The organism is Cutibacterium sp. 37298, assembly GCF_023838685.1.
In the GTDB taxonomy this organism is placed as follows: Bacteria; Actinomycetota; Actinomycetes; order Propionibacteriales; family Propionibacteriaceae; genus Cutibacterium; species Cutibacterium acnes.
On the sequence record NZ_JAJNRJ010000006.1, the window covers coordinates 57,672 to 104,169 of the forward strand.

Genomic DNA, 46,498 nt, shown 5'->3' on the forward strand with positions numbered 1-46,498 from the left:
GGATCACACCCGGAGTGTCGGAAAACGAATCACAGCGATGTGGTTCAGCCTTCGTCCTCCCCCACCGCAGCCCCGGGAAGAAGGTGGGTAACCAGGTAGTTGCGCAGCACTCCGTCGGGATAATCGTCAGCTAATAAGCGGAACACACGATGGTCGCGCCACTGGCCGTCGATATGTAAGTATGCCGGCCGCATCCCCTCCTCTGCCAGGCCAAGCTTTTCGACGACGCGCAAACTCTTCGTATTCTCTGGCCGCACGCAAATCTCGACGCGGTGCAATCCCATGACCTGGAAGACGTAATCGCACGCCAACGCCACCGCGGTCGGTGCAACCCCCCTACCGGCGTAGGCGGAAGCCACCCAATAGCCCATTGAGCACGACATCGCAGATCCAAACGAGATCGACGACACCGTCAATTGTCCGATAAGAGGCGTAGTGTCTCGGTTGAGGGCAGGATGATCGGGCCAACCATCGTCCCACCCAATCGCCCACGGCAAAGATGTGCCTTGTTTGGCACGCCGGCGATTTCGGGTAATCATCATGCGGTAGCCGCCAACCCGCTCATGAGAGCCAGGAGGCTTGGTGGCCTCCCATGGACCGAGCCAGTCCCAATCGAGCTCCCGTGTCGTCGTCCACCTCACCTCGTCGGCACGCCGCATCGGGCGCAGCACCACCCCGCCAGCCTGCATAGTCACTGGCCAGTGGCGATGCCGCGGCATTGACACTCCCCACGGCACACGAAACGAGGCCACGACATCACCCCAGTCGCCAGCAGGTCAGCGGCATGCCAGTGGGAACTGGCTCATCCCCCGCCCCGACAACAGCGATGGCATCGGCCATCGACAAATCGACAACGTGGGTGACGTCGCCCATTCCTGCTCGCGATAGCACCGGGCGGCCACCCACCCGCGCTAGACGTACCGGGACGAACGTGGTGGATTCCGGATGCCGCGCAATCGGTCGATCTGTCTCAGCCTTGAGTTTCTCGGCCGGCGGAAGCCCCGACAATTTGCGCAGCAAAGGCTGCACAAAAGCCATGAAGGAGACCAGAGCTGGCCCAGGCCCGACCGGCAGGACGATGAGAGGGACCAAACCGGGATCTATCAGGGCAAACACTTGATTTGCGCCCGGCTCCATCGCCACCCTGGCGAAGTCAGTGCCTCCCATCGGTGGCAACACCGATGACACGGGGTCCTGCTGACCGACAACTATCCGGTCGCTCGTGGCGATCACGAGGTCAGCCCCACGTCCAGCATTCGCCAGCAATCGCGTCAACTCACTGTCACTGGAGGTGTTGGTGGAGACGACAGTGACATTGACATCGAGTGCTCGGGTAGCAGACTCGATGGCTGCAGCAGTGGCATCAAGAGAGGCAATGTCATCGGCACCATTGGTCCGCGCCTTCCGCTCAATCTCCGCACGCTGGTCCTCATCAGCGCGCACCGCAACAATGATGACCTTGGGGCGCGGACGGACGAACACCTCGTCGATTCCGGCCGAAGCGAGCACTGAAATGATACCTGGGTGCAGGATCGTCCCGTTACGTACCAGAACCTCGCCGCGGCCGTAATCCGAGCCCGCGAGTCGGGCACCGGCCCATCTCTTCACCGGAGAAAACAACACAATGTCGCCGTCGGCATTGAGCAGATCCGGTGGTAGGACGCAGTCGGTCCCCTCAGGAAGCAGCGATCCAGCCATGACCCGCACAGCAGTACCGGGGATTACCGGGCTAGGTGGGCGTCGATCCACCTGGATCTCAACGGCACCGGGACGTCCGGTCATTCGAGTCGACGCCGAGTCGAGGGCGTAGCCATCAATGACCGCCGTCGTCACGACTGGAACGTCATGGGGCGCATGGACGTCCTCACAAGCAGCCAGACCGACGGCTCTCGGCACCTCTACGGCTACTGGTGGGACGGCCTGCACCAAGCTGCATAGGTAGTCACGATGATCATCGACAGACCGACGACCTGACATATCTGTCTCCGGCGCTCCTGGTAGGCCGAGGGGCTCCGCTTCGGGTTCGGGGGCCTCGACTTGCTTCTTCCTGTGGAACAACGCCATAGCATCACCCTAGAGGGCGTTCTGCCGTCTGCCTGGCAGCGACTCGGCTAGGGCGTAGCATGAGGCAGTGACGACAGACCATGTTCCGTCAGATAGGAGACCCGCCGGAGTGGATCCTCGAATCGGCAAGGAGGAGTTACGACGTCGCTGCCTGGCTCATCGTGCCGCATTGGATCACCGAACGCGGATGAGCCGCGACGATCGGCGCACTGAACATGCTATGAGCCGGTTGCTATGGGCTCACAAGGTCGCCCTTTACCTCTCTCGTGGTGATGAACCCGACACCGTGGATCTCGCCGACACTCTCATCATGATGGGCAAGAAGGTACTGGCACCCGTTCTGACTGACGGTCATGGTCGCTCCCTCCATGAACCGGCCTGGGCGTGGTACGACAGCAAGAACGTACGGACTGGTCTGTGGCAAATCCCCGAACCGATAGCCCCTATTCTCCCTGCCTCGGCGATCGACCAGGTCGAGGTGGTGCTGTGCTCGGCGCTCTTCGTCGATCGATCCGGATACCGCGTCGGGGTGGGCGGTGGTTGGTACGACCGCGTCCTCGCCCACCGGGCCGATGACGTTCCAGTGTGGGCGGTTGTCAATGACGACGAGATCCTCGACGAGGTGCCCCACGACCCATGGGACGAGCCCGTCACGGCGGCTCTTACCCCCAGTGGACTGCACATGCTAGGCCAGTAAGTGGTCCGGGATTTCCTGGTACCCGGTAACACGCCTATCATTCGACAGGCGCCCGATACCGCCAGAACGAGGAGACCATGCCCACCTACCAATACCAATGCAATGACTGCGGCCGTGACCTCGAGGTTGTGCAAAGGTTCAGCGACCCGTCGTTGACTATCTGCCCGTCCTGCGAGGGCGATCTGCGCAAGGTCTTCAGCGCAGTCGGGGTGGTTTTCAAGGGTTCAGGATTCTACTCCACCGACAATCACACCAAGGGCGCATCAAAGGCAGCCACCGGGGATAACTCTTCGCCAACGGCCTCAGAGTCCTCGACGAAGTCTGAACCGGCCTCGTCCTCATCTTCCTCGACAGCGAAGGCCTCCGAGAGCGCATCCTGACATGAGCTTGGCTCAAGCACGTCAAAATTGCCCTGTGGATAACTGAAAAATCTGCTCTCCCCTGCCGATAACTGTGGGTGTGAGACTGACAGCGAAGAACTCCCAGGATCCCCGACGCCTAAGCCGTACCCATAAACCTCCTGCGCGGCGGCGTGTGCACGTCATGGTGGCCCGTCACCGACGCGGGTTAGCCGCACTTCTCGCGGCCCTCGCAGTGCTTCTAGTAGCATCCCCAGGAGTGGCAACCTCGTCATCTGGACGTGAGGTTATCGTCGCCGCGCACACCATTGAGGGCGGTCGCGTCATCCAACGCTCTGACCTTCACACCGTCCGGATCGATCCTGGTGTTCTCCCCCACGAGACGGCCACTCTTGCGCAAGTGGAAGGCCGCCAAGCATCGGTACGGATCAGCGAGGGAACGATTTTGACGTCCTCAGCGGTGCTCTCCGGGTCCTCCGTAGGGTCTGGAAAAGCACTCGTCGGCATTCACTTGGCCGACTCATCAATGGTCGGAATGTTGCAGGTAGGCCAGCAGGTATCGGTTGTCTCTCCTAGCGAGGACGGAACTCCGCACGTCCTGACGCGCGGCGCCATCATTCGGAGCCTGCCTACCAGCGGGGGCGGACTCATCCAAGGCTCTCCGTCAACGGAGCTCGTCGTTGTGTCCACCGGATCGGCCGATGCCGCAGCGATCGCGGTAGCGGGCCAGGGACAGCCTTTGGGATTGGTGGTGGAGTGAGTGTGCAGCTCACCAGACACAGCGAAGAGTATTAGCGAGGCCTTCCCAGTACCGTTACGGTTTTAGCAGGCCCGACGCTTGCGGGCAGCACATCAACCCGAAGGGAGCCCTATGAAGGGATTCAAGGATTTTCTGATGCGCGGTAATCTTATTGAACTCGCCGTCGCATTCATCCTTGGCGGCGCATTTTCCACCGTCGTCAAATCGTTTACGACAATCATCATGGATTTGATCGGCAAGCTGGGCGGCACCCCGAACTTCTCTGGCTGGGTTCCAGGCGGGGTCCACGCCGGTGCCTTCATCACCGACGTCATATCCTTCTTCGTCATGTCCTTCGTCATTTATTTCGGGCTCATTAAGCCCATCGAGCTGGCTACGGAGAAGCTCAAGCGCACCAAGGACGAACCGGTGACTGCCCCCACCACCGCCGACCTACTCATCGAGATTCGCGACGAACTGCGTTCCCGTCCGGTCAAGTGAGGACACGCCAGAGCTGTCAGACTCAATGCAATAGGCTGTGCGGTGGACGCTCGGCTAACAGACGAGCTTCGTCTGGCCCAATGACCACCGCGCCCCGGTGGACCGTAGCAGTTAAGCCATCTAGCCCAGCGATCCGACGCGCCTGGGCTAGTACCGCTCCATAGCGAGCGAACTCCAGGCCTGGGGACAAATCGTCGGGAATCGGGCCGGGCCACGATCGCCCGGCTTGCTGGAATTCGGCGCGCCTGTTCGCCAGCCGGTTCGCCGGCCACCCTTCCTCAGCCAGCCACTCCACGACGTCGACGGCCTGCCATCCTGGGTTGTCAGGAGCGGTAAGTCGCTGTCCGGTCAAGACCGCGGCCACCGCCTCCCAACATTGTTGATCCGGTGTCACTTTTTCGCGCCAGGGACTTCGCCAGTGAGCACAGTCCCGTCCGGAATCGTCTGAGGCTTCTCAGTATCCAGGGAAATATCCCCCGCAACGACAACCTCCGAACCAAAGGTCCAGTCTCCCTTGACCTTCAGCGAGGTGGCGCGACGCAGCGATGGCGGCTCAGGGATGCGATCGTCGAAATCACCAATCTTTTTGTAAAAATCCTTGTCAAGATCGACTGCGCAGGTCATGTCGGTGGTCTTGACGAGGTGGTCGAAATCATCGAGGTCATAGACATCAGACCGAAGCAGCAGCAACTCGTTGGTCGTCTTGACCGGCAAGAACCGGGACCGATCAACACAGATACAGGTAGCGCCTTCAAAGACCTCGATAGCGCCCCCCATAGCGGACTCAATCTGGATGACAGGAGTCGATGAGGAATCCTTCGGGTCGACCGTCTTCTCGTTGCGAATAATTTGCAGGCCCATCACGCCGTGTCGCTCGTCCAGCACCTTCTTGAGGGCTTCAAGGTCAAACCACAGATTGTTGGTGTGGAAGAAGGGGTGACGATGCTCGTCGGTGAAGTAATCCATCTCCTCCTCTGCTGTCTGTGCCGTATCGCGCAGGATGAGCTGATCATCAGACTTACGAATGGCCAGGTGGCCACCCTTCTTGTCGTTAATAGTGCGACGGCACAACTCGGCAGCGTAGGGAGCACCTGACGCCGCAAACCAGCCGGTGAGACGACCGTCCGGAACGGCACCAAGATTGTCACCGTTGGATACCGAGGCGTATTGGTATCCAGCCTCGAGCAGATGGTCGAGGACGCCGGATCCAAGCAGGGCGGTGTAGAGGTCGCCGTGGCCCGGAGGGCACCACTCGAGGGAGGGATTCTTCGGCCACTCAACCGGGGCGAGGGTCTCAGCGTCGAGTTTAGGCTCCTGATCCTGCAGGAAGTCGAGCTCTAGGCTGTCGACAGCCAAGTCCGGATATTTCTCGAGGGCCTTGAGGGTGTCCTCGCGGGTATTGAAGGAATTCATGAACATCAGCGGCAGTCGAGCGCCGAAAGCTTTGCGGGCCGAGAGCACCTGGGTGGCGATGATGTCGAGGAAGGACTTGCCATCACGCACCTCGAGCAGTGACTTAGCTCGGTCGAGGCCCATTGAGGTTCCAAGCCCCCCGTTGAGCTTGATGATGACAGTCTTGTCGAGGGCCTCAGCAGCCTGCTCCTCGCTGACTTCAACGTCGTCGAGCATTGGCGGATCAGTGAGCGGGGAGATGGTGTCCTCGCGGATGAGTCCGGTATCGCCGGTCTCAAGTTGGTGGTAGTAGGAGGTGAAGACCTCGATGGCGACAGGATCGACACCTGCCTCGGTCATCTTTTGGCGTGCAGCCGCAAGTCCCTCTTCACTCATCCTGGCTCCCTTGCGTGTTAACGAACGTCGTCATTCTACCGAGAAGAGCCCACTGGCAGGCCAGAGCACACCACGACGTCATCGGTGCGCCAGGTTGCCAGGACCACGAGCTCGTCGGCTGGTCAAGATAACCTGCCCAGCCCGGCGCGAGTTAAGACGAGCTAGTCCGGATAACCCGCCATGCTTTGCTCAATAAGATTGCGGCGAACCAGCTGAGTTGGCGCCAGGTACGACGGGACCGTCGACAACCTGGTTTTACGACACTATGGGGTCTGAGGTTGGTCCAGGTGGCCCTGCCGGACTACTCTAGTAGGGCCCTTTATGGGCATGGCCCCGTAGCTCAGGGGATAGAGCAGTGGTTTCCTAAACCATGTGTCGTAGGTTCGAATCCTATCGGGGCCGCAGTACAAACCGCTTCCGACAGGGGGCAACACTCCCCGATCGCGGTTGCCGGGGCGGATCGAGATTATCTTGGGCCGCCCCTTAGGCGTAGCGCTGCCTCATTTCGACCTCGATCTCCTCCAGTGAGCGTCCCTTGGTCTCCGGCATGACCTTAACGAGGACCAACGCGATCACGAGGTTTACCAGGCCATAAGTCAGGTAAGTTCCCGCACCGCCGAGCCCCGCCAGCATGGCCGGGAAGGTCCAGGTGATCGTCGCATTAGCCAGCCACCCACAAAACACCGCAGCACCGTTCATCGCCCCGCGCATCCGGGTCGGGAACATCTCACCAAGCATGGTCCACACCACTGTGCCGTTAGTGGACTGCACGATAAGCATGAAGATACTCATCAGGACGAGCACGAGAATAGGCGCCCACTTCAGTACCCCTTGACCCACATGAGGAGCAATTTCCAGCCCGAAAGTAGCCGCAATACCAAGGAGACACACACCGACCGCCGTGACATCGAAGATAAGCAGGTGACGACGATCAAACCGTTCGATGAGCCACAAGCCTGCAGCGGCACCAATAACAGACATGACGCCATTAGCCACCTGAGAAATAATCGAGGCCTGGGTGCTCATTCCTGCGAACTCCAACACCTTGGGCGCGTAATACATGACGGTATTGACGCCGGTGGTTTGGTTAACTGCAGCAAGGAAAATCCCGACCAGCAGGAGGCGACGCGTCCAGCGTGACTCCATGACGACCGCCCACTGCTGACGGTGACTGAGCCTGCCGCCCTCGCCGTTGAGTTTAACCATCTCAGTGACCTCGTCGACGATGGGTTCATCAACCCCTTCGACGCGCACCTGTTTGAGGCATGCGATGGTCTCCCGGAGCTGACCGTGGCTTAGATGCCAACGAGCCGACTCGGGCATCTTCCTCATACCGATCCACAGCGCGATGGCGGGCAGAGTGCATACCACGAGCATCCAGCGCCATGCTCCACCGGACCCGGCGGATACCGACAGCTGAGTAAGGAAGGCATGAAAAGCCTCGTCGGTCATCGCTCCCCCGTGGGAGGTCGTCATGGCCTGCAAAGTGTCCCAGGAATAAGTTCCCGGAGACAGTCGTCCCGTCGGATCCGCAGTTACCATCAAGCTGGGTCCCCCATGAGCCGCTGAGATGGCGGCATTGACGGAGAAAGCCAGCAGCTGACCAAAGACGATCATGAATTGGTCAAGCGCCACGATCCGCCCACGCATCCGCTTGGGTGAGGTCTCCGACAAGTAGACCGGCACTGTCGCCGAGGCCGCTCCCACGGCGAATCCGAGCACCACTCGGAAGGGGTACATCACCCACACGCTGGGGGCACCGGCAGTTCCCAAAGCTCCCGCAACAAAGAGGACAGCCAAAGTCAGGAGGTTATGACGCCGACCCCAGCGGTCGCTCATCATCCCGCCTATAAGGCCGCCGAAAGCAGCGCCAAGGGTTAAGGTGCCACCGATGGCACCTTCATGTCCCACCGTCAGGGCCAGGCCGCCAGCGCCATGAGGCAGATACATGAACGGCAAGGCGCCGGAAATGACTCCGGTGTCGTAGCCGAAAAGAAGTGAACCCAGGGTAGCGACTGCGGCCACTACACCCATACGGCGCTTCGGGCCGGCCGGCTGCGTTGTCACAACGAGCTCGGCCACCTCGATTCTCGATGTCACGGACAACTCCTAGGAACGGCCTGGTCGACCTGCACACCACTGCGCTCGGCACCACGACCCGCCCTATCGTCGTCTCATGAGATATGACGAAGCACGGGCCGACAGCAGGACGCTACCACCTGCCGCCGGCCCTGAGCTCCGCGTTTCAGCTCGGTATGGAAAACCCGGTGTCAGCCCTGGTTTTGGGCCGCGGCCTGCTTCTTGAGATCCTCGACGTCGATCTCCTTGACCTTCTCAATAAGCTCATCAAGCTGGCGACCTTGCAGCAGGCCTGACTGGCGGAAAACGAGGTATCCGGCACGGAAGGCCATGATCGTCGGGATGGAGGTGATCTCCAGACCGGCAGACAGTTCCTGCTGGTCCTCGGTGTCGACCTTGGCGAAGGTCACGTCAGAGTGACGTCCACTGGCGTCCTCATAGATTGGTGAAAACCGCTGGCATGGTCCACACCAGGAGGCCCAGAAGTCAATGAGAACGACATCATTGGAATCGATGGTCGAGGAGAAGTTGTCTTTAGTCAATGCGACGGTAGCCACGTTGTACCTCCCGGTAATTGCTTGGGTTCGGTCGACCGCAACGCCGTGGCGCCTCGGCCCGTATGTCGTCAAACAGCATCAGGCGCCAGGCTATTCCCGATGCACCAACACGCGGGCAACGTCAAACCGCCTTCAATTCGGCAATCGCGGTGACTCCCAGATCCTGCAGCAAATGGCCAGCTCGAATCGGCCGCGCAGCGATGACCGACACCATCCGGGCAAGGCCAGGTAGGGCCCCATCAGAGGCGTCAACGTCATACCCCGGGGCCGACGGGTCTAGCATCGGGTTGGAACCATCAGCCCACTGCTCGTTGAGCTTATTCCACGTCATCACCCAAGCATTTCCGATCTCACTGCCCGATGGCACCCCGAAAAAATGGCCTACCGGAGCGTGATGGCGCAGAGCCACTAGACCGGACTCTTGAAAAATCCGTGCCAGGCGCACCCGAGCGTCAAGGGCTCTGCGTTCCTCCTAGGTTCCGGTTAAGACCCACCGACACGGGTCAGGGCAAGTGATACCAACGTCGGGACGCTCACCAACATCAATAGTGGCATGATTCATCGCGCACACTCCGAGGGCCTCCCCCAACCGGGAGTGGAACTTGTCGAGGTACGAGGTATACCCCTCCTCGTCTCCCTGGGCAGCGTGCATGCTGCGTCGCGCGGTGGCATTCATGGCGGAGGTGTGGGCACAGCCTTGACCATCACCGCCCCATTTCTGGCCAACCTTGCCAGGCAAAGTGAGCGGATCCCCACCATCGCCTAAGACTGACTGCCAGGCCAACTGCGCCAAGTACTCCCCCAGGATGTGGCAAGTCACAACGACTTGTTGGGGCTCCTCACGACGCATCCGGATGTCGAGAACCTCGAGCATGAGCTCATACAAGGGGATGAGATCCCCAAGAGCTCCCCTCTCTGCGGCACGCGGATGGTGTGGAAAACCAGAGTCGACAAGGCGAGATCGCAGATCCGCGGGCAAGGCCTCACCGATGTCCTCAAAATCCTCGGCATCTAGAGCCAAGACTCGGCGGGCCACCGCCATCACGGCAGCAGCCTGCACCACATGAGGATTGTCAGACTCAGATGCGTGCGCCATCCTTAACATGGAATCGGCGGTGTCGTACCAGCCTGACTCGCAGAGGGCGGCAATCTGGTCCAGGTCCGGCAACTGGCTGGGACACACGACTTGAGGCACACCCATCATGGCGTAGTCAGCGCAACTCACGAGTTCTGAGCAACGAACAGACCCGAGAGGATCTCCGGATCGACGACGATAGAACCACTGGGGCCCGTCAAACGAATACCATCGGCGTCATCATCGACCTCGACGCTTTTACCCGGCAACAAGCCGGCAGCGTAGACGTCCTCGAGATTACCCTCGGTAGCTTGGAAGAACTCCGACAACCGGGTGACGGTCACGCTGACCGGACAGCCAGTCTCGGCGATAACCTCATCTAGGGGCTTGGAGTCGTCACGAAAGCGGGCGGAACCATCCGGACGACACCCTGCCTGCTCAGGCGGCAGTGGGCACCCGTATGGAGAAACACCAGGGTTATCGAGGAGACCCGTGAGGCGCTTCTCAACTTCGCCGGAAATGACGTGCTCCCAGCGGCAGGCCTCATCGTGCACCAAGTCGGGACGAAGACCAATGATTTGGGTGAGCAGACACTCGGCCAGGCGATGCTTGCGCATAACAGTCTGAGCCACGTCGTGGCCTTCCTGGGTCAGCGAAATCGAGCGATCAGACTCGACGACCACAAGGCCGTCACGCTCCATACGAGCCACGGTCTGGGAGACGGTCGGGCCAGACTGGTGCAGCCGCTCAACGATACGGGCTCGACGCAGTTCGACACCCTCCTCGAGTAGCTCGTAGAAAGTCCGCAGATACATCTCCGTCGTATCAACGAGTTCACTACTCACGGTGCACCTCTTCCCCGCCCCCACAGCCGAGGGACAACGCTAGCCGCCTGCCCACTGGACAAGCTAACTGTCAACAATCTTTCGGGCGCCATTGCTTACGCCCGAGCGACCCTCTCCATGAAAAGTTTAGTGCCCAATCATCCGCTGTGGCCGTCAGACAGCCTCACCCCGGTGAATGACGCGCACCAGATGACCCCTCGCGTCAGTAAGACACAAGTCAGCCCAGTGGCCCTCTTCGATGACGCCAACCTCGTCCAAACCATGGAGTTTGGCCGGTGTTGTGGCCGCCATGACGGCGACCTGCCCCAGCGGGATACCCACAACGGACGTGACGAATTCGACCGCTCGACCCATCGTCAGAGTCGATCCTGCTATCGCTCCCAGCGAACCGTCAGCGTCCAACAAACGGGCTCTTCCATCCACAACTTTCACTGGCAGGCTGCCCAGAATGTAGTCGCCGTCAGGCTGACCGGTCGCGCTCATGGCATCGGTCACCAGGGCGATGCGCTTCGGGCCGGCGCTCGACATCGCCATCCGAATGACGTCCGGGGCCAAGTGGACGCCGTCGCAAATGAGTTCGCAGACCACTCGCGAATCAGTGAGCATCGGCGGCACCGGACCGGGCTTTCGATGATGGATCGATGGCATCGCGTTGAACAGATGGGTGATGACGTCTGCTCCTGCGTCGACTGCGGCGCTAGCCGTGGTGTTGTCACACTCGGTATGGCCGATAGCAGCGTGCACTCCGGCTGTGGTGAAGGTGGTCACCGCTTCCAAGCCGTGCGCACGTTCTGGCGCAATAGTCACCATCTTGAGAGCCGAACCGCCAGCTTCGATGAGACGACCCACGGACACCGGATCTGGGTCACACAGCAGCTCGACGGCGTGGGCCCCCTTCCGCGATTCAGCCAAGAACGGCCCCTCTAAATGGATGCCGGCGATCTCGTCACGGTCGACAAGCTGGCGGAGTCGCCCAATTTGCGCGACGACGTCGTCAATCGCTGCGGTCACCGTCGATGCGAAAAGAGTCGTCGACCCCTGGCTGCGGTGGTAATGGACGGCGCGCAAAGCGGCCTTGCGGTCAGGGTCGGTGAAGTCAGCACCAGCGCCACCGTGACAGTGGGTGTCGACATATCCGGGCAAAACCCACTCATCAACGAATTCGGCCTTGGGATCAATACCCTCGCTGACGTCACTAATGCGTCCAGCCTCGACGGTGATCGTCGCTGGTGAATCACTACCATCACGATCGACGACGTGGTGAGAAGCAATGCGGGTGATCATCGATGCCTCCTAACCGGGTTTCCCTCATCTTGCCACACGATCACAGCATGAACTCCGCCGTTATACACGACATGATCTGCAAGGATCGGATTATGGTTCAGCCAAGGATTCCTCGTGACCTTTTGCCCTCCGACCCCCGATTCGGGTGTGGCCCGTCTCGGATCCGACGGGAGGTGGTGGCCAGTCTGTCCGAACCGGGATCCGTGATGGGCACCTCCCATCGCCAACCACCGGTCCGTCACGTAGTCGCGGCAATCCGTGAAGAGTTGACTGAACTGTATAACCTGCCGACCGATTATGAGGTGGCACTCGGCAACGGTGGAGCCACCCTTTTCTGGGATATAGCAACCGTCTCCCTCGTGGAAAAACAAGCCGCCACCGGTGTCTACGGGGAATTCACGCGAAAGTTCTCCTCGACTCTGCAGCGTGCCCCCTTCCTTGCTGACCCCGCAGTATTTCAAGCCGAACCCGGCGAGCTCGCCCTCCCGGAGGCCGTCAGCGACGTTGACACCTACGCATGGGCCCATAACGAGACCTCCACCGGCGTCGTTGCCCCAGTCCGACGGCCTAACGACATTGACGACAACTCCCTCGTTCTCGTTGACGCCACCTCGGCCGCCGGCGGCGTCGCGGCGGATATGTCAACCATTGACGCCTACTACTTCTCTCCGCAGAAAAATCTGTCTTCAGATGGTGGATTGTGGCTTGCGATCCTGTCACCTGCAGCGATCGAACGCTCGAACAGGGTGACCTCCTCGGCCCGCTGGGTACCCCAGATGCTCGATCTGAGTCTCGCCGTAACGAACTCGCGAGCCGATCAGACCCTGAATACCCCGGCTCTGGCCACCCTCGTCATGCTCGAGGCGCAATGCCGTTGGCTACTCGATCAGGGCGGTATGGCGTGGGCTGCATCACGCACGGCGTCAACGTCAGGGACCCTCTACCGCTGGGCCGAGGACAACCCCCTAACGACCCCGTTCGTCGTTGACCCGGCGCTGCGCAGCCCAGTTGTCGTGACGATCGATATCGACGAGTCCGTCGACGCCGCACGACTGTGTGCCCGCGCCCGCGACAACGGCATCCTCGACATCGAGCCTTACCGCAAGCTAGGGCGCAATCAGATCCGAGTCGCAACCTTCAGCTCAATTGAGCCGAGCGACGTCGAGGCTCTGACGGCATGCCTGGACTGGCTACTAGAGAACCGCGACTAACGATGCCGCCAGGTGGTGTCCCGGGAGCGGCCGTAGAAGAACGTAACGACGCCAGCGCACAGCGCCACTACGACCGCCCCCATCACCGCGATAAGAGTTCCTGATCGCGCTTTAGACGTCGGTTTGCGATTGGCCGGGGTAGCCACCTTGGCCTTCGGAGAGCGTGCCGGGGTCGGCGTAATCGAGGTCAAGGTTGTCGGGAATTTGATCCCCCTCACCTTGTTACCTGAGGTCGCAATCTCCAGAGTTTTTTGAGTGGTGTCGGTCGTGATGGCCTGACCGCCGGAGAAGGCCGCATTGGCGACTGTCTTCCAGGAGTAAGCGTCAACGATGCGCACCTCATGGTCAGTGAGTAGGGCCATTCGTGACCCATCTGGCAGGAATGTGGCGTCTTTGACCCCAGCAGGGGCATCCGCCACCTTTTCTAGTGGGTTCGATTCGGTGCGACTCACCTGGGGGCCGCCCCGATAAATCGCAGGATGTGGACCGTCGGTGATGATGTAAAAACTCCCCTTGGGGCTGACGGTCAAGGCTTTGGCGTCGTGAGCGCCGTCCGGATAAGTGAACATCCACTCGTAATAGGTGGACTGCTTGGCTGCCGTTGAGGTGGGAGACATCACCCGAATCCCACGACGCTGAGCTTTCGTGTCGCCAATGTCAGCGACGTACAGTACCCCACGAGCCCACGACATCGCCTCGACATCGTGGAAGGCTGGCTCCCATGCCACCCGGTGAACCTCTTTGCCCGTCTTGTCGACAGCAAGCAGAGAGTGGACTGTCGACGAAGAACCGTCGGTGATCCAGTACCAGTCATGATGAAGGTCAGCAGCCATACCGACAGGTTTTCCGAGCTTTTTATCCGTTCTGACGGTGAAGTCGGCAGCTGCGGCAGGGCTAACAGACAACCCCCAAGCGCATCCGAGCGCCAGCAACGCGCTCGCGGCTCGGGAGGCGCGACGTCGGGTGCGGGATCGTTGGGTCACAGTGTTACATCCTGCCATGCCGAACCGACCTATCACAGCAGGGATCCCAGCACGACAAGGAGTACAAGGACGATGAGAACCCCGCTGATGATGTGCTGCCTGGAGCGTGGATTCATGGACGACACCTTATGTCAACCCGCCACCTTATAACCTGTCACTATGGGTGGGTTGAGATTCAACGCCATCGCGATCGACGAAGTTCGCGACATATTCGGGGCCGACGAGGGTCTCGCCATGAAACTGCGTAGGTGGGCTGAGGCTCGTTTCAGCGTGCCCGTTCATCATCATCGTCGACCGAGGTGGCGCAGCCCGTTCCACCCGCTCTACAAGCCCAATGTTGAATGTTCGATGCTGCCAACCGGATGGCCGACCCCTCATGACGTCGAAGACCTCGTCTGCGGACGCTACATCGAATCCGATCGGTCGGCACGGTGCTGGCGGCTTGTCAATGAATGGCTCACCCACCTGTCATGGGGGTGGACCGAGATCCCCATGTCGGTGGCACGTTTCGAGGAGCTCGATCGCGATCTGGCAGCCGCTGGATTACCTAGCACCTACTCGCTCAAACGGCTTATGGACGAGGACCCACAGATTCCACTGCGACCAGCACCTGGCATGAAGATCGGCTATGCCGGCACCAGGCAGATACTGGCCACCTGGGTTGAGTTGTCCGAGGTCATCGGCACAGTGCCGATTGCACGACGGGGTGAGGTTAATGCCGTGCTGAAGTTCCTCAGCTCATATCCGGGGTGGAATCATCTCGCAGTCGATCTGGGCCGCCCGGCGCCAGGCCTCTTAGTGGTCTGGCAGCCGGACACCGTCGAAGACGCCCGCCCCACTGGTCTCAGAGCTGGCCGAACAGCTTCATGAGGAGAGACTGGCTGAAATACACCACAAAGAGGAGGGCAACGACCCACAGCAGGGGATGCACGCTGCGAGCTTTACCAGCGATGACCTTCGTGATGCAGAACATAATGAGTCCAGCTCCGATACCTGTAGTGATCGAGTAGGCGAACGGCATGAGCACCATGCCTAGGAAGGCCGGTAGACCTTCCTCAACGTGCTTCCAGTCAATGTGCGTGACCTGAGCCATCATGAGGAACCCGACGAACACAAGCACCGGTGCGGCTGCTTCAGATGGGATGATCGAAACGATTGGCGACAGGAACATCGCCAGCAGGAATCCCAGACCGGTGACGATGGAGGCGATACCTGTGCGGGCTCCCTCTCCCACGCCAGCAGCCGACTCGACGTAACCCGTTGCCGACGACGCCGAGCCAAGACCGCCAGCTACCGCGGCCAAGGCGTCAACGACGAGGATTCCCTTGAGGTGCTCAGGATTGCCGGTCTCGTCAAGAATCCCGGCGTGGTCACCGATCGCGACAACCGTCCCCATGGTGTCGAAGAAGTCGGCAAGCATCAGGGAGAACACCACCAGCAGGGTGCCCAAGAAGACACCAATACGAAAGTGCCCATTGGCAAGGAACCCACCAAAGAGGTCAACATGACCGAGCAAGCCCAGGTCGGGCCAGCGGAAATCCGAGGCTCCGGGCAGACGGGGCACGTTGAGGGCCCAGCCAGTGGGGTTCTTGTCACTTTGCGCACCGATGTTCCCCACGGCCTCGATGGCCACACCCACCAGTGAGGTGCCAATGATCGCGATGAGCATAGACCCCTTGATGTGACGCTGATGCAACACCACCAGCAGCAGGAAACCGAACAGGCACAGCAAGATTGGCCACCCCTCCAAGCTGCCACCAACTCCGAGGGTGACAGGGGTACCCGAGCCAGGGCGAATCACGCCAGAATCCACAAATCCCACAAACGCGATGAACAGGCCAATTCCAACACTGATCGCCGACCGCAAGGAATTAGGGACAGCCCGGAAAATCATTTCCCGGACACCAGTAAGGACGAATACCAGAATGAAGATGCCCTCCCAGACAACCAAACCCATCGCCTGAGACCACGTCATCGTCGGGGCGACGACGTAGGCAAGCAGGGAGTTAATGCCCAGGCCTGTTGCGATCCCCATCGGGAATCGTCCCCAGACACCCATAGCAATCGTCATGATGGCAGCCACGAAGGCAGTCACTGCCATCACCATGATTTTGTTGTCATCAATGCCAGCAGTATTGAGACTGGTGCCAGCAGCGTCGACGAATTTCGGAGCTCCATTGAGGAGTTTGCCATTCTTATCCGCTGCGGTACCGATGATGAGAGGATTGAGGGCCAGGATGTATGCCATCGTGAAGAAGGTGACGATGCCGCCGCGAACTTCGCGCGACGTCGTCGAACCACGTTCTGTCAGGTGGAACCACTGATCAAATCTTGCTGATGCGGTGTTGCTAGGCACGGAGGCATTCTAGGGATGACGTGTCACAACAATGTTGCAGGGCATTACGATGGAACGGTGTCCAACCATCACCTGCTTACCCAGGCGAACGTCGCCCCCGTTGACGAAAACGGGGTGACGGTCGGCATCGTGGGAACTATCGCCTTCGCAGTGGCATCCCTCATCTGCTGGATCATGCTCGACCGTCTCACCGAGACTGGTTACCGCGACTGGCTGTGGGTCTGCCTGACGGGTACCGGCCTAGGTGTTGTCGGCACCGCATATTGCTGGCAGTGTTCCCGTCATTGAGCTCACCACAGACCGGGGCTTCTGCGAAGAAGACGACTCAGTCGAACAACGACTCGTCCACCGAAATGGTGTCGAAAACGGGCTCTGGGAGCTCAATCCCCCGACGCTTCTCAACGACGTCGGAGTGGCCTCCGCAACCATGGTCGACGTGGACCACCGAACCGTCGGAGGGAGAGTACTCGTTCGAGCACACCCCAAAAACCCGTCCCAGAGAATGCTGTAGGCGCACGAAATACCCGCAGGTCACGCAGCTGGCTGGCGCATGATGGCTCGTCGCGTTGTCCGGGCCGCCCTCACCAGCGAGCCAGCGCTCGGCGGTGGAGTCACGACCCTCCCGCGACAGCAATCGCTCCCGTCCCAAACCCAACTCAGAAGCAACAGCGCGAGTGGCAGCCCATTCAGCCGGGTCCTCATCTGCGGCCAGTTCACCGCCGGTGTAACCAGGTTCCAAACGCGGGTCGTTGTCGGCAGTCGGCATGACAGTGCCTGCGGCGATGTCACCAGCGCGCACCCGATCACACCACGGCACCCATGGGGGGGCGAGTAAGGAATCCTCGCCAGGGACGAGGACGACCTCATTGACAGTGACGTTACGGCCACGTAGAGCACGCGACATTGTCACGGCCCAACGCCATCCTCGGTAACCGGGATGCGGGCACTCGAAGAGATGGGTCAGGACTCGCTCACCTTCAGTAATAGTCCCGACGTGCTCGCCCACACCGAAATCACCAGCTCGGTATTCGGCAGCTTCCCGGGCCTGATCAACAGCCTTCGCAATGGTCGCATCGGCTTTGATAGTTCGGGTCGCAGTGCGCGGCTTCGACGTCACCCGTGTCATCACAGCTCCAACTCGTCAGCGACTGCACGAAGCATCTTGGCCACGGCGCCGGCAGTGCGCGAATCAGGGTGACGCCCGTGCCGGTAACCATTGCCCATCTTGTCGAGCATCTTAATGAGGTCCTCACAGATCACCGCCATGTCCTGCGGCTTCTTACGACTCGCCTTGGACAACGAGGCAGGGGCCTCGACGATCTGCAGGGACAAGGCCTGCTCTCCTCGACGTCCCTCAACAATCCCGAAGTCAACCTTCTGCCCGGGTTTCAGGGTATTCACCCCTGCGGGCAGGGCGGAAGCGTTGACGTACACGTCGCCGCCGCCGTCCTTCGTCAGGAAACCGAACCCCTTGGTGGCGTCGTAGAAACGCACCTTTCCGGTTGGCATCTCTGGCTCACTCCTTACTGGTCATGACGGTCGATGGACCGCCATACCAGGCTACAAGCCTTGACGACAGTCCACCACTCACCATTATCCGATATTTCGATAGCCCGGCACGAAGACACCTACCAGGCCAGGAGCATCACCGAATCTCACATCGCTCCGGAGAGGTCACCTCGCTGGGAATCTGTCCATCGGAAGTACTCAGCCATGGTGAGTTTCGAGGCTGCAGCATCATCCGCAATCACCAAAACATGGGGGTGGAACTGCAGCACCGACGCCGGGCACATCGCCGAAACAGGTCCCTCGACAGCCCCTGCCAGCGCGTCAGCCTTGTTGGCTCCGATGGCCAACAGCACAACATTGCGAGCGTCCATGATGGTACCGAGCCCCTGGGTGACGCAGTGACTCGGGACCTTCTCCCCTTCCTCAAAGAAGCGGGCGTTGTCAGCCTTTGTGCGTTCCGCGAGGGTCTTGACGCGAGTGCGCGAAGACAGCGAACTGGTGGGCTCATTGAAACCAATATGTCCATTTGCCCCAATGCCAAGGATTTGAACATCGACGCCATCAGCCTCCTGGATGGCTGTCTCGTATGCGGCGCAGGCAGCATCGAGGTCATCGGCCATGCCGTCGGGGGTGTGGACGTTGGCCGGATCGAGTCCCAGCTGTTCGGTGACGGTGTGGCGGATGGTAGCTGCATAGGAGCGCTCATCGTCTGCAGGAAGCCCAATGTATTCGTCAAGGGCAAAGGCGCGCAGATCAGTAAAGTCAGCCTTACCCTCGGCTGCAAGAGCAGCCAGGGAAGAGTAGGTCGTCAGCGGGGTCGATCCAGTCGCGACTCCCAACACCGGAGCCTTGGCCCGGCCCAAAACCTTTGCAATCCGGTCGGCGGCGATCCGCCCGACGGCCTGCTCATCAGAGCAGATGATGACCTCCATGTCGAACCTTCCTTGACGCGATCACAGCGTGCGCCACGTCCTAGATGGGACGTGCCTGGAGTGAGATTAGGGCCATGTAAGCGTTCTTGAGCGATCACACTCATCGCCTATGAGCGTTGATCCGGCATAGGTGAGCGTGCCGGGTCGTCGGTCTTACCCCTTACCATGGAGATATGGCACGCAGCATCACCGCACCCGTCGACGTCGTCGGCTCCCGGCCTGCTCCGCGCGCCTTCCAAGCACCTCGGGCCGATCCGCTGGAAACCCCGACCCAACCCGTCAACCCTGCTGCTGGAAAGCCTTGTAGGGCCCCACACCACTATCAAGGAGGCGATCACCGCCCGCTCACCGAGCTGATCCCCCGCCGACGCAGTAGTCGTCAGCCCCTAGAACCGTTCTCCACCCAGGCTGGGCTCACAGGGCCCCGTATCGGGCACCGCGATCCGCACGAACCGATCCGCACCAGCCGGCTCACTAGCGGTTATTCCACGTGGTCGGCACCGACAGAAGCGCCGGTATCGACAACACCGCCACCTCGCATCAAATCGGTTCGCATGCCTTCGCGTCTCGATCCGCGTACCCCTTCCAAGGCTGGCAGCCGATCCTTCCTCGACCTGTGTCAGGGGCTAGGATGGCTGTGGATTGCCGTCCTCATCCTGGGATGCGCATGGTCTCCAATGTCTATTCCAGCCCTCTTCGTCACATGGTGGCTGGCATGGCGTCACCCCTTTGCGGCTGGACGCCTCACCAAGGCTCTTACTGCGGTGACGGTAGCCGTCATTATTGGCGGGGCCGTCGAGTCGCCGGTACGCACCGTATTGGCACAGTTCGCATGGATGTCTCGTCTCGGTTGCGTCATCATGCTGGGTTTGGGGTTCATCCTCATTGACCGTCAGCTCACTCCCGATGACCCGGGGTCCTCCCGATGAGCGCTTCCGAGGAACCGACAACCCTTGCCTCCACTATCCGAAATCTCGATGCGCAGAGTCTGTCGCGGCTGTTAACCCTGCGTCCCGACTTAGCCAATCCCACCCCGAGGGATTTGACTGAAGTGTCTTCGCGCGCGAGCACCCACGCATCCATCATTGCGGCGATCTCCAGCCTCGATCGTTGGCGGTTGAGTCTTCTGACCGCACTAGCTGCCTTAGGGGATCTCAGCTTGACCGAGCTTGCTGAGACGTTGTGTCAGGGGTGGCCGATTAAACCTGAAACCATCCAGGCCGACGTCGCCGACGGCATCTCTGACCTACTTGATATGGCCCTAGTTCTGGAAGATTCCGGACAGCTGCACGTCATCCAGATCGTCACCACTCATCTGTCCGGATATCCCGCCGGACTTGCACCAGCGTCCGTCCTGCCCATGAATCCCAACGAGGTCGCCGAAAAGTTAGCGGCGGCTGGCTCCAAGGCTCGATCCGTACTCGAACGTCTGGTGTGGTCTCCCACTGGGCACGTCCCCAATGCTCGTCGCGCCGTTACTCCCGCCACGGCCACCACCCCTGTCGAGACCGCTCTAGCCCATCGGCTATTGCGTCCCCTTAGCGACGACACCGTCATCTTGCCCCGAGAGGTGTCTCTCATGCTGCGCGGGAACCGCCTCTTCGCCGAACAGCCTAGCCCTACCCCACCACCATGGCCCGAACCACATCAGACCAACTTGGTGAACCGGGCCGGACTCGGAACTGCCCTCGAAGCCGTCAGCGCAATGTCTGCTTTGTTGGAGGCAATGGAGCGTCACAACTGCGCTTTGCTGGCCAGCGGTGGCATTGCCAAGCGGGATGCACGCATCGTGCTGTCTCGGGTGGCACCCGGAGACGACGGATGGGTTTACCTCGCCCTGGCTGTCGCAGGCGGTCTCATCGGGGCTGACGGACGCAGCTGGCTCCCTACTCCCCTGGCCGACCGATGGCATACCGACTCGCTGTGGGGGCAATGGGTGAGCCTGAGAGAAGCGTGGCGACACATTCCGCAGTTGCCCGGTAACCTCGGCAACGCTCTCGACGCCTCAGCACCCGCAACCGCTCAGGCATGGCGTCGCCTGATACACCGGGAACTACACAGTGCCGAGCCGGGCACCCCGATCGAGACCGAAGTCGTCGCGAATCGGATCCGGTGGCGTCAGCCGGGCACCACCGTCGACAACTCTTTGGTGGCGGCTGTCCTGGATGAGTGCAGAGTGCTCGGGATGGTCGCACTAGACGCGCGCACCGACCTCGTCGATGCACGCACCTGTGCCGACATGCCGGAACGCACCGACGAGGTGATCCTGCAATCTGACCTCACCGCGGTCGCTCCCGGCCCACTAACCCCCGACACCGCTGCCGACCTCGCCCTACTTGCCGACCGCGAGTCCACCGGGATCGCCGGTGTCAGGCGATTCAACCGCTCTAGCCTGCGTCGTGCCCTCGATGCCGGGTGGAGCGGTGAGCAAGTGCGCCAATGGTGGGCCGAACACTCCCTCGGGGATGTCCCGCAAAGCCTCCTAGTACTCCTCAATGACGTCGTGCGTGACCACGGTCGGGTGTCGGTAGCGGCCGCTGGAACGCTCCTAGAAGTCGACGATCCAGCCACCGTCGAGGCGATTCTGCGTAGCTCACTAACCACCGATGTTGGACTGCGCCGCGTCGGACCCCAAGTGTTGGTTGCCCAAGCCGAACCCGACCAAGTGCTGTCAGGTCTGCGCCAGTTGGGAATGTCCCCGGTAGCTCGCGACGCCCACGGTGACGTGTTCTCTGCGCCTCCTCCCCCACGAGCCAAGGTGGACGCACCGGCATCATCGGCTCCTCAGGCCGACCCCGCGGAACTGGCTGCTTCATTGTTGGACAAGAGGGGACGCGGATTTTCCGATCGGCGGCAACTGATCGCCCAGCTCCACCAAGCTCAGCAAGATGGCACCTGGATGTACATCGAACGGGTCGTTGATGACGGCACGTCAGTGCGTCAGACAGTACGGATTATGGCCGCGACCACCGGTGCGGTGCGCTGCGTCATCCGGGGCGGTGGCGGGGTGACCATCGTGCCGGTCTCGCGAATCACGTCCTGCCAGCCTGTCTGAGGCGGGTTACCAGGACCGGGAATGTCCCTGTCCCCCACCCACCTGTCAGCGTCGGTGAACCCAGTCAATGTCATGAGACGCCAGATCAACCCTCACGATAGTGGCGACGCTTCCCGAAGAGGCCGCGCCGGTCACCGTGGTAAACACGGTTACGGGACGCCCTTGAAATTGGATATATCCCCAGTATGCATGAGCACTCATGCTCCCGCATCCACCTTTCGCGGATCTACGTCCACGTATTCATGGATGAAGATAGTACGCATGCCCACGGCCAGACCCACAAGCTCAGACAGTATGCGCTCAACAACTAATCACCCGACCGGCTACTGGGCAGACAACCCGTCACGCGCACTGCGGCAGTCATCCCTGCGGCGCAAGAGGGCTTCCTGCGCTGTCATCATGGCCCCAGCGCAGCCGCAGACCATCGCACCTCGGAACGCGGCTAACGTGGAGCTGCTGGTTCCCCCGCCTAGCTGTGGCTATCCGGCTCGCAAGCGTTCCCTCTGCCATTTGCGGTGGCAGCAGGATCCTCGCCGCGCATCATTGCCACGACCGCGCGCGGGCTGCGACATCGACGCGCTCAACCCGAACCTCGCCGGGAACAAACGCACGCTGTGGGGCGATACTTGGAGTGATGACTTCTGTACCCGGCCCACTCATTGTCCAGTCCGACCACACTCTCCTGCTGGAGGTAGATCACCCCCAGGCAGACGAGTGTCGTCACGCTATAGCCCCATTCGCGGAACTAGAACGCGCCCCTGAACACATCCACACCTACCGGCTCACCCCGCTGGGACTGTGGAATGCCATGGCTGCCGGCCACGACGCAGAGCAAGTCGTCGACATCCTCATGAGGTATTCGCGCTACCCGGTAGCCTCCGGCCTGCTCATTGATGTCACCGAGACGATGTCGAGGTATGGCAGGTTGCGCATTGAGAAACACCCCACCCATGGGCTGGTATTGGTGTCGACTGAACGAGCCATACTCACCGAGGTGTTGCGTTCCACGTCAGTGCGCGGTCTTGTCGGTAACCAAATCGATGATGAGACGGCTGTGGTCCATCCTTCGCAGCGCGGCACCCTCAAACAGGCGCTGCTCAAGCTGGGGTGGCCGGCTGAAGACCTCGCCGGTTACGTCGACGGCGAGCACCACGACATCGACCTTGACGAGGATGGTTGGAGCCTGCGCCCCTACCAGAAGGTAGCGGCGCAGTCTTTCTGGGACGGCGGATCTGGAGTCGTCGTACTGCCCTGCGGCGCTGGCAAAACGGTCGTCGGGGCCACCGCTATGAGCCTCGCCCGCTGCACGACTCTGATCCTCGTTACCAACACCGTTTCAGCACGGCAGTGGAAAGAGGAACTCGTTCGTCGCACCTCCCTCGCCCCCGACGACATCGGTGAATACTCCGGGTCGCGCAAACAAGTGCGCCCGGTAACAATCGCCACCTATCAGGTCATCACCACCAAACGTCACGGAGTGCACCCACACCTAGAACTCTTCGAAGCCCGCGACTGGGGCCTAGTGATATATGACGAGGTACACCTGCTGCCGGCCCCAGTCTTCCGAATGACGGCTGACCTGCAAGCGCGTCGTCGCCTCGGCCTGACAGCCACCCTGGTGCGTGAGGACGGACACGAGGACGATGTCTTCACCCTCATCGGCCCGAAACGCTACGACGCTCCATGGAAGGAAATCGAAGCCCAAGGATGGATCGCACCTGCTGATTGCGTCGAGGTGCGGGTGAGCTTGTCGGAGTCTGCCCGGATGGCCTGCGCGATGGCCGAGCCTGACGTCCGCTACCGGATGGCCGCAACCCTCCCCATTAAAAACAAGGTCGTGAGAGACCTGGTCGAGCGTCATCGTGGACAGCCCACCCTTGTCATCGGCCAATACGTTGACCAGTTGGAGGAGCTGGCCGCGGAATTGAAGTGCCCGATTATCACCGGTTCAACGACGCCGACTCGCCGTCAGGAGATCTACCAGGACTTCCGGGAGGGGCAGATCGACCTGCTCGTGGTCTCTAAGGTCGCCAACTTCTCCATTGACCTACCAAGCGCGGAGGTCGCCATCCAGGTCTCGGGAGCATTTGGATCGCGTCAAGAAGAGGCCCAGCGTTTGGGCCGTCTACTGCGTCCCAAAGAGGGCCTGGTGGCCCGTTTCTATGCGGTCGTCTCGCGCGATACCGTTGATACAGACTTTGCCAGCCATCGTCAGCGATTCCTGGCCGAGCAGGGATACTCGTACCGCATCATTGATGCAGACAATCTGGACGCATTGGACCGAACGGCGTGAGAATGGACGTGAACGCACCGGGTCCACGAACAGGAGGACATGCTTGTCTGGGAAGGCGCTAATCACCAGACGTACAGCGCTAGGGGGCTTGCTCGTCGCTACCGGAGCTGCTATCGGTGTGCCCGTAGTGCGGGCCGCCAATAGGCCACAGAAGCAGGCGCCGCGCAAACCTGCCCCGACCACAGTGACGAGCCCTGCGGCTCCCGGACCATACGTGCCCTTTCCCTACCAGGATGAGCTGAGCACATACCTCAATACCCGTGACGGGGAGCAGTCCGTGGCGATGCGGGTGCACGGTCAGCGCGAAATCCAGGTTTTCAATCACGGTGCGACCACCTACATCACCGCCTCCATCATCAAGCTGGCGATTATGGAAACCGTGATGATCCAAGCTGTTGGCGAGAAGCGTCAGCTCACCGAGGGCGAGAAGAACCTCCTAGTTCCCATGATCGAGAATTCGAGTAACGACGCTGCGACTGCGCTGTGGAAAAAGGTTGGCAAAGCTGATGGGGTCCGCACGGCGATGCGTCGTATGGGAGCCACCCACACCACCTTCGATCCCGAGAGCCGTTGGGGTCTGACTTCGACGACTGCCGCCGATCAGGTCGTACTCGCTGACCACATTTTCTGCCCCAACACCATTATTCCCGAGTCTATGCGTGCGTACGCCCGTGAGCTCATGTCCAACGTCGAAGACGACCAAAACTGGGGCATGACGGCAGGCATGAAATCCCCCTTCGTCAAGAACGGTTGGCTGTCGCGCGACGATGGTTGGCACGTGAATTCAGTGGCCTCCACTGGGACTAAGGGATATACTGTCGTCGGTTTGACCCATTCCGCTACAGCATCCATGGACGATCTCGTAGAAACCATCGAGGGAATGGCGCGGATCATTGCCCGCCATCAGCCTCGTAGCGTCACAACTCCTTCCTCATCAACGGCGCCGACCCAGACCACCGCCCCGAAGCCTCAGGCCGTCGGAGATGATCACGGGCACGTTTCCTTTCGAGCACCGGGCACCCGGGATATCTGGATCCAAGCGTTCTGACGCGATCCTGACCTCATCCGGCCAAGCGGTCGAGGAGATCTCGCCAGGATCTCACCAAGTCAGCATCCACCCACGCTTTCCATGACCCTTGGGGCCGCGCAGGGCCACCGATGTGGAAGGCCCGGACGCCGGCCCGATACAGCCACGGGACGTGTTCAGCGCGCAACCCGCCACCAGCCATAATGAGGTCGGCTATCCGAGGATCCGCTGAAGCTCGGGCAATGAGATCGTCCAGGCCGTGCTCAACTCCTCGCGGCGATCCCGCTGTCAGCACCTGGTCAAGCCCATGCAAGCCAAGCAATTGCGCCCATGCTTTGTCCGGCTCCAGGCTGTTATCAATAGCGCGGTGGAAAGTCCAACGCTGACACCCCTCCGTCAACTCGATGACAGTCTCGACGTCGACCCCGGTGGCTTCGTCAAGAAACCCCAGCACCGGACCGTCAGCTCCCAGATCGCGGTACGCACTGGCCAAACGCAGTATCTCGTCACGACGACGCGGATCAGCCCGAAATCCACCGTCCAGACGCAACATGGGACGCACCGGGATGTGGACAGCACTGAGGGTACGTGCCAATAATTCGGGGCTGGGCGCCAAGCCACCGTCATCCATCGTGCCGACCAACTCGATGCGGTCGGCACCTCCCGCCGCTGCCCGCTTAGCGTCGTGTTCGTGCAGACAGATGACCTCAAGCAATGCCATAGGCTTCATTGTCGCGCCAATCGTGTCTCATCGTCACGAGAAGGCAAGTAATAAGGATAGCCAAGACAATCGTGTTAATGACGGATCCCTCCGCCCCGAAGGTTCCCCCAGTTAGCCAGGAGTGTGAACCAGTTGTCCTAGCAGTCGTCATGACGCTGTGGTGAAACTCCAGACCCGAGACATCGAATCCTAACACCATCCCCTGCAACCAATTCCAGACTGTGTGGAAACCCATCGCCGCGAGCAGGTTGCCTCGCCACACCACCAGCAGACCCTGCATGAGGCCGAACCCTGTGACGTTGACTAATGCCACCCATGTTGTGCCTGGGTTAGCCCCATGAAGCGCAGTAAAAACGACGGCTTGAATAGCCAGTCCGGCAGGAATCCCCCATTTCGCTGCCACCGACTGCATAAGATAGCCGCGCAGCACGGCCTCCTCAGCGCATCCCTGCACCAGAAACAGCAGGATCGCAGCGACAATGAACACCGCAGCCATGGTGCTCGGCCTGGCCCACGACATCGTCACCTGGCCGCTGACCGTCATCACCACAACGTCGATAGCGAGGATTGCGATCGCGATGGCTACCCCAATCCAGACGTCACTGCCGGGCCCGCGAAAGCCAAGACAGCTCATGGGCCGCTGCTCGACGAACCGCATCCACGCCCACAACACCAGCCAGACACCAGCGAAGGATGCCAGTAACAAGATCGTCGAGGTCTGAGCGTCTGGATGACCGCCAACTAGAGCGGTGAGTACCAAGTCAAAACCAGCCTGTCCCACGCCGAGAATGACCATTGCTGCTAACAATGACAACAGCGGATGAAATGTTCCGGCTCCGGCGAGGAATTGGACAACAGGGCGTTTGCAGGTACGAGAGGGGCCAGGGGGCAGGTCAGTAACGCCGTATTGTGGCGGCACTTCGACGGGTTCAGCGTCCCCGGACGACGAACCCGTCGAGCATTGGTTATCGGTGCTCACCCCGTGATCGTACCGAGTGACATCACAGGGCGACGACGCGATGCTCCTGGGCACTACGCGTAGCTGCATCGGCCAGGACAAGAGCCTCATAGCCGTCACGCACCGACGGAGAAACCGCGCCGCCGACGGCGACCGAGTCAAGGAAGGTTTCCAACTCGATGCGGTAGGCGTCTTCGTAACGCTCAAGGAAAAAGTCCATGATTGCGGTCTTCGCGTCGGTTTGGGTACTAGTGGCCATGCGCACTGCGGTGTCGGTGAGGTTGTCGGCACTAAGCATGCCGTCGGCCCCAAATGCCTCTAGACGCTGATCGTATCCGAAGGCGCAGGTCCGCGAGTTGATGATGGTGGCGAGCTTGCCGTCACGTGATTTCAGGGTGACGATCACTTGATCGAAGTCGCCCTGCTCAGCGATCTCCGGAGAGACATTGGTGCCCACGGCGTTAACCTCTGCAATGTCACCAAGGAAATGCCGCACCATGTCGAAATCATGGATCGTCATATCCTTGAAGATGCCCCCGGACCCCGCGATGTAGGACGCCGACGGGGCTGCCGGGTCTCGGGAGATGACGGTGAGCTGCTGCAGGCTGCCGATCTCCCCATCGTCGAGGCGGCTCTTCAACGCGCTGAACGTCGGGTCGAAACGGCGGTTGAACCCCATCATCACCTGATCGGCGCGATCACCCAGTTCGTTGATGCACCTCTTGGCGGACTCGACGTCCAGTGCGATCGGCTTCTCACACATCACTCGTTTGCCACTATTGACGGCCTTGAGGATATGGTCGACGTGGAACTGGGTTGGAGACCCAATGACGACAGCGTCGATTGTGGAGTCGTCGAAAACCTCGTCCGGATCCAAGCAATAGCGCACGTCATACTCACCAGCGAGAGCACGCGTGTTCTGCTCGAATGGGTCACAAACGAGCGCCAACGTGACATCGTTGCGCCCTTGAATGGCTCGGGCATGGACGTGACCGATGCGTCCGGCTCCAATGATGGCGATCCTGATCATGCTGTGAACCCCTGTGTTCGACAAAGCTGGATTCTCACCAGTAACGGCAAGACTCCATAATGTTAGCACAAAGCCCGCCATCAATACTGATTCCCACGCCAGCGACAGCTATTGCCCCGCTATTTGACAGGACATATACTACCGAGAGCGGCCTGATGCACAGGAGCTCAGGCCTCCAAGACACGAGGAGCACATCGATGAAGATTGCCGGAGCGCCCATCAGCTGGGGCGTCTGCGAGGTTCCGAACTGGGGCTACCAGATGACGCCGGAGCGAGTCCTCACCGAGATGAAGCAGATCGGCCTCACCGCCACCGAGTTTGGCCCCCAGGGCTGGCTACCTATTGAGGCAGAAGCCCGCGCCACAGAAGTGAAAAAGTACGGCCTCAAGCCCGTGGGAGCGTTCTTCCTGTCCGTCACGCACGATCCGGACTTCGATCCGATCCCCATGGTGAACAAGGAGCTTGACGCCTTCGAAGCTGCCGGGGGTGACTATCTCATCCTCGCCACGGATTCCGGACGCGATGGATACGACGACCGCCCTGTCCTCGACGAGGCCGGCTGGAAAACGCTATTCACCAACCTCGACCAGATCCGCGAAGTCTGCGCCAGCCGCAACGTCACCGCCTGTCTACACCCACATTGGGGAACGATGGTCCAGAACCGTGACGAAGTGATCCACGTGCTCGAGAACTCCTCGATCGGGCTGTGCCTGGACACTGGCCATCTGGCCTGTGGCGGTACCGACGTCGTTGAGCTGGTGCGTAAGTACGCCGACCGCGTCGACATTGTCCACGCCAAAGATGTCCATAAAGAGATGGCCGACAAGCTTCTGCCTGGCGAGATCACCTGGTCCGAAGGCATCCGCGCCGGGATATTCGCACCCATCGGCGACGGTGATATCGACTTTGCAGCCATCGTGAGGCTCCTTGATGAAGCCGGGTTCGACGGTTACTACGTCCTAGAGCAGGACATCATGATCGACGAGGAGCCACCCGCCGGCGACGGCCCGATTATCAACGCCAAGAAATCTTACGAGGCCCTGGCATCGCTGGGACGATGAGCCCTGCACGCCGCTGAGCCAAGTTGGATCACGATGGTGGCCCGTCCTCCGCGGAGGACGGGCCACCATGCGGTTCCGTTAATCTCCACACTGGCGGTTGACACTCCTGCTCCCAGCCTTACTGGCACCATGTGCCCACCATCCGCAAAGGACATCCAGGGCGGTCATCCATGTCGCAGGAATACCCAACGCCTCGAAGGCGATCTCGACGCCATGGTTATCCGTAATCTCGAATACTTTCTGCCTAGCGTCTTGCATGACGGAGTTGACGGTATGGGTGACGCCAGGCCCCTAGCTTCCGTCTTTGACGTCGATGGCAATGATGGGGTCTGACCCCATCGCCCTGGCGAAGTGCAGGATGTTCGAACCCGCCCCTGTGGCAACAACTGCCACAGACTCGCCGTATCTCAGATCTGCGCCCCGCCGGACCGCTCGATATGCGGTCATGGCAGCGCACCGGTGAAGCATATATTGTGCCTCATCGGGCACACCCATCATAAACAGTGCCGTTCAGCCGATTCATCTCGAAGAACGGCTCACCGAGCTTCCGTAGCACCGCAGTACAGCGGTGAGGGGTGTATGGCCACAACCACACACCCCTTCAGCACACCAGACGAGCTCAGGAGTAGCGCTCTTCCATGTACGTTTCGATCTGCTCCAAGGACTTATTTCGGGTCTCAGGCATGATCTTGAAGAGGACTACTGCGATGACGAGATTCATCATGCCGTAGATGGTGTACGTCAACCCACCTCCCAGACTTGCCATCATGGACGGGAAGGTGAAGGTGATGACAGCGTTAATCACCCACATGAAGAAGATGGCCGTGCCATTCATGATGCCGCGGACGTTTGCCGGGAACATCTCACCGAGCATGGTCCACACCACCGTGCCATTGGTAGATTGCACGATGAGCATAAACACCGCCATAAGACCAAGGATGAGGTACGGTGCCCACGTCGGCGGCGTGGTCTTGTCAGCAATGTGCGGGGCGATTGTGAACTGGAAGGTTCCCGCAATGACAAGCAAAGTAATGCCCGCGGCGGAGACGTCGAAAATGAGTAGATTACGTCGGCTGAACTTGAGGATAAGCCACAAACCACCAACAGAACCAATGACGGACATGACACCATTGGCCACCTGCGCGGTGATCGAGGCAGAGGTCGTCATACCGGCATACTCCAGTACTTTCGGCGCGTAATACATCACGGTATTAACGCCTGTCGTCTGGTTGACGATGGCAAGGAAGATACCTACTAGCATGAGCTTACGTAGCCACGGCGTTCGCCACACGTGGGCAAAGGCGTTGCCCTGGTACTTGTTCTCCAACTCGCGCTGCTGGGTGACAAGCATCTCCTCGACCTCAGCGTCCAGAGGACCATCCTTTTGGGGATCGCGCACTCGTTTGAGAGCTCCGACAGCATCAGCCACCCGACCTTTGGCCAAGTACCAACGAGCCGACTCAGGCATGAGGCGAATACCTATCCACAGCGCGATGGCCGGGATTGAGCACAGCACCAGCATCCACCGCCAGGCCGCACCGTTACCAGACTGGATGACGAGATTCTCCACGAACGCGCGGTACCGGTCCCCCTCCAGCGGCCCGCCCTTCGAAGCCTGGAGAGCCAGAATCTGGTCCCACGAATAGGTGCCCTTGGTGATCCCGAGGCTGTCCGGATTGTTGTTGGCCTTGATGATCAACTGCGGACCGCCATGAGCGGCGTTAATGATGGCGTTCATGGAGAACGCCATCAGCTGACCGGTGACGATCATGAGTTGGTCGATAGCCACGATCGACCCCCTGATGCGCTTTGGCGCGTTTTCAGCAAGGTACACCGGAACAGTGGCTGACGCTGCGCCGACAGCGAATCCCAGCACGAAGCGGAAGACGTACATCACGAACACGTTCGGCGAGAACGTCGTGCCTAGGGCCCCCAGCAAGAAGATGACCGCGAGTATCGTGATGTTATGACGCCGCCCCCACCGATCGGACATGATGCCGCCGGTCACGGCGCCAATTGCAGCCCCAATGAGGAGTGTGCCGCCGATGGCGCCCTCCTGCATCGGTGTTAAGGCGAGACCGCCAGCCAGGTGGGGCATGTACAGGTAGGGAAGCGCCCCCGATATGACACCTGTGTCATATCCAAAGAGTAGGGACCCCAGGGTCGCCACGGCAGCAAGCGCCCCGATGCCCCGGTGTTTACCGGACGGAGGAGTCTCATCAACCATCCGGCTGATGTCTTCTCTAATGCGTGGAGGTGTACTCATGTCGCCCTTTCAAGTCAGGGGCAGCTCCCGCCCCAGTCCATCCGGCGGAAGTTCCCACCGGCGACCTGGTTGTGCCGCCAGGCCTGGTCACAGACACGCGATGACGCGGTCACTTATCGAACGTGGTTCTCCCCGAAACCGGCTTCACGTGCCAGGCATGGTCCCCGCAGGAGGCAACGATCGCATCGTTGACCTCCGCTGAGGCCCAACCATCGGCGACAGATGGGCCATATTGCTGCCCATCCAAGACCCCTCGGACGAATTTCGCAGCCTCAACGACCTTCATGTCGTCAAAGCCCATGGATGTTCCGGCTCCCGGTTGGAAACGCATGAACTCCGGGAAGTCTGGTCCGGCCATGCAGTTGACATATCCCTGCAGGGCACGATTGTTTCGCCCCAGACAGACCTGCAAATGGTTGAGATCCTCGAAGTTCCACCGGATTGATCCGTCGGTTCCATAGATCTCGACGATGTACTCCGCGCGCGGCCCAACACTGACCCGACTGGACTCCAGGGTGCACATCACTCCGTTTTCCATACGGGCGATGACAGCGCAATAATCCTCGTTGCCCACCGGCCCGAGCTCGTCCGAGACGACCCAACCTGTGTGGCCGATGCCCTCCTTGAGTGGCTTGGGACGCTGACGGATGAACGTCTCGGACACGGCGGACACCTCAGTGAATCGCCCTTTGAGTAGATACTGGACGAGATCCTCTCCGTGACCCATGAGATCGAGGATGACGCCGGCACCGGCCCGCTCCCTGTCATAACGCCACGTCAGTGGCCCGTGTGGATCAGACGCGTAGTCCGCGATGAGCCATGCCCTGGTATTGGTCACCGTCCCCAGGCGACCATCAGCTATCAGCTGGCGTGCGAACTCGATAGAGGGAGTGTGACGATAGTTGAATCCCACCGAGGTAACGAGCCCCTTGGCCTCTGCTGCTTCAGCGATTTGGCGGGACTGCTTCGCGTTAGTCCCCATCGGCTTCTCAATCCAGAACGGCTTTCCCACCTCCGCAGCGGCAAGAGCGATATCGCGATGCAGGAAATTTGGCGCGCAGATGGAGACGACATCTACCTCGGGATTGCCGATGAGATCGTAGTAGTCCTCAACCGCAGTGCAGAATCCCAGCCGGTCCACTGCTTGCCTTCGGTTTTCCGCTACCACATCGCAACACGAAACCAGTCGGATGTTTACGTCAATCTCTGGAAACTTTTCGGCAAGTGCCTTGTACGCACGAGTGTGCAGCCTCCCCATCCATCCCAGCGAAACCACGCCGACACCAATGGTTCGTCTCTTCTCCATCGCTACGCCCATAAATCGCGCCAGCTCCCATAGCCGACGGACCTACGCACAACCCTGTGCATTTGTCCTGTCAAAAGGATAGCACACCGAGCGCCCTTGTCCACCCTTTTAGCCGGGCACCCTTCCAGCTAGGACACCAACCGTCATAGTCAATCATCGGCCGGCATCACCGGTCCCCGGAAGCCGTCCGAGGGAAACCACCACGTCGCATCTGGCATGGATTAAGCCACGAACTCGCGATTGAGACGAGCAAGCATCGACTTGTTTATCTCATCAGCTCTCTCGTGCCAACCAAAGACACACACCGACATAACACCATCAAAACCGACGTCACGCAGGGCTTCGAACACGTCGTCAAAGGGCACATCACCGAGACCGATTTCATTGTGTTGATGCACTCGCACATCGGCACATGGTGGATTGATGATGTACCTATTCCTGTCGTGTGCAGCATGGTTGAACGCATCTGCGACGTGGACCTCACGCAACCGGTCGGCGCAGCCGTGAATCATACGGCGGACATCACCAGCCCCGTTCGACAGATGGAAAGTGTGCGGGCAGCAGTACTCGTAACTTACCCAGTCGAGATTAGTCCCACGAACGGTCCGATAGGCGTCGTCATGGAGTTCGATGAAGTCATATGGGTGCGCTTCCATGTTGAGCCTGATTCCGTACCTCTCGAAGCTGGAGGCAAGCTCCTCGATGGAGCGATACCACGCAGCCTCGCATTCCCTGGGACTGTTGGGATCACCCGAGAACTCGGAGGTGATCTCATGCACATCCAACTGGTCGGCCAGCTCCAACAGACGTCGCCAGTTGCGCACCTGGTTGCGTCGCTCGGCCTCATCGGGGCTCGACCAGTTAAACACCGGATTCAGTGTCCGTATGGTAACCCCCGTTTCTCTGACTGCCTTGCGCATCTCGGTAACAAAGGCGTCATCAGCTTTGGGATACCGATGCCAAAAGTGAAACTCCTCATTCAGAGACAACTCCACGTATCGGAAACCCAGATCTGCCGCTTTGCGTAACGTGTCCGCCGTCGACATCGAGCGGTAGTACATATTAGGGTCTAGAGCAATATCCACCATGGTCATCCTCCTGTCGGTAAGGTGCGGTAACTGTCTACCGTTTCACCAGAACATCGCGACCGCAGACGTTCTCATACGGCCTGTTCTGCGGCCAAGAGATTTCGAGCTGAAACAGCGATACCATCAAGCTGCCCCAGAGATTGGTCCTCGTGCTCGATATTGATGTTCATCACTGGGTTTACGTCTCGGATAGCGCGAAGGAAATTGGTCCACCACGTGACATCGTGGCCATTGCCGATTGCCACGAATCTCCATGCCGGATCAGAAGGCCACGAGGAACAGTAGTGCTCCATTCCTGTCTGAACGCGAACGTCCGGATCATCTGGTACCGGACCAAAACTCGAGTCAAGCACCCCCCTGGTTGCTATCCCGGGCAAGATGACGGTGTCCTTGGCATGGACATGGAAGATATGGTCGCCCAATAGCTCGATAGCAGCGATGATATCCATGCCCTGCCACATCAGGTGTGATGGGTCCATATTGACGCCAATGTTCCTCGCGTCAATACGCTCGGCAAATTCCAGGAAGTTCACCGGCGTGAAAACAAGGTTGTGGGGATGGAGCTCTAAGGCGAGTTTCACCCCAGCATCTTGGGCGCGCAGGTCCATCTCGCGCCAGAACAGGTCGACAACACTTTTCTGATACTCGAGCACTTCAAGTTCGACACCATTCCACGGATTAACTACCCACGATGAATACTTAGCATGGCGATCTGATCCTGGCGTGCCTGACATACAGACGAGATCCGTGACACCCAGCTTTCCGGCCAACTCGATCGCCCGTCGCAAGTCGTATGCGTGCCGCAGACCGACATCAGGCAACGGACTGAGCGGATTGTCAGACGTGTTCAGGCCCGCCAGCCGCATTTCTTTATCCTCGAATATGCCCAGGTAGTCCTCGCGGGCGGTCTGAGAGGCCATGAGCGTATCGACTGGACAATGAGGCGAGGGAATGAATCCGCCGACATTGACCTCAGCGCCGGTCAATCCGTTGGTTTTAAGGATGCCAAGCGCCTCGGCGAAATCGTAGTTATGGAGACAGGCGGTGTAGGCCCCGATATTCATGGACATGTCGGACTCCTAGTTTCTGTAACGGATATGTGATCACGGTGGTGTCAGATGAGATCAATGGTTTTCCCGCCGGCCGCCGCAGATCGAGCGACGGCATCGGCGATACACACTGTTCGGTACCCGTGCGCAAAGGACGGCACCGGAGGAAACCCTTCGTCCAACCCCAAGACCTGGTCGAGGAAGGCCCTCGCTTGGTAGGTGAATTGTTCAATCTGAGTGCGACCAACACCAGCAAAATCCATGGATGATCCACCCTTGTAATAGGGGAAAGCTGGATTGGACAATACTTGACGAGGCCCGCTGAATCCTTCTGGGGTTGATGTGTCGTCCACAATGATCTCACCGGAGCGAGCCAGATCGAATGAGGCCCGCCCCTGGGTACCGAAGACGTCGAACTCCATCGAATTGGGCAGGCCAAATGCAACACGGGAAACGACAATCGTGCCAATGGCCCCGGACTCGAAGGTCATATTGAATACTGCAATGTCGTCATTTTCCACGGTTTCGATGCCCTGCGCCGACACCGTCGTCCCACGTCCTCCTGCAACTCCCTCCAGCGCGGGCGGACGCTTATCGATAATCGTGGCAAAAGCCCCACCACGGACGCTTCGTATCGGACCACAGACGAACTCGGCCACATCGATGATGTGCGAACCAAGATCCCCTAGGGCGCCCGAGCCCTGAGAGCCTCGATAGCGCCATGCCATCGGCACGGTGGGATCGACGCCGTACCCGCACCAATACCGCCCAGAAAACGTCGTAACATCACCTAAACGGCCGTGTCGCACCAGTTCGGCTATTGCAGCGACTGAGGGGTGGCGTCGGTAATTGAAGCCGACGCCGGTGACGACCTGGGAGTTAGCTTCCAGCTCAGCCATTGCCCTGGCATTCTCCAAGCTGTCAGACAGTGGCTTCTCGCACAGGACATGTTTGCCAGCCCGGACCAGGTCCTCGGCGACCTGACGATGCAGTGCGTTCGACACGACGACCGACACGACGTCTATATCGTCAGCGTCCACGATGTCATGCCAGTCAGTTACTGCTCTTTCGTAGCCATAACTGTCGCGGGCGCTACGAGCGAAGGGCTCGTAAGAGTCACAGATGGCAGCGAGCCGTATAGGGGGTATCCCCTCGGATCCGAACACGGTCCCGACCTGGCGCCAGGCGTTGGCGTGCGTTCGACCAGCCATACCGGCTCCGATGACGGCTACCGCCAAGGGATGCCGCTGCGACGTGGCTGGTTGTGATAATGCCGACATGCGCTCTCCTCGACGACGATGTCAGTAGGTTTCACAGCATGATTTAACGCGCGTTAAATCATGGTTCCATGCACCTCATGGAAAGTTTGTCCTGTCAAGGAATATGCGGGGCTGCATCATTGCAGGCCCACCAGTCATCAGCGCTTCGAGGAGGATCTGATGACCAGGCGAGGCTCAACGGTGTGATCGAGACCTCGGACCGCACCTGCCACCATGTCGAGCGCGATGTCTACTAACGCGCCGGGTTGCTGGTTCACCGACGTCAGATCAAACTCTGGGCGCGAAGCCAGATGAGTGTCGTCGAAACCCACAACGGGAATCCACTGCCGAGACTCCAGCCCCACGGAGCGCAATACCGACAGGGCATTGAGCGCGACGGCATCATTGTGCGCCACGACACCGACATCGGTCTGCGCGTCGTCGATGAAGCGCGCTAGAATGGGAACGACCGCCTCACCTCGTTCCACTATTGCAGGTACACACTCGATTCCAGCAGACTGACATGCTGCAATAAGGGCTGCCCGGCGCCGTAGCACCCACACCATCCCCGATCCGCAGTCCTCAGCCAGAGAGACAATGCGACGCACTCCCTGTGAGCCCAGGTGCTCAACGATGAGTTGTGCCGCGGCGTCCTCGTCGACGTGGACACAGGGGACGACGCCAGATTGGTTCTCGGCTCCCAGCAGGACCAGGGGTGATGTGGGGCCGCTGAGTGCGGCAAGCAACTCGAGGTCCCCCACTGGCGAAACGACAACGACTCCAACAGCTCGGAACTCGCGAAACCGGCGCAGCACTGCCTCTTCACGGCGAGTGTCGTCCGAGGCGGTGCCCACGAGCGGTAGCCACCCAACACGCTCCGCCGCGACGGAAAGATACGAGACGACCGTCTCGAAGAAGGGATTACGCAAGTTGGGAAGGATTATTCCCAATACCGGAGAGCTCCCTGTCGCCAAGCTGGCGGCTGACAGATCCCGGCTGTAACCAAGCCTATCGGCTGCGTCTTGGATGCGCCGACGAGTGGCTGACGAGACTCCGGGGCGTCCCGCCAGGGCCAAGGATACCAGACCACGAGAGACCCCAGCCATGCGTGCAACATCGGCCTGAGTTGGGTTGCGCATCGACGTGCCCCTTCCCTTCGGCATGGTGACATCGGCACAAGGGTAACGAGGCGGCCGGGAACAAGTCCTGACCGCCTCGACCTACATACGCCGTGTCACTCCTCGCGCTGGAACGACATCGTCGCGGCGTAGGTCTTCTCCGTTGGCCAGCGCTCGGTGATCGCCTTAGCACGGGTGTAGAAGGTAACGCCTTCTGGACCGTGAATGTGGGTATCACCCAGCAGCGACTCCTTCCAGCCACCGAACGAATAGAACGCGACCGGGGTCGGAATCGGCACGTTGACACCAACCATGCCCGCCTCCACATCAAGGGTGAAGCGACGGGCTACACCGCCATCGTTGGTAAATATCGCAGAACCGTTACCGAATGGCTGAGCGTTGACGATCTTCAACGCCTCCTCGTAGGTGTCGGCATGCACGATAGCGAGTACCGGACCAAAAACCTCCTCGGTATAGACCGGGGCATCCAGGGGGACGTCGTCAAGGACTGTCGGGCCGAGAAAGTGCCCGTTCTCGTAGCCCGGGACTGTGAGGCCGCGCCCATCAAGGACGACCTTCGAACCACGCTTCTCCGCATCATCGATGAGGCCGACGATACGATCTTTGGCCTTGGCGGAGATGACGGGCCCCATCTCGACACCCTCGCCCATGCCCTCTCCGACCTTGATGGCCTCGGCATACTTCTTAACTTTCTCGGCTACTTGTGGACCGCAGCCCCCGACGGCGACGACCACGGGAAGGGCCATGCAACGCTCACCAGCAGCTCCGAAAGCGGATGCGGAGATGTGCTGGGCAGCAAAGTCCAGATCGCTGTCGGGCATGACAATGGCGTGGTTGTTCGCACCGCCGAGGGCCTGGACGCGCTTGCCATGGCTTACGCCGGTGTCTTGGACAATGTGAGCCACTGGCGTCGAACCAACAAACGAAATAGCGTCGATACCCGAGTGAACCAAGATGTCCTGAACACTGCGGCGATCCCCCGAAAGCACGTTAAAGACGCCGTCGGGAAGTCCGGCCTCTTTGTAGAGCTCCGCGGTGAGGAGCGAAGCGGACGGCGTAGGCGATGCTGGCTTAAGAATGAAGGCATTTCCAGTAGCAACGGCCAGCGGGTGCATCCACATCGGGACCATGGCTGGGAAGTTGAACGGGCAGATACCCGCAACAACGCCGACCGGCTGACGGGTGGTGTGGATATCGACTCCGGTGGACACGTCATGAGAGTATTCGCCTTTAAGAGCAACGTTGATCGCTGTCGCGAAGTCAAGGGTCTCCCGACCACGCTGGATTTCGCCAATCGCGTCGGAGTAGTTCTTGCCGTGCTCTTCAACGATGAGCCGCGCCATCTCGTCCTGGTGGTCTAGCACGAGCTGGCGCATCTTGAACATGATCGCCACTCGTTTCGACAGCGAGTAGTTTGCCCACTCTTTCTGCGCATCACGGGCCACCTCTACGGTGTGGTCCAAATCTTCCTTGGACGCCTGCAACAGCTCTGCAGTTACCTCACCGGTTGCGGGGTTCTCAACGGGAATTACTCCCAGCGGGGATCCCTCGTAGTACTCACCGCCGACCCATTGTCTGATGGTCTTCATGCTCGAGAACTCCTTCGTTGTCGATGGACGTCGGGGTCGACCAGCTCCGTGGCCAACGCAGCTCATGATAGCCCATTTGACATAGTTTGTACTAACAAATAGAGATCCTGGTTCCAGATCACAGACTCACCCCGTCCATCCAAGCGCTCGTAACGCCGCCAGAACATCTCGGTGCCCACCAACATGCCGCTGATGAAGTAACACCACCGCCGTAACTGTTATATAGGTCCCCTGACAATTGTGCTAACATGTTTGCCGTTGGGGCAGTTCCCAACCGTTCGAGGAATCTTGAGCGCACACGGCCGTGCCGAGCACGGCCGTACGGTCATGTCTCGGCACCCGAGAGGGAGTTGAGACATCACACATGTCCTTGAGCTACGTTGACTCTGGAATCATTCTGCGTACCCCTGCCGGTATGGGGTCGGTTATGCACAGTCAGGCAGTCACACTGCTTCGCTTCGTCCCGGCAGCACTGGTTCTGTTCGCCCTAGCTATTGCCGGCGTCATCAACCAAGCTCCGATCCTCACGATCGTCTCTGGTCTCATGACCGTCGCCCTGACGATCACGCTGAGCATGGTGCACTTCTTCGACAACGCCTGAGCACACAGCTCCGCATCGCGACGTTCACGCCCCACGGGAACAACAAGATAACCGGTCTCACGAGGGGATCTAGCCAAAACTGGATCCCCTCGTACCGTCACTACGACACGTCGCCTAATCCCCAACCGAGGATCGGGGATGCGGTCAGAAAAACCTGCGCTGTGCGGCAACCTGTCCGGTGTACTCGGCATAGGCTTTCTGCGTCGACTCCAGGCGCGATTGCGACGTGACCGGTACATCCCACCATCCCGATGCAGGTGGGTTGGGCCCGTACAGGTCAGTCTCAATATGGATCATCGTGGCATGATCAGACGCCTCGGCCTTACGGTAAGCCTCCCTGAACTCCTTGATGGTACGAACCTCGAGGACATCAATACCCCACGACCGCGCGTTAGCGGCAATGTCAAGGGGTAACAGGGCGTCGTCCCCGACCACATGACCTTGACCGTCGTCGTGCTGGCGGTACTTCGTCCCGAACCGCTGGGAACCGTGAGACTCCGACAGCGCCCCGATGGACGCAAATCCGTAGTTCTGAAGCAATACGAGAATGACCTTCGCACCCTCCTGGACGATCGTTGCCAACTCCATCGGCAGCATCTGGTAGGTGCCATCACCGACAATCGCAACGACCTCGGAATCCGGCAACGCCATCTTCACGCCCAATGACGCCGGAATCTCGTAGCCCATGCACGAGAATGCATACTCCACGTGGTACTGCACGGGAGTGCTGGCACGCCACAGACACTGCAAGTCGCCAGGCATCGAACCGGCAGCATTAATGACCACGTCGTCATCACCCATGAGCTCGTTGAGCGCCCCAAACACCTCGGTCTGTGCCGGGAGCGGACCGTGCCCCAGGTGGTAGCAACGATCAGTTACCTCTGCCCACGCTTTGGCCTTCGCGCTAGCGAGGTCGCTCCATTCCTGAGGAACGCGGTAGCCGTCAAGCTCCTTCGACAGGGCTGTGAGAGCCTCACGCGCATCGGCCACCAACATCTGCGCACCCTGCTTGGCGGCATCAAAGGACCCCACATTGACGTTGACGAACGTCACGTCCGGATTTTTAAAGGCCGTCTGTGAACCGGTGGTGAAATCGGAGTACCGCGTACCAATGCCGATGATGAGGTCGGCCTGGGCCGCCAGCGCATTCGCTGAGTCGGAACCAGTCGCACCAACGCCACCAACGGCACACGGATGATCCCAATTGATTGCACCCTTCCCCGCCTGGGTGTCGGCGACCGGGATGCCGGTAGCAGATGCGAAGTCCCGCAGCTCCTGGCTGGCCTCGGAGTAGATCGTGCCTCCACCAGAAATGATGAGTGGACAGCGTGCGGCACGGATGGCTTGCGCTGTACGCACCAGAGCGGCCCTATCGGGAAGGCGACGATCGATGTACCACACCTTCTTGGCGAAGAAAGACACCGGCCAGTCGTACACCTCGGTCTGTACGTCCTCTGGTAGACAGATGACGGCAGCTCCCGTGTCCACAGGATCAGTAAGCACCCGCATCGCACGAGGCAGCGAAACCATGAGTTGTTCGGGACGATTCACTCGATCCCAGAACTTCGAGACCGGACGGAACGCGTCGTTGCACGATACATCGGGGTTGGTGGGGTCCTCCAACTGCTGAAGGACAGGATCAGGTGCCCGATTGGCGAAGATGTCGGATGGGAAGAGCAACACCGGTACCCGATTGGTGGTGGCGAGAGCCGCACCGGTGACCATGTTGAGCGAACCCGGCCCAATGGACGCGGTGGCAGCTAACGCCTGCAACCGGTTCGTAGCGCGGGCGTAGGCGGAACAGGCGTGAACCATACCTTGCTCGTTCCGGCCCATCCAATACTCAAGTCGGCCTTCCTCATCGTCGGGGGCCGCCTCATTCTGCAAGAGCGCCTGGCCCAAACCAGTAGCATTTCCATGGCCGAAGATCCCAAAGACTCCGCGTATGAAGCGGCGTTCAACCCCGTCTCGCTCGGTGTACTGATGAGTCAGATAGCGCACGATGGCCTGTCCGACGCTGAGCCTCACAGTCTGCTCAGTCATAATCACTCCTTTGAGTCGTCCACCGCTAGCGGCAGGCGCGGGTCGATATCTTGATCCTGCCAAGTTTGACGAATCCACCCGTAATGCGGATCGTCGACTGATTTCCACTCAGCGGCGCCTGGCCCCGCCATCACATTGAGGTAGTACAAGTCGTAGCCGGGGGCGGCTGCACACGGCCCATGCCAGCCATGCGGCACCAGAGCTACGTCACCGTTCGAAATCATCTCTGCCACGTGGATGCGACGGTCCGGCGTGCCATAAGTCCCGTGGAATGCCATCCCTGGACCGTGCTCGTCACCGCGAATCTCGAAATAGTAGATCTCCTCGAGTTCGTGCTCGACCTGCGACTCCTCGTCATGCTTGTGAGGAGGGTAGGAGGACCAGTTGCCCCCCGGGGTGAGAACTTCGCAGGCCAGCAACCTGGAGGTATGCACTGGGTTAGCAACGGCGTAGTTCACCACCTGGCGCGAGCAATTACCCGCCCCACGCAGCTCGACACTCACCTCCTTGGACGGGCAATACCCGGGCTCAAGGTCCTCACTAGCGAGGGCGTTGGGCAGCGCCACTCGTCCGCCACTGACAGCAGTGACGGTGATTGTCCTGTGGCGGGGCACGAAGGCATAGTCGGTGACCTCACCCCAGATAGTGCTGCGCCCGGCGAGATCGGCTCGGAACCCATCACCCTGCACTGTGAACGACCCTTCCAGAGGTAGAACGAGGTACTCGTGGTCGTCGGTAGTCAGCTCGAGGGTCTCATCTTTCGTCAAACTCGCAATAGTTAGACCGGAGTACGTCCAGCCAACTCGCTTAGGGTCAACAACAACGTCGCGACAGCCCGAGGCAGTGCTCCCAGATCGAAGAACTAGTTCCGTCATGCTTGTACTCCCAACAATTGAACAGCGTTGTCAATGGCGGTTGCCACGTCCGAGTCCGGTGGATAGAGGACCGATCGTCCCAAGACGAGTCCACGGACATGGCGTGCGGCCAGTGCCGTGGCCCAACGACGCCCGGTCTCCCCAGGATCCGTGCTCACCTCTCCCCCGAGCAGGAGAATGGGCAGCGAGGTGGCTCGTACCACCCGCTCCATATCGTCAACCGCGGGCAATTTGAGCCAGGTCCACGAGGTATCGGCGCCAAGACCCGAAGCCATGACCACCGATTTCACGACCGCGTCAGCGGAAAGATCGTTGACGACCTTGCCATCGTCAGCACGGTAGGAGATGAACGGTTCCACCATGGCAATTCGCCTCGCCCTGGCCAGAGTCGTCACAGCCTCGGCACAGGCCTGCGCCGTGGTAGCCGTACCTGGGTCGGACAGATCGAACCTCAGCAGCATCTTGCCACCGGTCAGATCCTCGTCAAGGATTCCTTGCACGTCGTAGCCCGTCATTCGGTCGTCGAGCTCGAAGGAAGCTCCAGCGAACCCTCCTCGGTTCATCGAACCGAATACAACCTTGCCATCTAGAGCGTCGAGGTTCGCCAGGTCGGCGACCATGTCGGCAGTTCCCAGAAACCCATTGACCCCGGGACGTCCTAATGCGGTCACGCAGCGCTCGAGGAGGTGTTCCCGGTCAGCCATGGCATCGGCACGACCTCCCGCTGCGAGTGCACCGCGAGCAGGATGATCAGCCGCGACGACCATCAGCGGTTCAGTGGGGCTCCACGTCGCTCGGGGACGCTGTCGGACGCGATCGGCAAAACGCACCGGATCGGCAAGTCGCCGATCTAACAGCTTGTCAATAAGCGGGGTACACGTCATGACAGATGTTCCTCTTTGATGGCAATGTCCGGATGTTTCGCCATCATCGCGAACAGTTCCGGTTCCGAGGGCATCGCGGTGGAGCACTCCAACCGCGTCGCGACAAGGGCTCCTGCGGCCGACGCTGCTTGAATCGTCTCGGCGAGGCTCCATCCCTCTAGCAACCCGTGACATAGGCTGCCGCCGAAGGAATCTCCGGCTCCGAGGCCATTGGTAACGTGATTGGGGTGGGGGCGACCTCCACGCGCTCCTCATGGGTCATGGCCAAGGTACCTTTGGGCCCCTGCTTGACGACGGCAAGCTGAACGCCTGCATCAAGCAGTGCATGAGCAGCTCGGTCGGGGTCGGACTCCCCGACCGCCATCTCACACTCCTCGCGATTTCCGATCGCCACCGTCACGTGCGGCAACACCGCCGAGACTGCCTCATGAGCCTTCACCGCGGACTGCCAGAACATCGAACGGTAGTCGAGGTCGAGGACGGTGTGTTCTGCCTTACCGCGCACCTCGAGGGCTCGGCAATGTGCGTCGTAGGAAGGCTGTTGACACAAGCCAGTCACCGAAAGCCACAGGATTTGTGCATTCCTCACAGCATCCTCAGGCACGTCGTCCGGAGTGATCCTCAGATCTGGAGCGGTAGGACGCCGGTAGAAGTAGAGCGGGAAGTCGTCGGGGGGAAAGATCTCGCAAAACGTCACCGGGGTGGGCAGTTCGGAATTGACGAGCACGTAGTTGTCATAGACACCGAGTCTGGCCATCTCGCGGCGACAGAACCGCCCGAAAGGATCATCGCCTACTGCCGTGACGACTGCGGCAGAATGACGCAGCCTGGCAGCCGCGACGGCCACATTGGTCGGACTACCGCCAAGGAACTTTCCGAACGACGTGACATCCTCAAGCCCCACCCCGTACTGCAGCGGATAGATGTCTACACCAATTCGTCCCATCGTGAGCACATCAAGGTCACGGCGGCGGCTGGATACCATGACGACTCCACTTCATCGAGGATGTCTAACGCCTCAGATACTACCAACCAAGAGACATATGTCAATACAATTGATAATGTTGCCAGCTACCCTACTCCGAATACAGAAATCGCCACCCGCCTATATCCTGACGCAGCCCGTACGATCGGTCCGCCCCTTGCACTGCCCACCAATAGACTGTGCGTCAGTACATACCCACAAATGAGGAACGACAGTGGAGAACGAGCCCTACATCGCTGACATCACCATCGACCGGTCGCACCCAGAACCACTCCACACCCAGATCGCCGAGCCCCTGGCGCAACTCATCGAATCCGGCGAGCTTCCTCCCGGAACGCGCATCGAAGACGAAATGTCCATGGCGGCACGCCTGCATGTGTCACGCCCCACCGCGCGGCGAGCTTTTGAAACCCTGACCCAACGTGGACTCGTCATCCGCCGACGCGGCATCGGCACCCAGGTGACCCCCACCCGGGTGCACCGCTCCATGAACCTCACGAGTCTTTATGACGACCTACAGGCATCTGGCCAAAGGCCGCGCACCAGCGTGCTCAACTGGACAGTGGAAACCGCCCCGCCAGCAGTAGCCGCAGCGCTTGGCCTGCCCAGCAACTCCGAAGTGACCCATTTCCGCCGACTACGAATGTCCCAGGACGAACCGCTGGCCATCATGACGAACTGGGTACCCGTGGACCTCGCGCCCAGTGCAGAAGAGCTGAGAACCACTGGTTTCTATGACTATCTACGCAGCAGGGATGTCGTCGTCGCGGTAGGCCATCAACGATTCAGCGCCCGCCTCGCCCTCCCTGACGAGGCACGTCTGCTCAACGAACCGCCCGGCGCCGCCCTACTCACGATGCAGCGCACGGCATGTGACGAGTCCAACCGCGTCATCGAGTTTGGACAGCACGTGTACCGCGCCTCCATCTATGCCTATGAGAACACGGTGTACGCCTGACACCGCGGCGAGATTATTTGACAGGACAAACTTTGCGGTGTTGGCTAGATCTTGTACCGGCGGCGACGACGAGCCGGTGAACACCTCGCACAGGAGTTGCCATGAAGATCAACTACACCCCAGGTCCGCTCCTTGACGCGTCCCGCACGACCCCGACGGCGCTGTGGAACGACTCGGCCGATCTAGACGAACTTCGTCAGTCCATTGCATTTGGCGGCGTCGGTGCCACGTGCAACCCGGTTATCGGTTACACGACCATCAAGAAGCATCCAGACATCTGGGAAGACCGTATTCGCGCTATCGCCGAGAACAATCCCACGTGGGGAGAGTCCCAGATCGGATGGCAGGCCATCAAGGACATGTCAGTCGAGGCCGCAAAGCTCCTCGAGCCGATCTTCGTCGAGCACAAGGGCCGAAACGGTCGTCTCTCCATCCAGACTGATCCGCGGCTGCATCGCGACGCCAAGGCTCTGGCAGACCAGGCCGAAGAGTTCAGTAATCTTGCGCCAAACATCATCGTCAAGATCCCCTGCACCTCTGTGGGCATAGAGGCGATCGAAGAGGCCACCTACCGTGGCGTTTCGGTCAACGTGACGGTGTCCTTCACCGTACCTCAGGCAGTGAGATCGGCTGAAGCCATCGAGCGAGGGCTGCAGCGCCGTGTAGCCGAAGGCAAGCCCATTGACGAAATGGGACCTGTAGTGACAATCATGGCCGGTCGCCTTGACGACTGGCTCAAAATCGTGGCCGAGCGCGATCGCCTCTTTATCGACCCCGGACACCTGGAGTGGGCCGGCATTGCCGCGATCAAGCGCGCCAACCAGATCTTCGTCGAGCGCGGATTCCACTCCCGGGTGCTGTGCGCCGCATTCCGCAACGTCTTGCAGTGGTCCGAACTTATCGGTGGCGACCTCGTGGTCTCTCCGCCGTTCAAGTGGCAAAAGCGCATTAACGACTCTGACTACCAAGTTGTCCCACGCATAGATGAACCGGTTGACGCCGAGCACCTTGATGCTCTCAAGAAGATCCCGGAGTTCATGCGCGCCTACGATCCTGATGGAATGACAATCGAGGAGTTCGACACGTTTGGTGCCACCCGCAGAACTCTTCGCCAGTTCCTCCAGGCCGATGCCGATCTCGACACCTTGGTGCGTGACATCATCACCCCAGCCATCTGATCCTTCCCGGAGTTAGCTGATCGACGCGTGAGCAGACCCTGGAGTGCCCCCGTCAGCTCACGTCGGTGGTGGGCCCCCGAGAGAATGTTCGCATGCGCCCCCCCCCCACAACCCCCCCCCGTGTAACAAAACCCCCAAGTGGGGGGGGCCCCCA

General features: G+C 60.0%; 43 protein-coding genes, 1 tRNA gene and 3 pseudogenes. 16 read left to right on the top strand and 31 right to left on the bottom strand.

Going from position 1 to position 46,498, the window contains the following annotated elements:
- Positions 1–44: 44 nt before the first annotated feature.
- Complete coding sequence (locus LRP59_RS11620) at positions 45–689, bottom strand: GNAT family N-acetyltransferase (RefSeq protein ID WP_002521248.1); 645 nt, start codon at positions 687–689, stop codon at positions 45–47.
- Positions 690–756: 67 nt separating this feature from the next.
- The gene (gene glp, locus LRP59_RS11625) at positions 757–2,064 is read right to left on the bottom strand and encodes a gephyrin-like molybdotransferase Glp (protein ID WP_002532931.1); all 1,308 of its coding nucleotides are present in this window, start codon (positions 2,062–2,064) and stop codon (positions 757–759) included.
- 109 nt (positions 2,065–2,173) lie between these two features.
- Here glp and LRP59_RS11630 point away from each other — a divergent pair, with 109 nt between their 5' ends.
- The 4 genes from LRP59_RS11630 (at position 2,174) to mscL (ending at position 4,360) form a co-directional block, all read left to right on the top strand.
- Positions 2,174–2,761, top strand: coding sequence for a 5-formyltetrahydrofolate cyclo-ligase (locus tag LRP59_RS11630; RefSeq protein ID WP_002513232.1), 588 nt, complete (start codon positions 2,174–2,176; stop codon positions 2,759–2,761).
- A 77-nt stretch (positions 2,762–2,838) separates the two neighbouring features.
- Positions 2,839–3,141: an FmdB family zinc ribbon protein gene (locus tag LRP59_RS11635; RefSeq protein ID WP_002531782.1), complete on the top strand. Its 303-nt coding sequence runs from the start codon at positions 2,839–2,841 to the stop codon at positions 3,139–3,141.
- Between the two features lie 238 nt (positions 3,142–3,379).
- A complete protein-coding gene (locus LRP59_RS11640; protein WP_014604372.1) occupies positions 3,380–3,880 on the top strand; it encodes an SAF domain-containing protein in 501 nt (166 codons plus the stop codon).
- Between the two features lie 111 nt (positions 3,881–3,991).
- Positions 3,992–4,360 (top strand): large conductance mechanosensitive channel protein MscL, encoded by a 369-nt coding sequence (mscL, locus tag LRP59_RS11645; protein ID WP_002513230.1) that lies wholly within the window; start codon positions 3,992–3,994, stop codon positions 4,358–4,360.
- A 22-nt stretch (positions 4,361–4,382) separates the two neighbouring features.
- Here the strand turns inward: mscL and LRP59_RS11650 are convergent, their stop codons facing one another.
- Both LRP59_RS11650 and LRP59_RS11655 read right to left on the bottom strand, forming a co-directional pair.
- Complete coding sequence (locus LRP59_RS11650) at positions 4,383–4,754, bottom strand: hypothetical protein (protein WP_002521243.1); 372 nt, start codon at positions 4,752–4,754, stop codon at positions 4,383–4,385.
- Complete coding sequence (locus tag LRP59_RS11655) at positions 4,751–6,148, bottom strand: UTP--glucose-1-phosphate uridylyltransferase (protein ID WP_002513228.1); 1,398 nt, start codon at positions 6,146–6,148, stop codon at positions 4,751–4,753. The genes LRP59_RS11650 and LRP59_RS11655 overlap by 4 nt, the downstream gene beginning before the upstream one ends.
- 329 nt (positions 6,149–6,477) lie before the next feature.
- On the opposite strand from LRP59_RS11655, the gene LRP59_RS11660 reads away from it, so the two are divergent.
- A tRNA-Arg gene (locus tag LRP59_RS11660) sits at positions 6,478–6,550 on the top strand.
- Between the two features lie 81 nt (positions 6,551–6,631).
- On the opposite strand, the gene LRP59_RS11665 is transcribed toward LRP59_RS11660, so the two are convergent.
- The 5 genes and pseudogenes from LRP59_RS11665 to LRP59_RS11685 form a co-directional block, all read right to left on the bottom strand.
- On the bottom strand, positions 6,632–8,248 hold the full coding sequence (locus tag LRP59_RS11665) for an MFS transporter (RefSeq protein WP_002513227.1): 1,617 nt from the start codon (positions 8,246–8,248) through the stop codon (positions 6,632–6,634).
- Between the two features lie 170 nt (positions 8,249–8,418).
- Positions 8,419–8,856: a thioredoxin gene (gene trxA / locus LRP59_RS11670; RefSeq protein WP_002518788.1), complete on the bottom strand. Its 438-nt coding sequence runs from the start codon at positions 8,854–8,856 to the stop codon at positions 8,419–8,421.
- A 49-nt stretch (positions 8,857–8,905) separates the two neighbouring features.
- Positions 8,906–9,985 (bottom strand): annotated as a pseudogene (locus tag LRP59_RS11675) (hypothetical protein).
- Positions 9,986–10,005: 20 nt separating this feature from the next.
- Entirely contained in the window at positions 10,006–10,728 is a 723-nt protein-coding gene (locus tag LRP59_RS11680) for a metal-dependent transcriptional regulator (RefSeq protein ID WP_049785433.1), read from the bottom strand.
- Positions 10,729–10,857: 129 nt separating this feature from the next.
- Positions 10,858–11,988: an N-acetylglucosamine-6-phosphate deacetylase gene (locus LRP59_RS11685; protein ID WP_002513223.1), complete on the bottom strand. Its 1,131-nt coding sequence runs from the start codon at positions 11,986–11,988 to the stop codon at positions 10,858–10,860.
- 47 nt (positions 11,989–12,035) lie between these two features.
- Here LRP59_RS11685 and serC point away from each other — a divergent pair, with 47 nt between their 5' ends.
- A complete protein-coding gene (gene serC / locus LRP59_RS11690) occupies positions 12,036–13,199 on the top strand; it encodes a phosphoserine transaminase (protein WP_032504743.1) in 1,164 nt (387 codons plus the stop codon).
- Here the strand turns inward: serC and LRP59_RS11695 are convergent.
- Positions 13,196–14,032: a hypothetical protein gene (locus tag LRP59_RS11695; protein ID WP_002547548.1), complete on the bottom strand. Its 837-nt coding sequence runs from the start codon at positions 14,030–14,032 to the stop codon at positions 13,196–13,198. The two genes, serC and LRP59_RS11695, sit on opposite strands and share 4 nt — an antisense overlap.
- A gap of 309 nt (positions 14,033–14,341) precedes the next feature.
- On the opposite strand from LRP59_RS11695, the gene LRP59_RS11700 reads away from it, so the two are divergent.
- Positions 14,342–15,052 carry a hypothetical protein gene (locus tag LRP59_RS11700; protein WP_002513220.1) on the top strand — a complete coding sequence of 237 codons (711 nt, stop codon included), beginning with the start codon at positions 14,342–14,344 and terminating at the stop codon, positions 15,050–15,052.
- On the opposite strand, the gene LRP59_RS11705 is transcribed toward LRP59_RS11700, so the two are convergent.
- Entirely contained in the window at positions 15,027–16,538 is a 1,512-nt protein-coding gene (locus LRP59_RS11705; protein WP_002513219.1) for an NCS2 family permease, read from the bottom strand. The genes LRP59_RS11700 and LRP59_RS11705 overlap by 26 nt on opposite strands.
- Before the next feature lie 15 nt (positions 16,539–16,553).
- On the opposite strand from LRP59_RS11705, the gene LRP59_RS11710 reads away from it, so the two are divergent.
- Positions 16,554–16,826, top strand: coding sequence for a DUF2530 domain-containing protein (locus tag LRP59_RS11710; protein WP_002521235.1), 273 nt, complete (start codon positions 16,554–16,556; stop codon positions 16,824–16,826).
- Between the two features lie 37 nt (positions 16,827–16,863).
- Here the strand turns inward: LRP59_RS11710 and LRP59_RS11715 are convergent, their stop codons facing one another.
- From LRP59_RS11715 to nagB, 3 genes are all read right to left on the bottom strand, one after another.
- Positions 16,864–17,664 carry a DUF3027 domain-containing protein gene (locus tag LRP59_RS11715; protein WP_002513217.1) on the bottom strand — a complete coding sequence of 267 codons (801 nt, stop codon included), beginning with the start codon at positions 17,662–17,664 and terminating at the stop codon, positions 16,864–16,866.
- Complete coding sequence (locus tag LRP59_RS11720) at positions 17,664–18,047, bottom strand: cold-shock protein (protein WP_002513216.1); 384 nt, start codon at positions 18,045–18,047, stop codon at positions 17,664–17,666. The genes LRP59_RS11715 and LRP59_RS11720 overlap by 1 nt, the downstream gene beginning before the upstream one ends.
- A gap of 146 nt (positions 18,048–18,193) precedes the next feature.
- Positions 18,194–18,979 carry a glucosamine-6-phosphate deaminase gene (gene nagB / locus LRP59_RS11725; protein ID WP_002513215.1) on the bottom strand — a complete coding sequence of 262 codons (786 nt, stop codon included), beginning with the start codon at positions 18,977–18,979 and terminating at the stop codon, positions 18,194–18,196.
- A gap of 173 nt (positions 18,980–19,152) precedes the next feature.
- Here nagB and LRP59_RS12180 point away from each other — a divergent pair, with 173 nt between their 5' ends.
- Together LRP59_RS12180 and LRP59_RS11740 are read left to right on the top strand one after the other, a co-directional pair.
- Positions 19,153–19,908, top strand: a complete 756-nt coding sequence (locus LRP59_RS12180; RefSeq protein WP_002513214.1) for a hypothetical protein — start codon at positions 19,153–19,155, stop codon at positions 19,906–19,908.
- Complete coding sequence (locus tag LRP59_RS11740; RefSeq protein WP_002513213.1) at positions 19,905–22,034, top strand: helicase-associated domain-containing protein; 2,130 nt, start codon at positions 19,905–19,907, stop codon at positions 22,032–22,034. The genes LRP59_RS12180 and LRP59_RS11740 overlap by 4 nt, the downstream gene beginning before the upstream one ends.
- Before the next feature lie 45 nt (positions 22,035–22,079).
- On the opposite strand, the gene LRP59_RS11745 is transcribed toward LRP59_RS11740, so the two are convergent.
- A complete protein-coding gene (locus LRP59_RS11745) occupies positions 22,080–22,235 on the bottom strand; it encodes a hypothetical protein (protein ID WP_002521231.1) in 156 nt (51 codons plus the stop codon).
- A 433-nt stretch (positions 22,236–22,668) separates the two neighbouring features.
- Between LRP59_RS11745 and LRP59_RS11750 the strand changes: the two genes are divergently transcribed.
- Positions 22,669–24,327, top strand: a complete 1,659-nt coding sequence (locus tag LRP59_RS11750; RefSeq protein ID WP_002513212.1) for a DNA repair helicase XPB — start codon at positions 22,669–22,671, stop codon at positions 24,325–24,327.
- A 214-nt stretch (positions 24,328–24,541) separates the two neighbouring features.
- Positions 24,542–25,375: a serine hydrolase gene (locus tag LRP59_RS11755; protein WP_002513211.1), complete on the top strand. Its 834-nt coding sequence runs from the start codon at positions 24,542–24,544 to the stop codon at positions 25,373–25,375.
- Between the two features lie 13 nt (positions 25,376–25,388).
- Here the strand turns inward: LRP59_RS11755 and LRP59_RS11760 are convergent, their stop codons facing one another.
- From LRP59_RS11760 to iolG, 3 genes are all read right to left on the bottom strand, one after another.
- Complete coding sequence (locus LRP59_RS11760) at positions 25,389–26,075, bottom strand: copper homeostasis protein CutC (protein ID WP_002513210.1); 687 nt, start codon at positions 26,073–26,075, stop codon at positions 25,389–25,391.
- Positions 26,062–26,871 (bottom strand): CPBP family intramembrane glutamic endopeptidase, encoded by an 810-nt coding sequence (locus LRP59_RS11765; protein WP_002513209.1) that lies wholly within the window; start codon positions 26,869–26,871, stop codon positions 26,062–26,064. The genes LRP59_RS11760 and LRP59_RS11765 overlap by 14 nt, the downstream gene beginning before the upstream one ends.
- A gap of 205 nt (positions 26,872–27,076) precedes the next feature.
- The gene (iolG, locus tag LRP59_RS11770) at positions 27,077–28,063 is read right to left on the bottom strand and encodes an inositol 2-dehydrogenase (RefSeq protein WP_002513208.1); all 987 of its coding nucleotides are present in this window, start codon (positions 28,061–28,063) and stop codon (positions 27,077–27,079) included.
- 155 nt (positions 28,064–28,218) lie between these two features.
- Here iolG and LRP59_RS11775 point away from each other — a divergent pair, with 155 nt between their 5' ends.
- Complete coding sequence (locus LRP59_RS11775) at positions 28,219–29,124, top strand: TIM barrel protein (RefSeq protein ID WP_002532934.1); 906 nt, start codon at positions 28,219–28,221, stop codon at positions 29,122–29,124.
- Positions 29,125–29,242: 118 nt separating this feature from the next.
- On the opposite strand, the pseudogene LRP59_RS11780 reads toward LRP59_RS11775, so the two are convergent.
- The 9 genes and pseudogenes from LRP59_RS11780 to LRP59_RS11820 form a co-directional block, all read right to left on the bottom strand.
- Positions 29,243–29,382 (bottom strand): annotated as a pseudogene (locus LRP59_RS11780) (alcohol dehydrogenase).
- A gap of 33 nt (positions 29,383–29,415) precedes the next feature.
- Positions 29,416–29,571, bottom strand: coding sequence for an alcohol dehydrogenase (locus LRP59_RS11785; protein WP_032499880.1), 156 nt, complete (start codon positions 29,569–29,571; stop codon positions 29,416–29,418).
- A gap of 172 nt (positions 29,572–29,743) precedes the next feature.
- Positions 29,744–31,351 carry an MFS transporter gene (locus tag LRP59_RS11790; protein WP_148378522.1) on the bottom strand — a complete coding sequence of 536 codons (1,608 nt, stop codon included), beginning with the start codon at positions 31,349–31,351 and terminating at the stop codon, positions 29,744–29,746.
- A gap of 148 nt (positions 31,352–31,499) precedes the next feature.
- Positions 31,500–32,708 (bottom strand): Gfo/Idh/MocA family protein, encoded by a 1,209-nt coding sequence (locus tag LRP59_RS11795; protein ID WP_148378519.1) that lies wholly within the window; start codon positions 32,706–32,708, stop codon positions 31,500–31,502.
- A gap of 209 nt (positions 32,709–32,917) precedes the next feature.
- Positions 32,918–33,790 carry a sugar phosphate isomerase/epimerase family protein gene (locus tag LRP59_RS11800; protein ID WP_002532937.1) on the bottom strand — a complete coding sequence of 291 codons (873 nt, stop codon included), beginning with the start codon at positions 33,788–33,790 and terminating at the stop codon, positions 32,918–32,920.
- Between the two features lie 65 nt (positions 33,791–33,855).
- A complete protein-coding gene (locus LRP59_RS11805) occupies positions 33,856–34,854 on the bottom strand; it encodes a sugar phosphate isomerase/epimerase (protein WP_002513201.1) in 999 nt (332 codons plus the stop codon).
- Positions 34,855–34,898: 44 nt separating this feature from the next.
- Positions 34,899–36,044, bottom strand: coding sequence for a Gfo/Idh/MocA family protein (locus tag LRP59_RS11810; RefSeq protein ID WP_002521224.1), 1,146 nt, complete (start codon positions 36,042–36,044; stop codon positions 34,899–34,901).
- Between the two features lie 206 nt (positions 36,045–36,250).
- The gene (locus LRP59_RS11815) at positions 36,251–37,231 is read right to left on the bottom strand and encodes a LacI family DNA-binding transcriptional regulator (protein ID WP_014604368.1); all 981 of its coding nucleotides are present in this window, start codon (positions 37,229–37,231) and stop codon (positions 36,251–36,253) included.
- A gap of 95 nt (positions 37,232–37,326) precedes the next feature.
- Positions 37,327–38,820: a CoA-acylating methylmalonate-semialdehyde dehydrogenase gene (locus LRP59_RS11820; RefSeq protein ID WP_002513198.1), complete on the bottom strand. Its 1,494-nt coding sequence runs from the start codon at positions 38,818–38,820 to the stop codon at positions 37,327–37,329.
- 364 nt (positions 38,821–39,184) lie between these two features.
- Here LRP59_RS11820 and LRP59_RS11825 point away from each other — a divergent pair, with 364 nt between their 5' ends.
- On the top strand, positions 39,185–39,421 hold the full coding sequence (locus LRP59_RS11825; protein ID WP_002513197.1) for a hypothetical protein: 237 nt from the start codon (positions 39,185–39,187) through the stop codon (positions 39,419–39,421).
- A 144-nt stretch (positions 39,422–39,565) separates the two neighbouring features.
- Here LRP59_RS11825 and iolD read toward each other — a convergent pair whose 3' ends face one another.
- The 4 genes and pseudogenes from iolD to iolC all read right to left on the bottom strand — a co-directional run bounded on the left by iolD (position 39,566) and on the right by iolC (position 44,208).
- Positions 39,566–41,464 (bottom strand): 3D-(3,5/4)-trihydroxycyclohexane-1,2-dione acylhydrolase (decyclizing), encoded by a 1,899-nt coding sequence (gene iolD / locus LRP59_RS11830; protein WP_002531794.1) that lies wholly within the window; start codon positions 41,462–41,464, stop codon positions 39,566–39,568.
- A 2-nt stretch (positions 41,465–41,466) separates the two neighbouring features.
- Positions 41,467–42,339 carry a 5-deoxy-glucuronate isomerase gene (gene iolB / locus LRP59_RS11835; protein WP_002513195.1) on the bottom strand — a complete coding sequence of 291 codons (873 nt, stop codon included), beginning with the start codon at positions 42,337–42,339 and terminating at the stop codon, positions 41,467–41,469.
- On the bottom strand, positions 42,336–43,223 hold the full coding sequence (locus LRP59_RS11840; RefSeq protein ID WP_002513194.1) for a hypothetical protein: 888 nt from the start codon (positions 43,221–43,223) through the stop codon (positions 42,336–42,338). The genes iolB and LRP59_RS11840 overlap by 4 nt, the downstream gene beginning before the upstream one ends.
- Positions 43,220–44,208: pseudogene (iolC, locus tag LRP59_RS11845) on the bottom strand (5-dehydro-2-deoxygluconokinase). The gene LRP59_RS11840 and the pseudogene iolC overlap by 4 nt, the downstream one beginning before the upstream one ends.
- Before the next feature lie 214 nt (positions 44,209–44,422).
- On the opposite strand from iolC, the gene LRP59_RS11850 reads away from it, so the two are divergent.
- Positions 44,423–45,166, top strand: coding sequence for a GntR family transcriptional regulator (locus tag LRP59_RS11850; RefSeq protein ID WP_002513191.1), 744 nt, complete (start codon positions 44,423–44,425; stop codon positions 45,164–45,166).
- Positions 45,167–45,267: 101 nt separating this feature from the next.
- Positions 45,268–46,344: a transaldolase family protein gene (locus tag LRP59_RS11855; protein ID WP_002513190.1), complete on the top strand. Its 1,077-nt coding sequence runs from the start codon at positions 45,268–45,270 to the stop codon at positions 46,342–46,344.
- Positions 46,345–46,498 lie beyond the last annotated feature (154 nt).

Coding starts and splice junctions, on each gene's coding strand:
- LRP59_RS11815 (WP_014604368.1), bottom strand. CDS start 37,231: ATGCGCAACCCAACTCAGGCCGATGTTGCACGCATGGCTGGGGTCTCT.
- LRP59_RS12180 (WP_002513214.1), top strand. CDS start 19,153: ATGGCACGCAGCATCACCGCACCCGTCGACGTCGTCGGCTCCCGGCCT.
- LRP59_RS11790 (WP_148378522.1), bottom strand. CDS start 31,351: ATGGTTGATGAGACTCCTCCGTCCGGTAAACACCGGGGCATCGGGGCG.
- LRP59_RS11745 (WP_002521231.1), bottom strand. CDS start 22,235: ATGAGTGCTCATGCATACTGGGGATATATCCAATTTCAAGGGCGTCCC.
- LRP59_RS11820 (WP_002513198.1), bottom strand. CDS start 38,820: ATGAAGACCATCAGACAATGGGTCGGCGGTGAGTACTACGAGGGATCC.
- glp (WP_002532931.1), bottom strand. CDS start 2,064: ATGGCGTTGTTCCACAGGAAGAAGCAAGTCGAGGCCCCCGAACCCGAA.
- LRP59_RS11695 (WP_002547548.1), bottom strand. CDS start 14,032: ATGGCTGCTGACCTTCATCATGACTGGTACTGGATCACCGACGGTTCT.
- LRP59_RS11795 (WP_148378519.1), bottom strand. CDS start 32,708: ATGGGCGTAGCGATGGAGAAGAGACGAACCATTGGTGTCGGCGTGGTT.
- LRP59_RS11620 (WP_002521248.1), bottom strand. CDS start 689: ATGCAGGCTGGCGGGGTGGTGCTGCGCCCGATGCGGCGTGCCGACGAG.
- LRP59_RS11740 (WP_002513213.1), top strand. CDS start 19,905: ATGAGCGCTTCCGAGGAACCGACAACCCTTGCCTCCACTATCCGAAAT.
- LRP59_RS11765 (WP_002513209.1), bottom strand. CDS start 26,871: ATGGTCATTCTCGGCGTGGGACAGGCTGGTTTTGACTTGGTACTCACC.
- LRP59_RS11800 (WP_002532937.1), bottom strand. CDS start 33,790: ATGACCATGGTGGATATTGCTCTAGACCCTAATATGTACTACCGCTCG.
- LRP59_RS11685 (WP_002513223.1), bottom strand. CDS start 11,988: ATGATCACCCGCATTGCTTCTCACCACGTCGTCGATCGTGATGGTAGT.
- LRP59_RS11635 (WP_002531782.1), top strand. CDS start 2,839: ATGCCCACCTACCAATACCAATGCAATGACTGCGGCCGTGACCTCGAG.
- LRP59_RS11655 (WP_002513228.1), bottom strand. CDS start 6,148: ATGAGTGAAGAGGGACTTGCGGCTGCACGCCAAAAGATGACCGAGGCA.
- LRP59_RS11750 (WP_002513212.1), top strand. CDS start 22,669: ATGACTTCTGTACCCGGCCCACTCATTGTCCAGTCCGACCACACTCTC.
- LRP59_RS11840 (WP_002513194.1), bottom strand. CDS start 43,223: ATGACGTGTACCCCGCTTATTGACAAGCTGTTAGATCGGCGACTTGCC.
- LRP59_RS11855 (WP_002513190.1), top strand. CDS start 45,268: ATGAAGATCAACTACACCCCAGGTCCGCTCCTTGACGCGTCCCGCACG.
- LRP59_RS11825 (WP_002513197.1), top strand. CDS start 39,185: ATGTCCTTGAGCTACGTTGACTCTGGAATCATTCTGCGTACCCCTGCC.
- LRP59_RS11805 (WP_002513201.1), bottom strand. CDS start 34,854: ATGTCCATGAATATCGGGGCCTACACCGCCTGTCTCCATAACTACGAT.
- LRP59_RS11715 (WP_002513217.1), bottom strand. CDS start 17,664: ATGACACGGGTGACGTCGAAGCCGCGCACTGCGACCCGAACTATCAAA.
- LRP59_RS11785 (WP_032499880.1), bottom strand. CDS start 29,571: ATGACCGCATATCGAGCGGTCCGGCGGGGCGCAGATCTGAGATACGGC.
- serC (WP_032504743.1), top strand. CDS start 12,036: ATGAACTCCGCCGTTATACACGACATGATCTGCAAGGATCGGATTATG.
- iolG (WP_002513208.1), bottom strand. CDS start 28,063: ATGATCAGGATCGCCATCATTGGAGCCGGACGCATCGGTCACGTCCAT.
- LRP59_RS11760 (WP_002513210.1), bottom strand. CDS start 26,075: ATGGCATTGCTTGAGGTCATCTGTCTGCACGAACACGACGCTAAGCGG.
- nagB (WP_002513215.1), bottom strand. CDS start 18,979: ATGGAGGTCATCATCTGCTCTGATGAGCAGGCCGTCGGGCGGATCGCC.
- LRP59_RS11810 (WP_002521224.1), bottom strand. CDS start 36,044: ATGGCTGGTCGAACGCACGCCAACGCCTGGCGCCAGGTCGGGACCGTG.
- LRP59_RS11775 (WP_002532934.1), top strand. CDS start 28,219: ATGCACAGGAGCTCAGGCCTCCAAGACACGAGGAGCACATCGATGAAG.
- mscL (WP_002513230.1), top strand. CDS start 3,992: ATGAAGGGATTCAAGGATTTTCTGATGCGCGGTAATCTTATTGAACTC.
- LRP59_RS11710 (WP_002521235.1), top strand. CDS start 16,554: ATGACGTGTCACAACAATGTTGCAGGGCATTACGATGGAACGGTGTCC.
- LRP59_RS11720 (WP_002513216.1), bottom strand. CDS start 18,047: ATGCCAACCGGAAAGGTGCGTTTCTACGACGCCACCAAGGGGTTCGGT.
- LRP59_RS11700 (WP_002513220.1), top strand. CDS start 14,342: ATGGGTGGGTTGAGATTCAACGCCATCGCGATCGACGAAGTTCGCGAC.
- iolD (WP_002531794.1), bottom strand. CDS start 41,464: ATGACTGAGCAGACTGTGAGGCTCAGCGTCGGACAGGCCATCGTGCGC.
- iolB (WP_002513195.1), bottom strand. CDS start 42,339: ATGACGGAACTAGTTCTTCGATCTGGGAGCACTGCCTCGGGCTGTCGC.